Raw genomic sequence first — 57,671 nt, forward strand, 5'->3', positions numbered from 1 at the left:
TGGAGTACGTACACGTTCATAACCTGCCGCTTGTTCAGTTGACTTTGCAAGCTTTTCAGTTGTTCGATGATGGCTCCACCATTCGGCATCCATAAAGGTAAACCCGGACCAACATCATCATCGAATGTGAAGATCTCCAGTTCTTTTCCGATACGTCTGTGATCGCGCTTCTTCGCTTCTTCGACCATTACAAGATATTCATCCAATTGACTCTTCTTTGGAAATGTAATTCCATAGATACGTGTCAGCTGTTTGTTCTTCTCATCGCCACGCCAGTAAGCTCCGGCAATGTTCATCAGTTTCACAGCCTTAATAAAACCTGTGTCAGGAATATGCGGACCACGACAGAGATCAGTAAAATTTCCCTGCTTGTAAAATGTGATGGTTCCATCCTCAAGATCATTCAACAGATCAAGTTTGTATTCATCACCTTTGGCTTTGAAAAATTCTATTGCTTCACTTTTAGGGACTGATGTCCGCTCATATTTTGAACCTTTCTTAGCAAGTTCAACCATCTTATCTTCGATCTTTTTAAAATCGTCGGAAGAGATCACGTTGCCACCAAGGTCTATGTCATAGTAAAATCCATTGTCAACAGGTGGGCCAATACCAAATTTCACACCCGGATATAGTTGTTCCAATGCCTCAGCCATTAAGTGAGCGGAGGAGTGCCACATGGTATTCTTACCTTCTTTATCATCCCAGGTCAGCAATTGTAAAGTGGAATCTTCCATTATGGGACGCGATGAGTCCCAGGTTTCTCCATTTACTTTTGCAGCCAGTACGTTACGGGCCAGTCCTTCACTGATGCTCTTAGCGATCTCATGCGAACTTGTTCCTTTCGGATACTCCCTGACATTCTTATCAGGGAAAGTAATTTTGATCATAATTTTATGGGTAATAAGAAGGGCGAAGATAATAAGATTTTCAGCTTTTTATTAACCAGTTTGAAGTGTTTTAGTAATTTCTTAAACTTCCTCAACAAAAGCTATTCAGAACCAAAACGAAATTTTAGAAATTGATGATAAAAATCTTGTTTGATGGGTGGTTTCATCCCCAATCGTCGCATACGATATTTTTTTTGACTTCATCTATACTACCTGAAGCGTCAATTTTATAGATAAATCTTATTCCAGAGCTGTAGTAGGATTGTTTAATCCACATTTCAATGAAAGAATATTTATCCCAGATCAATGGTGATGAAAATCTTATTAAGTAATTATTATCAGATTCCCCATTGAGTTGTGGAGTGATTAAACTCGTCATTTCAATTCCGGGAAATTCCTTTAAATCAATTGGAATATTTTTTACTTTGATTTGGTCAATTAGCCTTTCCCACTTAGTACTATCCGTTTCACCTGAGATAATATCGTCTAATGAAAGATTGAAATAATTACCAATTACAAATGAACTAGGCTCCCATAAAGTTGAATCCAAATTTATAATTATTTTATTTTTTTTCTCAAATTTAAGCCCAGTACATTCTCCTTTAAATAAGTTACTGTTTAGTTGGTTTTCACAAAATTCTGCCAGTATTTTTTGATAGACAGAGTTATTGGTTTGTGCTACTAATTTACTATTTGTAAAATAAATCAGTGCAAAAAGAATAACTCCGACTTTTTTTATCATACGTGATTATTGAAAATCATTTCTCTAAAACACTTTTTATATCAGGCAAAAAATAATTTTCACTTTTCATGATTTTTCCGTCTTCACGGTAGATCGGTTTGCCATTATCATCAAGCTTACTCATGTTACTTCTGTGAATCTCATCGAAAACTTCTTCGATCTTATGCTGAAGTCCATGTGCTATGATCGTTCCGAAAAGGATATACATTTTATCCCCTAAGGCATCTGCAATGAGAGTGAGATTTCCTTCTTTGCAGGCTTCAAGGTATTCATCATTTTCTTCCTGCATCAACCGATGGCGGAGGTCGACGATCCTGTCGCTAACACTTGAATTGGGCGTTTCATGAAATTCCAGTCCGAAGGTTTCATGGAACTCTTTTACTTTATTTATCTTTTCTATCAGGCTCATCGAATTATATTTTTATTAATTTTTTCACTTTTCACTTTACACTTTTCACTTTTCACTTTCACTTTTCACTTCACTTTTCACTTTCACTTTTCACTTTTCACTTTTCAAGTCTGTATTATCCCTACGTTATATTGTTTAGTGATAGGAGAGTGGTTGGCTGCTTCAATTCCCATGGAGATCCATTTACGGGTCTCAGCAGGATCGATGATAGCATCGAGCCACAATCGTGATGCAGCATAATAAGGAGAGATCTGCGAATTATATTTGTCTGTGATCTTCTTCAGCAATTCTGTTTCATCTTCTTTGGTGATCTCTTTACCTTTTGCTTTTAAAGCACTCACCTGAATTTGCAATAAAACTTTTGCTGCCTGTGCGCCACCCATAACTGCTATTTGAGCAGTTGGCCACCCAATGATAAATCGTGGATCATATGCCTTACCGCACATTGCATAATTTCCGGCACCATATGAGTTCCCAATAATTACAGTAAATTTTGGAACAACAGAATTACTCATGGCATTTACCATTTTCGCTCCGTCCTTAATGATTCCACCTTGTTCACTTCTTGAACCAACCATAAACCCGGTTACATCCTGCAGAAAAACGAGTGGAACTTTTCTCTGATTGCAATTCATAATAAATCGAGCAGCTTTATCTGCAGAATCAGAATAGATGACTCCGCCGAATTGCATTTCGCCTTTTTTGCTTTTCACAACCTTACGTTGATTTGCAACAATACCAACTGCCCAGCCATCGATTCGTGCAATTCCGCAAATAATACTCTGTCCGTATTTGTCTTTGTACTCATCGAACTCACCACCATCAACTAAACGAGCAATGACTTCATGCATGTCGTATTGTTTTGATGCTTCACTCGGCACAATACCGTAAAGTTCTTTTATACTTTTAACTGGTTGAACAGTTTTCACTCTGTTGAATCCTGCTTTTTCGAAATCTCCAAGTTTGCTGAAAATATTTCTGATGTGATCAAGTGCAGCTTTATCATTCGGAAATTTATTATCAGTAACTCCTGACACTTCACACTGTGTTGTTGCTCCACCTAATGTTTCGTTGTCGATGTCTTCGCCGATTGCTGCTTTTACCAGATAAGATCCTGCAAGAAAAATAGATCCGGTCTTATCAACGATCATAGCCTCGTCGCTCATGATAGGTAAGTATGCACCACCGGCTACACAACTTCCCATGATCGCTGCAACTTGTATAATTCCCATAGACGACATAATTGCATTGTTGCGAAAGATGCGTCCGAAATGTTCTTTATCAGGAAAGATCTCATCCTGTAAAGGAAGAAATACTCCTGCACTGTCTACAAGGTAAATGATCGGTAATCTGTTTTCCATTGCGATCTCCTGAAGACGAAGATTTTTCTTGCCACTCATAGGAAACCAAGCTCCGGCTTTTACAGTTGCATCATTGGCAACGATCACACATTGTTTGCCTGAAACATAACCAACTCCGGCAACAACTCCTGCAGCAGGACAACCACCGTATTCCGCATACATGTCTTCAGCAACAAAAGCACCGATCTCAAAAAAGTCTGTGTTTTTATCGATCAGATATTCTATCCGTTCACGGGCAAGCATCTTTCCCTGCTCTTTTTGTTTTGCAGCATTTTTTGCTCCACCACCTTCTGCAATTTTACTTTGTCTGTGCTTTAATGCGTCGACCAATTGCCGCATGGCATCTTCATTTTTATTGAATTCTATATCTGTCATAAGTTGGATGATGGGGGTAAAGATAAAGATGTATTTTACTCGGCAAGGATATGTTAATTAATTCATCCGAAACTGAAAAAACCATGGGTTCAATTCCATTTTTTAAAGATAAAAAATACTGCTAAAATCAAAAAGCCAAAACCTACCAGATAGTTCCATTGAAGTTTATCGGTCTTGAAAATAAAGATTGCACAAAATGAGAAGACTACCAGCGTAATCACTTCCTGTAAGATCTTTAATTGAAAGAGGTTAAATGGTCCGCCATTCTCATTGAAACCTAGTTTGTTAGCAGGGACCATAAACATGTATTCAAACAAAGCAATTGCCCAACTTATTAATATCAAGCCAATTAAACCTGTAGTCTGAAAAACGTTCCATTTCTTGAATTGTAAATGACCATACCATGCGAACGTCATGAAAAATTCGAGATGATGAGAAAGAGTATGGAAGTCAGTCCACGGATTAACATAAAAATTACTGTTGAGGATTTGGTGCCGGATTTAAGATTCCCGGAAATCTGAATGGTTTGAATTCAAACTTTGATATAACGATCTCAAATTCCTTGAGGTTTGAAGGTTCCGACATCTTGTACAACCAGACATTTATGCTGACTCTTTCGTTTATACTCATGTACTCTTTATTCGGTTTGATCTTATGATGTGAATAGTTTTTTTGAAAACATCCTTTGTTGTCTTCACTTTCATAAGCTGACTTGAAAACGATCTTCTTTTTTCGGATCTCTATTGTGTGTTTCGAGTTTTTTGTGAAATCAGTATTAAAACGATATGCTTCATCTTCTTTTGGTTGCATTACATACTGAGAATTCAAAGAATTGTCTTTTCCCCATTGAGAAAATTCTATGTCAACTTCTTTATGAAAATTTATAGAATCTTCTCTGTCGTACATAAATAATCCAACAACGATATCTTTATCCAAAGGATTTTCGAGTGAATCGATATGGAAAATATAGCTTCCATATCCAAGGTTATTCAGCATTCGTACTTCAGGACAATACCATTTGTCATTTCTCATCGTGAGTCTGAGATGGAGTTTGCCATTTGGATCAACATAAACATTTTCTTTTGAGCCTGAGAAATAATTTGTTCCCGGACCGGTATGTTTACCATAAGAATCTTTTATAGTCCATGTGTACCCGGAAAATTCAATCGTACCGGCTACATTCTTTGATCCGCTTACAATTTCAAAGTCATTTTTCCCATTCATGTCAATTGCAAATGCTACTATTAAAATAGAAAATACACTTAGTCCGATTAAAATACCTGTTAGTTTTAATTTCATCAATCTATTATTTTTTGAAAAGGAACTCATGCGCGAGGATGATGTTTTAATATCGATGCGCGTAAAAAATCGCGATCGAGATGTGTATAGATTTCTGTGGTGGTAATGGATTCATGTCCGAGCATTTCCTGAACAGCTCTGAGATCTGCTCCGCCTTCAATAAGGTGTGTTGCGAATGAATGGCGGAATGTGTGCGGACTTATACTTTTTTTTAAGTTTATTTTTTCTGCTAATTGTTTTATGATCATGAATACCATTACTCGTGATAATGGCTTTCCATTTTTATTCAGGAAAACGTAATCTTCGGAACCACCTGAAATATTCACATGGCAACGAATTTCATTGATATAAATTTTTATGTATTTAATTGCGACACTTCCAATGGGGACAAGTCTTTCTTTGTCACCTTTGCCAAGCACTTTTACAAAGCCAATTTCAAAGTGAACATTCGATAATTTCAGGAAATTAATTCACTCACACGGAAACCACAACTGTAAAGAGTTTCCAACATTGCTTTATTTCGGACTCCTTCCGGTTTACTTAGATCAATTGCATCAATCAGATTATTGATATCATGTACAGTCAGTGTATCAGGAAGTTTTCTACCCAGACGTGGTGAGTCCAGAAGTTGTGAGGGATCATCCGTTACAATATTCTCTATCAGACAATATTTAAAAAATCCTTTCAAGCCTGAAATGATCCGGGCCTGACTTCTTGCGCTTAGACCTAATTCATTTATCCATTGTAAAAATTCACGGAGATGATTTACTTTAATTTCGGATGGACTGAGAGCTTGCTTTGAAATGACAAGAAATTGTTCGAGCATATTCAAGTCATGCAGATAAGCTTCCACAGAATTTTCTGAAAGCGAACGCTCCAGTTTCAAGTAGGACTTGAAACCCATATTATAACTTTTCCAGCTCAGACAATTAGGTATTAGGTACTAACAAAAGTGCCGAAAATGAAGCTTTGAAAGGGATTTGATAAGAAAACTTTTCCACATTAAGAATTGAATAATTGTAAGTAATTTGCGGCAAAATCGACGCTTCTATGAACATCCATATAATTAACGGGCCAAATCTCAATCTGCTTGGTAAAAGGGAACCGGATTTATACGGCAATCTGTCATTCGAAGCTTTTTTCGAAGTATTGAAGCAGGAATTTCAGGAAGTAAATCTCTCATATTACCAATCAAATGTAGAAGGTGAGCTTATCAATAACCTGCACGAAAAAGGATTTAGTGTCGATGGAATAATTCTGAATGCCGGTGGTTATACACATACTTCAGTTGCAATCGGAGATGCAGTGGCGGCTATTAAAACTCCTGTGGTCGAAGTTCATATTTCTAATATTTTTGCAAGAGAAGAATACCGACACATTTCTTTAATTGCCGGAAAATGTATCGGCAGCATTAGCGGTTTCGGAATGGATTCGTATAAACTGGCAATCATCGGTCTGATGAATAGGAAGTCTATTTGATCTTGTAAGCAAATGACATACTTTTCTTTAACTCACGTTGTAATTTCATAACCTTCTCTTTTGCAAATTCTGCTTCTGCAACTTTATTCAAATTGTTATTTGCCTTATAGAACGAAATGTGATTATCAAGCATAGCCTGGAAATCTACCATCTTGTCTAATGAAGATGGGTCGTTCATCAATAACGGCGAGGACAGAAAAGCAAAATCCATCTTTAAGAAAGCTTCTGCACTGATCGAATCTCCGGGCTGCGAAGAGCTAAAACATCCACTGACATATCTGCCGGGCTGATAAAATTTATTTGTACTGAAAAAGTAATGGGCTTTCGGATCGGTCAGATAAAACCTGTTTTCTTTTTTACAGACTTCTTCTGTTTTAAGAACAAGATTTCTAAACGTCTGATTCAGAATTTCAGTACTCAGATCACAACCTGTATTGGTAATTTGTTCGGGATGTTCTTTTCCTAATTCTGAAATGTATTTATCATATTCGGGTTTGATCTTTTGATAAAATTCAGGATACAGAACAGGTAGGATTCGGTAATGCGTAAATTTCATGTCGTAGTTGATCACAACCAGATCCGTTCTGAAATTCTCAACTATCCGGAAATAGTAATATTGGATGATCGTGCTCCAGTCGGATATAAGTACAACACTATTTTTCGGAGCTGATTTATCGAGGAGTTCCATCAGATCAGAGCTGACAGGATAAGATTTTTTATTGTGGTCTTTGTAGTTGAATCCAATCTGAATTAAAATAAGTACAGGTAAAACAAATTTCAATTTCCATTTTTCTTCCCACATCAGACAGCCGATAAATACGGGAATTGTTAAGACAAGAAAAGGTAATAGGAGGTAAGCATCTGTACTTGACCACTGATTATTGTTCAACTGATAGATGAACATTGCGAGAAAATAAAAAATCGCTGAGTAAACTGCGATTTTCATTTTTCCTTTCAGCATTTCCCGGATTCCAATTAATAAGAATGGAAGCAAAACAAAAAACTGCATTGCCGTTAGTTTTAAAAAGAATGGGAATCGGGATGAAATGATATCGGTGCTGGCTGATGTCAGATTCTTTCCATAAGATCCTCCTTTGATATGATATAATAGCAGATCCAAAGTTTTAGGCTGACCAAACATGAATGGATAATCAGTCTGTGCACGCATGTACATCCATCCGTAAAAAATGAACATTACCATTGCAGAAGTTGAAGTCAGTACAATAAAAGCCTTTGATTTAAAGACGGCTGTTAATTTTTCTATGAATGAAATTTCTTTTTGTTTTTTCTTTTTAGGGTCATCCGGCGTATAACTAAATATTCCATCGATCAAAAAGAGAACGGCAACCGGAAGAAAAAATATCATAGTTAAATGATGGCCCGCCAGACCAAGTCCGATACCAATTCCTGCTATGACGATAAATGCAATATTTTTTTTGAATTGAAAACTGATCAAACCGAAAAGCAAGATCGACATGGTTAAGATCTGAAAGCTGTACACTTCAATATTATTAGCCCAAGCCCATGTAGTTGCTGCAGTTCCAAATCCAATCGCTGTAATCATTGAAATAAATCTGACAGATAGAGAATTGCCGGGTTTTAAATGATCTCCAATTTTGCAAACGAAAAATAAATAAGTAAACAAGCTGTCGAAACACAAATGGAAGCGAATGTGTTCAACGAGGTGATAGTTGATACATTTAATAAATCAGTCAGTTTTGTCCATAGTCCGGCAAGAAATATATAAGCAGGAGTACCGGGCGGATGTGCTATACTTCCCAGCTTTATTACTAATGCAAACTCACCGGCATCATCAAACATCAATGCATTAACAGATGTAAGTCGGTAGATTATAAATGGAATAAGAAAACTCAGTGTGCCAAAAATGAAATTAAGTAATGTGGTTTTATTTTTCATACTCGATTAACTGTAATTTTAATTATTTTCCGAAGAGGTTTATTGAAATTTTAACACTAAGATCACTAAGTTTTTAGCACAAGAACACAAGTGATACTTTTTTTCATAAGTGATCTTGTGACGAATTTTAGTGATCTAAGTGTTTTATTTTTATTTATTGGTTACTAAAGTAACTCTTGAATCCTATCCCTCCAAATTAAAATAATCACCCCCGACATAGCTATTGTAACTCCCAGTAACGACTGAAAGGTGATCTTTTCCTTGGTTAATATTCTTGCAACGAATAAAGCGAAGGCTGGGACCAATGAAAAAATAGTTTGTGCAATTGAAGGTTCAATCAATGAAACTGTAAATAGGGATAGAGATACCCCTAATGTCGGTCCGAAAATCGTTCCGGCAATTGCAAACTTGATCCCACCATCTTTATTTTCAAAGAGTGGTTTCATCACTGTTTTTATTTTCCCACGAAAAATCGTGAGGAGATATAAGGAGGATGTTGCAATTGTCAGCCTGATAAATGTTGCGTGAAAAGGGTTGATAGTAATAGCCAGTTCTTTTTCCATCAACATTCCTTTTTTTGCCAGAACTAATCCGGCACCCTGACAAAAGGCTGAGAGAATTCCTGCAATTACTCCTATTGTTATTTTTGATTGCTGATGAGTTGGAATTTTATCTCTTTCTTTTTTACCCAGACTGATAAAATTTACTCCGATGATCGTTATAAAAATTCCGATTATGCCAATGTATGAAAGTGATTCGTCGAGCAAGATCCAGGCCAGACAAAGTGCAGCAGCAGGAGCAAAGGTTGTCAGGACGCTTCCTAGCCTGGCACCTAAAACAGAGTACGCTTCGAAGGCAAAATAATCTCCTATTGTTAATCCAACTATTCCGGATAGTCCTAGCCATAGCCAGGCTTGAGTATATTCAGAAGAAAATATTTCACTGAATGCTTTTGAGTCTACTGCGAAACTGATGATTGTTATGAAACACAATGCGAGCAATAGTCTGAAATGATTCAGAGAATTCGATCCTAATCTTCTTGCTGCTTGTGTGAATGGAAAAATGCAGAATGACCATGAAAGTGTTGTAAGTAAACCGAAAAATATTCCTGGGTTCAACATGTCATTAACTTCTTGAGCCAAATATTGCCGATCCAATGCGGATCATTGTGCTTCCTTCATTCAAAGCGATCATGTAATCGCTTGTCATTCCCATGGAAAGTGTATCTAATCCATGCGACTTATGTTTGTCGTAAAACTGTCGAAGTGTTTTAAATTCAGTTCTGATAAGATCATTGTCTTCCGTGTTTGAAGCCATACCCATAAAACCTTTGATGGTAATATTTTTCAGATCCGGTAATAATGATCCGTTGAAAAACTCATCTGCTTCCTCGAAACTCAATCCGAACTTGGTGTCTTCGGTGGCAATGTAAATTTGCAATAAACAATGCGCCATGATATTCTGCTTTTGTGCTTGTTTATTGATCTCGACCAGTAATTTCAGACTATCAACTCCATGGATCAGCTTTGTGACAGGTAGTATGTTCTTAACTTTATTAGTTTGTAAGTGTCCTATGAAATGCCATTCTACGCCATCAACTTTCATTGCCTTTTCCAGCAATTCCTGCACGTAATTCTCCCCGAAAACATGTTGTCCATGACTCTGAAGTTCTTTAATTGCTTCAACAGGTTTTGTCTTGCTAACTGCAACCAGCTGTGCGTTAAAGGGCTTGAGTTCAGAAAGGATCCTCTGGTAGTTAAGGAGATTGATCATCGGGGTGTAAAGTAACTTTTACTGATTGAAAGGAACAAATATGGCTAAAGATTGTTATTAATGGTATCATTGTGGAAAAATTCATTTTATTTCAATTAAAGTATGTCAATAAGTAAAAAAGTTAAGTCGATTAAATATGCTATCAAAAATTTCCTGTTTGCATTCAGGAAATATTCAGGTAATAAAAGTAACCTGAAGTCAATCTATGACCGGACTTTTGTTGATGATGAAGGGAAGACTGTTAACCTTTCAGAGTTCAAAGGTAAAAAACTACTGATCGTGAATACAGCCTCTGCTTGTGGTTACACATATCAGTATACTGATCTTGAAAAATTGTCGGTTGAAAATAAAGACAAACTGAATTTGGTAGCTTTTCCGTGCAACGATTTTGGTAAACAGGAGCAGGGTAGTAATGAAGAGATCCAGAGTTTCTGTAAAGTAAATTTTGGTGTAACTTTTAAAGTCTTTAAGAAAACAAAAGTTAAACGTTCAGATAAAAATCAGATTTTTCACTGGCTCACCAATTCCGAACTCAACGGTTGGAACGATCAGGTTCCAATGTGGAATTTCTGGAAGTTTTTGATCGATGAAGAGGGACGGTTGGTTGCTGTCTTTCCTTCGAGATATTCGCCGATTGGTGGTGAGTTGTTGAAAATGTTGGAATGTGATTAAACGATCTTCCATTGCGGTTGTGTATATCGCCCTTCAGGGCTCCAATAAAAAACATATAGCGCTGAAGGCGCGATATTCGTCAGCGACGGGCAACGCCCATCGAAATGAAGGCGCGATATTCGTCAGCGACGGGCAACGCCCATCGAAATGAAGGCGCGATATTCATCATCGACGGGCAACCGTCAATAAAATAAATTTATAATTGAAATCAACAATTATTAAATCAAATGCATCAATCATTAGAAAAAATATATACATATTGATTTTAATGCGAAGTTTCTAAATCACTTCCAAATTAACCAAGCGAATGCAAAACCAACCCGCTCCGTAACTTCGGCTCAAACCAAGTCACCTTCGGCGGCATTGTTAATCCTGCGTCTGCTATGTCGATCAGTTGTTTCATTGTAACCGGATAAAGTGCGAATGCAACTTTCATATTGCCACTGTTCACACGCTTTTCAAGTTCACCCAATCCTCTTAGTCCGCCGACAAATTCTATTCGCTTATCTGTTCGCAGATCTTTAATATTTAAAATCGGTTCAAGTACTTGTTTGGAAAGAATTGTTACATCAAGTACTCCGATCGGATCGTTGTTATCGTAAGTATTGTCTTTTGCTTTCAGGCAATACCATTTTCCTTCCAGAAACATTCCGAATTCATGCAAGTGTATGGGACGGAATTCGCTTGTTCCTTTTTCTTCCACCTCAAAACCTGATTTCAATTTTTCCAGAAACTCTTCTTTGGAATTTCCATTCAGATCTTTTACAACCCGGTTGTAATCCATAATGGCAAGTTGATTGTCCGGAAAATGTACTGCAAGAAAATAATTGTAATTTTCTTTACCGGTATGATTCGGATTTTTTTCCTTCATTTCTTTTCCGACCAATGCTGCTGCTGCGGTTCTGTGATGGCCGTCTGCTACATAAGTTGCCGGAAGTGAAGCGAAATGTTTTGTAATGTCTGCAATCTGCTTACCGCCTTTCACGATCCAGAAGGTGTGACTGATCTTGTCTTCCGTTGTAAAATCATATTCGGGTTCTGACTTGATCACTTCATTGACGATCTCATCAAGTGCAGGTAAATTCGGGTATGCAAAGAAAACCGGTTCGTAATTCAATTTGCTGTAACGAACATGATTCTTTCTGTCTTCTTCTTTATCAGGGCGAGTTAGTTCGTGTTTTTTTATAACATTGTTGAAGTAATCATCAATTGATGCAGCACCAACAATTCCATATTGCCGACGGCCATTCATAGTTTGTGCATAGATGTAGTAATATTCTTTATCATCCGTAAAGAACACACCATCTTTCACCATTTTATTGAAATTCGAAATACCTTTCTCGTAAATTTCGGGAGTGTAATGATCGTGCTCATCAGGAAAATCGATTTCAGGTTTTATGACATGATAAAAGGAGATAGGATTACCTTCAGCTTCTTTACGCGCTTCTTTTTCATCCAATACATCGTATGGTTTACTTGCTACTTTCAATACATTTTCTTTCGTCGGACGAATGCCTTTGAAAGGTTTTAGAATTGCCATCGTATTTTTTTTAGATCAATTTAATTTTAAGATTCTTTCCATTGCTTCAGTCAATACAATGAGATCATCGATCGTAAGATCGCCCATGTGACCGATGCGGAAAGTTTTATTTTTTAATTCGTTGTAGCCATTTGAGATGACCATGTTTTCTTTCAAAAGTTCTTTGTTGAGTTCTGCGACATTGATGTTTCGCGTATTCTCTATCGTCGTCACGGTCATCGATTCAAATCCGGGCATAACATGCAATTTGAAAAAATGACTTGCCCAGTTGATCATGTATTCAGCCATTTCAATATGACGGATGAAACGATTCTCAATTCCTTCTTTCATGATGCGATCGAGTTGGAAGTCCATTGCAAACATGTGTGACAAAGAAGGAGTGCAGGAATACTGATGATCTTTCTTGTCGATGAATTCACACAGCGTCAGAAAATCGAGATAATAACCTCTGTGACCAATACTCTTGAATCGTTCTTCAGCTTTATCAGACACAGATGCCAGTGACAATCCCGGAGGAAGTGCCAGTGCTTTTTGCGATGAAGAAATACAAACATCAATTCCCAAACGATCAACCTCAATTTTCGCACCACCTAATGAACTCACAGTATCTACTAACCAAACTACATCCGGATATTTTCTGATCACTTCAGCAATAGCATCGATGGGATTCATCAAGCCTGTTGAAGTTTCATTATGTGTTAAAGTAACAACATCGTATTTTCCGGTCTTCAGATATTTGTCAACTGTTTCCGGCATATTCGGATGACCGGAGATCTCTTCGTGAAGATCTGCTTCAATACCATTCAGTTTAGCCAGTTCATGCCATCTTTTCCCAAAAGCTCCTACAGAAAAAACGATCGCTCGCTTCTTAGTTGCTGAACGAATTGCACCTTCCATTAAACCGGTCCCTGAAGATGTACTCAATACAATTTTGTTCTGAGTAAACATCAATTGCTTGAGTTTATTGGAGATGTTCCGTTGTAAGTCAGACGCTTCCGGAGTCCGGTGACCCATCATGGGTGTTGCCATTTTAGCAAGCACATCAGGATGAACGTAGGTAGGACCGGGGATGAATAGTTTTAAATTCTCCATTTATACGAGATTGTTTTGGTGCGCGAATTTAATAAAAAGCGCACTAATGTGACTTAAAATGTCACATTGAAATGAATTAATAATTCCTGTTAATTTGGGAAAATTTCGATTTCGTTATTTTTCAGTAGGCTGAGGCAACTCCTTCACTGGCGCCGTCTCCGACCTCGCATCCACATCCTTATCCAACACATACCGCCCTTTTTTCAGATTGAACGAATCATACGTTCCATCCGGTCCGGCTTGAGAGGAGAGATCAACATCAGTGGATTTTGAACGAGGAGTGCTGATATGATCGAGAATAATTTTCTTGCCATTGTTTTCAAATCGCATAGACATTGAAGCTTGCGAATTAAAAGAATAGATCAAACGATTTTTATAAACGGAACCTGATTTCAACAATGGAAAACCAAATTTCAGTTCACCTTTATCTATGTAACACACTTCAATTACTTTTTTAGTAATCTGCTGATTGAAACCTTTCCATCCAAGCAAAACGAAATAATTTTTTCCTTTGTACTTCACTTTGTTGACTGCATAATATGCAGCACCAAACCAGCGATCAGCTTTTAATTTTTCTGATTCAGGTTTTTGAATGATGGAAGTTGAGTCGGAGAGAAGGAAAGTCAGGATACTGTCTGTCTTCTCTTCTTTGATTTGCACATAACCAAAATACATGTACTTATCTCCTGCGTAATTCGGGAAAGTCCAGGAATAAATTTTGAAACGATTCTCTGCATCTTTTACTATAGATACATTTTTGAAATCAGTGAATGGATTTTCAAAAGAATTTGCGCTATTCAGACTATCTGTAAAGCGCTTTTGAAATTCACTGGCAGCATTTGTTCGTATGGAATCATTTTCTCCACGTTGCATTTTCTGAATCAATACATGCAATGAATCTGAATTTTGCGCAGAACTAAAGTGCGGTTTAAATAAACCGAGAATAGCAAGAGTAAAGAATACAGAAATATTTTTTGAAAGCATCGTATAAAAAGAAAGGCCGCAAAGTATGAACGTTTGGCGGCCTTTATTATTTTTTTATGGAATTAGTCAGCTGTGCATTGCTTCTTTTTTGCCAAGCAATACTTCTTTTGGTTCGCGGTAATTAGGATCGTCTACACAACAATCAACCGGACAAACGGAAGCGCATTGTGGTTCATCGTGGAAACCTACACACTCTGTACATTTATCAGGGACGATATAATAAACATCCATTGCAACAGGAGCCTGAGGTGCGCTTGCATCGATATCAGAGCCATCGATTCGCTTGAAAGTTCCTTTTACTGATGTTCCATCTGACGCGCGCCATTCAGCACCGCCTTCATAAATTGCATTATTGGGACATTCCGGTTCGCATGCACCACAGTTGATGCATTCTTCGGTAATCATAATTGCCATATCTGTATTCTTTTGTGGTTATTTAGATTTGTACAAAAATAAATAGAAAAAGTTCAAATCAAAGCAACATCCCATCTTCTTTTCGATTTCTCTGTATTATCTTTGTCCCAATGAATGATATTAAGAACGTTTCTAAACAACTAGGACTTGTATTAAAGTCGAAAGTTGATCAATATACTGCTGATCCGCTTGCTTTTACTGACCTCAAAGAGGTGATGATCAGAGCGTTTCAATCGAATGGGTGGTTTACGGAGAAGAATATTCTGCTCGCTTTGACACAATGGGCAGATGCACTCACTGAAAACAACATTGAACGCTGGCTTGAACCATATCAGAGTATTTCTTTTCAATCTCCTAAAAGGATAGGGGTTATCAATGCCGGAAATATTCCTTTTGTCGGATTACATGATCTCATCTCTGTATTAATCAGCGGTCATATCTATCACGGAAAAAATTCTTCCAATGATAAATATCTTTTACCATGGATTGCAAAACTGTTGATCGAGATCGAACCGGAATTGAAAACCCGGATTCATTTCGTTGAGAAATTAAATGAAATCGATGCAGTCATTGCAACCGGGAGCGATAATTCTTCGCGCTACTTCGATTATTATTTCGGAAAATATCCGCACATCATTCGCAAAAATAGAAATGGAATTGCAATTCTCACCGGTGATGAAACAACCGATGAGTTATCACTTTTAGGAAAAGACATTTTTCAATACTTCGGATTAGGTTGCAGAAATGTTTCCAAAATGTATGTTCCGAAAGATTACAACTTCAATAAATTTTTCGAATCGATCTACAATGAAAATGAAGTAATGAATCATACGAAGTATATGAACAACTTCGATTACAATAATTCAGTGCTGCTCTTAAAATTAGTTCCGTTTTTGCAGAATGGTTTTCTGATCATAAGGGAAGAGGAAGTTATTCCGTCGCCGATCTCCATTGTACATTATGAAAAATATGAAAACGAAAGCTTGTTGTTTGAAAAATTAATTCCTCTTAAGGATCAGTTGCAATGTATTGTTTCTAAAACTCAGTTGCCTCCTTCATTGAAAAATCTTCAGGTAGGTTTTGGAAAAACGCAGGAACCGGCTCTTTGGGATTATGCGGATGGGGTGGATACGCTTGATTTCTTACAAAAAATTATAACACTGAGTGCACTAAGATCACAATAAGAACACGGAATACTTAGTAGTCTTCTTGTGATCTTAGTGCACTCAGTGTTTAATTTTCTTTGCAAATAAGATTCGCAAATTTTTTCTTTAAACTTTCAATTTAATTTAAAGATCCGGCGTCGGAATCGTATTAAACAGTCTCTTCCATCTGATCTTACTCAAAAACTCTCCATGAGTATCCCAACTCATCCAGATGAACACTGCCTTACCGACAACGTGATCCTCAGGTACAAATCCCCAAAAACGTGAATCGGCGGAGTTGTGTCTGTTATCACCCATCATGAAATAGTAATTCATTTTGAATGTATAGTTGGTTGCAACCTGACCATTGATGATGATCTGTCCATTGCGTTCTTCCAGTTTATTCTGTTCGTATTCACCGATCACTTTTCTGTAAAGTGAAATGTTGGAAGTGTCAATTTTTATAGTTGCACCTTTTTGCGGAATATATAGCGGACCAAAGTTGTCGACATTCCAGTTAAATCTATTATCAAATGGAAAAATAAAATCCTGATAGATACCGGCAGGGACAGTGTTGGCTTCAATTCGTTTTACATTTCCAAATCCTTTCATTTCATCAGCTTCTTTGGCTGTGAGATGGAAATTAAATTCTGTTGGAGAAAGCTGTTCTTCTCTTAATTGTAAGCGCTGTACAGCCTGATATGAGAATCCGGAGCCATCAGTCATAACATGATATGATGATTGTGCAAATTCAGGATTCGGATAATGTTTATTGCCTATGTAAACTTGTCTTTCTCTGATAGTAATTGTATCACCTGCTACACCAATGCAACGTTTAATGTAATTTTCTTTTTTGTCGATAGGACGGCCTTCATTTTCTGCTGGCCAGTTGAAGACAACACAGTCACCACGTTTTACATCACCGAATCCCGGTAAGCGATGGTAACCGATCTTGATCCATTCCAGATAAGATTTTCCACCAACCAATGGCATAGTGTGATGAGCAAATGGGAATGAAAGCGGAGTCATCGGTACGCGCGCACCATAACTTACTTTTGATACAAATAGAAAATCACCAACCATCAACGATTTTTCCATGGATGGAGTTGGGATAGTATATGCTTCAATGAAAAACGTTCTGATGATCGTTGCAGCAATTACCGCAAAGATGATTGCATCGATCCATTCACGTGTTGCTGATTTTCTTTGTCCCGGTCTTGATTTTAGAAGGAACCAGACTCCTACAGTAAATATTCCGAATATGATATCCTTTATAAGATCCCAGTTTATTTTGAATCTGCTCATCGTTGTGTTTTGGTGGTTATTTTCGTGGTAAACTAAAACAATATTATGAATTTAGTTTGATTTTTCTATTAGTATCCTGATTGCTACCAAAATACGTTTTAATCGCACTTTTATTTGTTAAACCGATGTTAAACAATCATAAGTACCATTACTTTATGGAATTACCTACAGTTGAAGCATATCTTTCATTGTAAAGACTCCTTTTTTCCCTTGCAACCATTCTGCTGCTGTCAATGCACCGATTGCAAAACCTTGTCTGCTTAATGCCTTGTGTATAATTTCTATTTCATCAACATCAGAAAAATATTTCACGATATGAGTTCCGGGAATTTCATCTTCACGGGTTGAAAAGATCGGCAATTCGCCATCACTTTCAGCACCCATAGTCACACTTTCATCTGTTTTATAATTTACCCAGTGTTTTACTCTGTCAATATTGTCAATCACATCCTGGGCAATAGTAATTGCAGTTCCACTCGGTGAATCAAGTTTTTCAAGATGATGACTTTCATGAATAAGAACTTCGTCATACTGAGTTTGTGAATTCATCAGTTGCGCTAATTTTTTATTGACTTCAAAAAACAGGTTTACTCCGATGCTGTAATTGGCAGCATAGAAAAATGAACCTGCCGATTCTTTACAGTCTTTTGAAATTGCATCAAGCTGGTCATACCAGCCTGTTGTTCCACAAACGACAGGTACTCCGGCTTTAAAACACTTTCTGATATTCTCTGCAGCAGAATCCGGTCGCGAAAATTCGATTGCCACATCGGCACCTTTCAGATCACCTGTGTCGATATATTTTGAATTGTTTACATCAACACGTAATACGATCTGATGTCCGCGTCTTAAAGCGATTTGTTCAATGGTCTTACCCATTTTACCATAACCTATCAATGCAATTTTCATGTCTTTTTATTTTTGAAATTATATGGTTCTATTTGAATGTAAAAGTTAGTTGCAAGCCTGCCTGCATATTTCTTCCCGGTGCCTGGAACAGAGTAGGGGCTGTGTGCATTGAGAGGTCATCGCTGATATCAAAATCCATCAATTGCGAATCAACGTAGGCATCAATTATATTGAGTGTATAAAGAACACCGGTAAGAATATAACACAGATCACGGTTTCTTCTGTAAAAATCTTTTCTTACTGTAAGATCTGCATCGCTGAATCTTGGAAACTGATCGATAGTAGTTGAATCGTTATCGTTTCTGAGAATCAAAGCTGATTTATATTTCTTGAATTCTGTATTGTTGGTGCTGATGAAGTAGTATAATGTACCGAAACCTGCATACAAAATCGGTAACTTCCAGTATTTTTTATTATACGCTTGTCCCAAACCGGGAACTACAGCTGAAAATAATGCTGCACGGTTTGCACGATGTTTTGCACTCAAGCTGATTGAATCTTTCTGAGCGCTTTGCGCATTTGAAACTGATGCCAGCGACAAAAAAATAAAAGTTGAAAAAAGAAATTTGACAATAGTCGATTTCATCGGCAATTGACCGCTGATCAGTAATTAAGTAATTCCAGTACGCGATTCAGATCTTCATCATTCTGAAATGGAATAACAATCTTTCCGCTTCCATTATTCGCTCTCTGCAACTGGATCTTAGCACCGAAATGGCTTGTCAGTATATTTTGAATTTTGCTGAACTCAAATGAAAGCTGATCTTTCATCTCGTCCTTTTTCTTTTTAATTGTCGATTTGTTTCCGGTCTCTCTTGCAAGCAATTCAACATCGCGTACACTCAGATTTTTATTCAGGATCTCACGATAAATGTATAATTGTTTGTCGATATCCTCGACACCTAAAATAGCCCGTGCATGGCCCATCGATATTTTACCATCACGTACAGATGCCTGGATATCCGGTGGCAACTTTAATAATCGTAAAAAGTTTGTTACCGTACTTCTGTTTTTTCCTAAACGTTCGCTGAGTTCTTCCTGCGTTAATCCGCATTCATCGATCAGACGTTTATAACTCAAAGCTACTTCAAGTGCATTCAGATCCTCCCGCTGGATGTTCTCGACAATAGCCATCTCCAGCATTCCCTGGTCATTGGCAACTCTGATATATGCGGGAATTGTTTTTAAACCTGCCAGCTTTGAAGCCTTATAACGACGCTCACCTGATATGATCTGGTATTTATCATATCCAAGTTTACGAACTGTGATCGGCTGAATAATTCCTTGTTCTTTTATCGAAGTAGAAAGTTCTCCTAAAGCAGTATCATCAAAGTCAACACGAGGTTGAAATGGATTTGGTTCAATCTGCTCTAATGGAAGTTGTGCTATAGAACCTACAACACCACCGGTTGCAGCGGAATTTACATTCGATGTAACATCGCTATCGGAACTTTCCAGTAATGCACTTAGCCCTTTACCGAGTGCGCTCTTTTTAATTGTCATCAGTTACAGCAATTTTTTTGTCCGCCTCTTTGATCTTCGTCAGATTATTTTTCTGCAAGATCTCGCGTGCAAGATTTAAATAATTTACAGAGCCTTTACTGGTGGCATCATGCATAATAATGGTTTGTCCGAAACTCGGAGCTTCACCTAATTTTGTATTCCTCTGGATGATCGTATCAAAAACCATTTGCTGAAAATGTGTTTTCACTTCTTCAACAACCTGATTCGATAATCTCAAACGACTGTCGTACATAGTCAGTAGAATTCCTTCAATTGCTAACTCAGCATTCAAACGACTTTGAACGATCTTAATCGTATTCAATAATTTCCCTAAACCTTCCAATGCAAAATATTCACATTGTACCGGAATGATCACCGAATCCGCTGCGGTAAGCGCATTGATCGTTACAAGTCCAAGTGAAGGTGAGCAATCGATTATGATAAAATCATAATCAGCTCTGATTTTCTCCAGCACATCTTTCATTTTCCGTTCACGCTGCGACAGATTGATCATTTCAATCTCTGCACCTACAAGGTCAATATGTGATGGAAGCAGAAACAAATTCGGTGTTTCTGTTTTCAGGATAATATCTTTCGGATCAGCTTCATTGATGATACATTCGTAGATGCTGGTCTTTATTGTACGTGGATCGAATCCTACTCCGGAAGTAGCATTTGCTTGTGGATCGCTGTCAATCAATAATGTTTTATATTCCAACACGGCCAGACTTGCAGCAAGATTCATTGCTGTAGTGGTTTTTCCAACTCCGCCTTTTTGATTGGCAATTGCTATGATTTTTCCCATAGGATTTATTTTTGTTAATCAGATTTCTCTTGTTTCACCAACGGATAATAAGAATAATTCTTTTCCGCTTAGTTCAAATTTTGTTTTTGCTTCTTTTGCTTCAATTTTTATATGATCAAATGTATCGAAGTGCATACCGATCACTTTATCACAACGGATAAAATCAGATGCAATGACTGCATTATCGATTCCCATTGTGTAATTATTTCCTATTGGCAGAAATGTGTAATGCATTTTCTTGAAATCGCCAATGAGTTTCATGTCGAGGTGCAATGCAGTATCTCCGGCATAGTAGAAATTGAAATCTTCACTTTCTACCAGGAATCCCATAGCGTTTCCGCCATAAGAACCGTCAGGCAATGAACTTGAATGGACAGCATTCACACACTTGATTTTACCGAAATCAAAGATCCAGTGACCGCCGATATTCATGGCATGCGTATTTGTAATTCCGGCCTTTTTAACCCATTCAATGATCTCGAAATTGGAAACGACAATTGCATTTGTCTGTTTTGCAATTTCAATAAGATCAGCCACATGATCCCAATGTCCGTGAGTGACAAGGATATAATCAGCTTTTATCGACTTAACATCGATTGCGGCAGCCAATGGGTTTGGACGGATGAATGGGTCGAATAAAATTCTTTTCCCACTAATTTCAACTAAAAAGCAGGAATGACCGTAATAAGTTAATACCATAATTGTTACACAAAATGCAAAAATAAGCGATTTATCTGCTGATTTTGCCTTAAAGTTACAAACAATTATTAATGCTAAAACGGATGATCTCTATAGAGCTAACGCTATGATCTGTCCTCTATTTTCGATCAGCAAAAGTTGACAGCAATTAAAAGCAGAGGTGATATGGGTGTCTTCCATCTCTTTTCTAATATATCAATAGAAGTTTCGATATTTAACATTAATGCTTGATTTTTAAGACTATAAAGGTTATTTGCTCAATTAATTTGCAGGTTCCGGCAACCTTTCTCAAAATTAATCTGTTACGTTTTTTGCACATATAAATATTTTTCTATTTTTGTCACGTTCCATTTAAAACTAACCATATTAAGCTATATGTCAGAGCACAATAATCAACGGGAAGAGGTTTTTTCTAAATCAGTACGTGCCGGAAAACGGACTTACTTTTTTGATGTAAAAAGCACGAAAGCAAATGACTATTATCTTACGATCACGGAAAGCAAAAAACGTCTCGGAAATGATGGAACTCCTTTTTACGAAAAACACAAGATCTTTCTTTACCGTGAAGACTTCGAAAAATTTTTAGACGGAATGAATGAGGCTTTTGATAAAGTTCATTCAATGAAAGGGAATGAGCCTGTAAGTTACAATCATGACCATAGTAATTATAATGAGTCAGAAGATTCACCCGCACCGGATCAGAATACTACATCGTATAGTGATGTGAATTTTGATGACCTGGGTAAATAATACCTGGATTTTGACCGGGATTTTTAAATGATTTCTGGATTACATGGATTTGACCTGAATTTTTTACCGGGATTTATACCTGGATTTTTAAATGATTTCTGGATTACCTTGATTTTTTACATGGATTTTAAATATGATTTCTGGATTACCTGGATTCATTATATCCGGCAATTTTTTTACTTCACAATCCATTTCCCGGTAATCAATTAATCCATTAAATCCCGGTTAAATCCTGGTAAACTGCCCGCTAAACTTTTCCTTCAGAAATTCTCCCGTAACTGACTCTTTACATTTAGAAAGATCTTCAGGTGTTCCTTCGAAAATAATATGTCCACCGTTTTCGCCACCTTCAGGACCAAGGTCAATTGCCCAGTCTGCACACTTGATAACTTCTGAGTTGTGTTCGATCACAAGAATAGTATTGCCCTGATCAAGTAACATATCAAATGCCTTCAGCAATTTCTTGATGTCGTGAAAATGTAATCCTGTTGTAGGTTCATCAAATATGAATAGGGTATGAGTGTGGCTATTTCCCTTTTGTAAAAACGAGGCAAGTTTGATCCGTTGAGCTTCACCACCTGAAAGTGTACTGGATGATTGTCCGAGACGAACGTATCCGAGACCAACATCAGCCAGCGGTTTTAATTTGGCTGCGATCTTTGCATCGTTATTGAACGACTTGATCGGTGAACCAAAGAAATCGATTGCTTCATCAACGGTCATGTTCAATACATCAGCAATGTTCACTCCTTTGTATTCTACATCTAAGATCTCCTGCTTGAATCTCTTTCCATGACAACTTTCACAGACTAAATGAATATCGGCCATGAATTGCATTTCAATCGTTACTTCACCTTCACCTTCGCATACATCACAACGACCACCTTCAACATTGAAAGAGAAGTGACTTGGTTTATATTTTCTTGAACGTGATAGAGGCAGATCTGAAAACAATCCGCGGATCTCATCATAAGCTTTTACATAAGTAACAGGATTCGATCGAGATGATTTACCGATCGGATTCTGATCAACAAATTCAATAGCTGAGAGTTTATTGTAATCACCACTAATTTTATCGAACGCACCCGTTTGTTCACCAAAACCACCGTGGATTTTTTTAAGCGCCGGATAAATTACTTTTTTTACAAGCGAAGTTTTTCCGCTACCACTGACACCCGTTACAACTGTCATTACTCCAAGTGGAATTTAGTTGTAACGTTTTTCAGATTATTTTCACGGGCACCTTCGATCTTAAAAAAACTTGTTGAGATCCTTCTCTTATATGGAAGTGGAATGCTTTCGCGTCCACTTAAATATTTTCCTGTATGACCATGATTATCTTTCAGGATCTCTTCAAACGTTCCCTGAAAGATCAACTCACCACCATTGCGACCTGCATCCGGACCAATGTCGATCAGCTGATCCGCAGCTTTCATTATTTCTTCTTCATGCTCAACGATGATCAATGTATTTCCAACATCGCGCAATGATTTCAGAACTTTGATCAGCCGATGGGTGTCTTTTGGGTGCAGACCAATACTTGGTTCATCTAAAATGTACATAGAACCGACAAGACTACTTCCTAAAGAAGTTGCAAGGTTTATTCTTTGTGATTCTCCACCTGATAAGGTATTGGAAAGACGATTCATAGTCAGATAACCTAATCCGACATCGCTAAGAAATTGCAAACGATTTGTTATCTCTACTAAAATTCTTTTTGCAACAGTAGTTTCATAAGGATTCAATTCCAGTTGAGCAAAAAACTCACGGCTTCTTGTTACCGGCATTAGTACAACATCAGTAATTGATTTTCCACCGATCTTTACATAATTGGCATCGTGTCGTAATCTTGTTCCGCGACATTCCGGACAAATAGTTTTACCACGATAGCGTGATAGCATAACACGGTATTGAATCTTATAGGTTTGTGTTTCTACCCATTTGAAAAATTCTGAAAGCCCGCCAAAATAGGAATTGCCTGTCCAGAGTAATTGTCTTTCTTCCGGTGTAAGCTGATATATTGGACGGTGTATAGGAAAATCGAACTTGTATGCTTTTTTGATCAATGCATCATTCCATTCTTTCATTTTCTCTCCACGCCAGCAAACAATTGCATTCTCATAAACAGAAAGTGATTTATCAGGAATAACCAGGTCTTCATCAATTCCGATGATCGATCCGAAACCTTCGCAGCGCTTACATGCACCGAAAGGATTGTTAAAGCTGAACAGTTGAGTGCTTGGCTCTTCGAATGTCATTCCATCAGCTTCATATCTGTTGTTGAATGGAACTGCGAGATTTTTTTTATCGTCAGGAATAAGAATTGAACACTCACCGTGACCTTCAAAAAAAGCTGTCTGAACTGAATCGCTCATGCGCGATAAATTCGCTTCGTCGTCTGCTGCAGTCACACTTAATCTGTCGATTACGATCTGAATGGAAGATGCTACAGGTGCAAGAGGAACAGCAGGTTCATCCTGAACTTCAGTTTTCTTTTTCTTAGTAGGTTTTACTTTATCTTTTGCAACTGCACTTGAACTACTGATACTTTTTAAAAGTTTTTCGTGTTCTTTATTTAAAAGGTCTTCAATTTTATAAATAACTTCAGCAATACTGACACGAACAAAACCTTTTTGAATAAGTATATTCAGATCCTCTTCAAGAGTTCTGCCGGGATGTAAATAGAGTGGAGCAAGAATGAAAATTTTTGTTCCTTCAGCTAATGTTTGAATGTACTTTACGACATCTTCTACAGTTTGCCTTTTTACAACAGTTCCGGAAACAGGAGATATCGTTCTTCCCACTCGTGCAAAAAGTAATTTCAGGTAATCATAAATTTCAGTAGATGTTCCGACTGTGGAACGTGGATTCCTTGTATTTACTTTTTGTTCGATTGCAACAGCAGGTGAAATACCTTTTATGTAATCGACATCAGGCTTGTCCATTCTGCCGATAAACTGGCGGGCATAGCTACTCAGACTTTCAACATATCGCCGTTGTCCTTCAGCATAAAGTGTATCAAATGCCAATGAAGATTTCCCTGAACCTGATAAGCCTGTAATGACGATGAATTTATTTCTTGGAATAGCAACGTCTATATTTTTTAAATTATGTACCCGCGCACCTTTGATAATAATGAATTTGCGGGCATCTAATTGATCGATTTTTTGCATAGAATAATGAGAATCTGCAAAGATAAGGGAAATTGAATTCGTATTTCGATTTCGGATTTCGGATTGAGTGTTAACACAATCCGAATTCCGAAATCCGCATTCCGAAATAGTTGACAAAATGCGGTAATTAGTGGTTTTTGGTTAAAAAGTCGTTTACCTGTTGAAAACTGAAAGCTATCCGGTAAGATTTCTTAAACTTTTTCTTGCTTTTGTCGATTACAGTATATATATTTGTTCTATAGCGTTAAGTACACACGTCAAAGCGAGCCATCACATATACATCACATTTTTTAAAACCAGGAGGAAAAACATAGCTAAAAATCTACTTTAAGAATTTAATCTAATTAAAGCAGAACAGCTATGGCAAAACTCACAGTGATGGACGATAAGGACCTTGTGCGTCTTTATCAAAATGGAAACCAACAAGCAATTACTGAATTAGTCAACCGTTATAAACAACGGATTTTCTCGACTATTTATTTCCTGGTTAAGAATCAGGAAATGGCTGAAGATCTATTTCAAGAGACCTTCATCAAAATTATCTCAAGTTTAAGGAAGAATCATTATAGTGAACAAGGTAAGTTTTTACCATGGGCGCTGCGAATTGCTCACAATCTGGTGATCGATCATTTCAGAAAAGTGAAACTCATGCCTATGCAGCATGATACTGAAGAATTCAGTATGTTCGATATAATTCCTGCTAATAGCAGAAATGCCGTTGAACAGATGATCTACGATGAGAAAATCGCAATGGTCAGGGGCCTTTTAGACAAGCTTCCACATGAACAAAGAGAAGTAGTGATTCTACGTCATTATGCAGGATTGTCTTTCAAAGAAATCTCTAAAATGTTGGATATCAACATTAATACTGCCCTTGGAAGAATGCATTATGCCATTTTAAAAATGCGTGAAATGGTAGAATCGAGTCCTGTATCGTTAAAAGATTAAAAAAAGTTTGTCAGTATAAAATAAGCCGGAATCGGTAGCGTTCTAGCTGTATCTAAAAGATATAGCATGATAAAAACTACTACTTATTCAGACTTAATTAACTATGCATACAATGAGAATGGTCTCATTGATGGAGATCGCACGCAACGTGCTATTGACGGAGATCCGAATTTGAAAAGTGAATATGACGAAATCTATAAAGTCATCAATACTTTAGATTCAGTTCAAGCTCCGCAGGTCCCTGACAGATGCATTGAAAAGATTCTTCTGTTCTGCTAAATCGGAAGTAAATAAAAAAGCCAGCTTGTCATTGACGAGCTGGCTTTTTTGTCTCTCTAACCTTTTTCTGTTGTCAATGCATAGGCACGTGCGTTTTTGAATTATGAGTACAATGTATGTCCGCACCGGTGCCATATCAATTTTTTTAGCCCATTATCTTACATTCAATGGTGAAGGTTAGGTAGAACATGGTAAATAACCTTCTCTCCTCATTTCAGCCTTGTTTTCTTTAATGATTTGTTTGATGCTTATTAAACAAGAACATTATGTAATTAAGAAAATACTTAAAGAATAGTACCTTTGACCGCATGACCAAAAAGGAACTTTTCAAAAACGTCATCGAGTATTTTGAAAGGGAAATGCCGGTAGCGGAAACAGAGTTGCAGTATAAAGATCCGTATCAATTATTGGTTGCGGTAATTCTATCTGCTCAGTGCACCGATAAACGTGTGAATGAAACAACGCCGGCTTTGTTTAATAAATTTCCTAATGCAAAAGCAATGGCTTTGGCATTGCCGGAAGATATTCTGCCTTTTATAAAAAGTATCAGTTATCCGAATAATAAAGCAAAGCATCTTGCAGGAATGGCAAAAATGCTGGTGAATGACTTTAAAAATGTTGTTCCATCGGATATTGATGATTTGCAAAAATTACCCGGAGTCGGAAGGAAAACAGCCAATGTTATCGCATCAGTAGTGTTTGATAAAGCTGCTATGGCTGTTGATACGCATGTATTTCGTGTGTCGGCCAGAATCGGTTTAACTACCAATGCAAAGACACCCTTGCAAACTGAAATGCAGCTGATCAAATATATTCCAGAATCGAAAATTGCCAGAGCTCATCATTGGTTAATTCTTCATGGCAGATATGTTTGTATAGCAAGAAAACCAAAATGTGAAATTTGTGGCTTAACGGAATTTTGTAAATACTTTCAGAAGAATTTGAGGAATAGTCGTAAATTTGTGGCTGCAGCACGTGAATGATAATTTTAAAATATAAATAGTTTAAAACATAAAATATAAATCAATTATGATCAGATCAGCAACAGCAAACTGGAAAGGAACCGGTAAAGAAGGTAAAGGTACAATGTCGTCGGCAAGTAAAGTGCTTGACAATGCACAGTACTCTTATGGTACTCGTTTTGAAAATGGTATCGGAACTAATCCGGAGGAACTGGTAGGAGCAGCTCATGCAGGATGTTTCTCAATGAAATTAAGTTTCGTTTTAACTGCAGCGAATTTTCCACCGGAGAATATTGACACAAAGTGCGACATCACATTTGAAGGTGGAGTAGTTTCTAAATCTGCATTGCATGTAACAGCAAAAGTACCGGGAATCACAAATGAAAAATTTCAGGAGTTAGCAGCAGATGCAAAAGCAAATTGCCCTATTTCGAAGTTGTTGAATACAGAGATAACTTTGGAGGCAGTACTTGCTTAAAAAGTAAAACACAAAGAACACAAGTTCACAAAAGCCCACGGAATTCCGTGATCTTATTGTGATCTTGTGTTCTCAGTGTTTTATTTTTTTCTTCAAACTTTATTCTTCTTTTTTTCTTTTCCTAAAAAACCTTCTTAAACTTCAACCGCCCCAGATCATAATTCGTAACATTAGTAGTACTATCCAACTGCTTCTGATGATCGTGCCAAAATCCTTCGCGTAAAGTATTATAATGCGTAGCAGATGCTATCCAATGTCCGAATGGAAAATTACTGTAGAGTTCAAATGTTCCGTCTTTCTTTGAAACAGTGCTCACTATTTTAGTCCAGTCTTTACTCCAGCCCATTATGATTGCACCTTCAATTGGTTTATCATTTTCATCAAGAATAGTTCCCAGGATCCTGTGATCTTTATAATTTGAGAGATTGTAGTAATTATCAAGCTTTATACAATGATCTTTTAACTTCATAGGTTTATATTCCTTGAAAATTTTTGCAACCGGTTTTGGTGTACCATAGATCATACTGCCTTTGTCAGTGGTAGTACTGCCATGCCAATTGACGACACCCATATAATCAGCATGATAGGATCCCCAGGTAACATCCTTGTACTGCCACCAGGAATATCCAATGCCACCACAATTACAAACTTGTTCCAATGTCTTTTTAGCGAACAGACTCTGATCTTCGTACTTAATAGTATCATTGTTTGAAGGGAAGGAAGTTTCACCGATGATCCAGGGTTTTTCAACATATTTTCCATACCAATAGACTTCATTCATGACTTGATTTGGTTCATATTCATATGGATGAAAAGATAAAAAATCTACGTTCAGAATATTGGGATCCCATTCAAAGACCTCGCGAATTCCTGTTAATCCAATTGTAGTTAACTGATGCGGAGCATACTTGCGGATAAAATTCTGCCACTGTTTTGTGATCTTGAATATTTCGGGTTTTGTTCTTTCTATTTTATGAAAGTAGAGTGGCTCATTGAACAGATCATAAGCCATAATAGTGGGTTCCTTTTTAAAGTGAGTCATTACTTTTTCAAGAAATAGTTTAGGCCCGCGGGCATCTTCCTGAAGTTTCACCAGAAAAATTATTTTCAGTCCGGCATTCTTTGCAAGTTCAACAAGTTCATCAACCGCTTTTAAATATTTAACATACGTAATACCATCTTTAAAAGTGATCCGTGTACTATCAGTTTTATTGAAAATTGTATTGATATAAAACCATTCATTCACACCCGGTTCTCTTTTTACTTCACCAATGTTTGCAAACCTGACAGTATTAAAACCCATTTGCTTTATCATTTCAAGATCAGCTTTAAGGGTCTTTAAACTTGAATCTTTATCCAATAATTCCCGAATAGCCATAGGACCATATTCAGGATAAGGGCTTGGCCAGAATTCTTTACTGTCAGTCCTGAGTGCGACCATATAGTTAATTGCAATCGGGTAGAAGGGTTTTTCGTTTAAATGAAAAGATCCGTTTTCTAATGAAACGAAGTTGGGGTCTTTTTGAAGTTTATCATCTGACAGAAGAATAAATGAAATCAACAGAAATCCTCCGGCAGCAATAATTGAATAAAACTTCTTCATAAAATTTCTTGTTCAGTTTAATGACTGCAAAGGTCGGGTTATTTTTTAATTTTTAATGTTACTTTCCAATACAAAACTTCGAAAATATATTCTCCAACAAATCATCAGTCGTAATAGCTCCTGTGATCAACCCTAGATGATGCAAAGCCATCCTCAGATCACCCGCAATGAAATCATTTGTTACTTTTTGTTCCAGACCATTGTAGACTCTGGTTAGTGAGTTTGCTGTTTCGCGGAGTTCCTGGATGTGGCGGATGTTGGTGACGATGGCTGTGTTGTGTAAATTCTTTCCGGAGTTTACAAAGGAGAGCAGGAGCGAAGTAATACTTTCAATGTTGGTCTTTTCTTTTGCAGAAATAAAAGTGATGTTTTCGAAATCGCCGAACTCATTTTGAATTTCTGTACTGTTTTCTTTATCTGCTTTATTTCCTATTGGATATAATCTGATTTCCGTTTGAAGATCTTTTCGGATCGCATCAAGTTCTATTCGCAAATCACCGGCTCCGGTTTCGTGGAGATCGAAAAGATATAATACTACCGGACTCTGTTTCATTTTTTCAAATGTTTTAGAAACTCCAATGCTTTCTATTGCATCTTTTGTTTCTCTGATACCGGCAGTATCGATAAAGCGGAATTTAATTCCACCTAAGGTAATTTCTTCTTCAATCGTATCGCGTGTTGTTCCGGCAATCTCGCTGACGATTGCACGCTCTTCATTCAGCAAGGCATTCAGCAATGTTGATTTTCCTACATTTGGTTTTCCTGCAATAACAACAGGAATTCCTGTACGGATCACATTGCCGAGATCAAATGACTCTATTAACCTTGAAATATATTTTTGTAAACGATTGATGGTCTTCTTCAGATCATCACGATTTGCAAATTCAACATCTTCTTCAGCAAAATCGAGTTCGAGTTCTATCAATGAAGCAAAATGAATCAGCTCCTGACGAAGCATGGTGATCTCCGCTGAAAATCCACCACGCATTTGTTCGAGTGCCAGCTTATGTGAACCTGACGAATCGGATGCAATCAGATCAGCGACAGCTTCGGCCTGAGAAAGATCCAGCTTGCGATTCAGAAAAGCACGCATAGTAAACTCTCCGGGCTCAGCATAACGAGCGCCATTCAAATGACAAATGTTCAGGATCTGCTGCTGAATGTAAACCGAACCATGACAAGAGATCTCCACAGTATTTTCGCCGGTGTAAGAATGCGGTCCTTTGAAAACAGATATCAATACTTCATCGATCATTTCCGCACCCTTTTTAATAACTCCAAAGTGCAGAGTATGTGTATCAACTTGTGTTAACCTTACTCCCTTTTTCCTGGCCACAAAAAATGAATCTGCAATCCTGATTGCATCTGTTCCCGATAACCTGATCACAGCTATAGCACCCATCCCGGGAGGAGTGGCCAATGCTGTGATAGTTTCTGTGGTTGGATTCATCTTTGGGTTTGCAGGTTTAAGGTTTACAGGTTTCAGGTTTACTTCGATTATGGAGTTCGACTTTGATATGGACTTGATCGATCTGGTTTTTAAGCTGAGATACCTTACCAAAACTACTCTTAATTTGTTAATTTAAAAAATGCAAATATACGATTGATTTACACTGTTTTAAGTAATCTGAAAGAAGTTATACATCACATGGAATTGAAGAGTTAGCTTCTTGCTTATAATTGCAACTGCAACCTGAAAACCTGCAAACCTGAAACTTTGCTGGTTGCAGGTTGCATGAAATTTTCCCCCAATCGCCAACCTTAAACTAAAATACTCTATTTTCGCCCCTCTACTAAAAAAATACAGAAAATGAGTGTACTGGTTAACAAAAACAGCAAAATTATAGTTCAGGGATTTACGGGTAGTGAAGGGACATTTCACGCTACGCAGATGATAGAGTATGGAACTCAGGTAGTTGGAGGAGTTACGCCCGGTAAAGGTGGTACAAAACACCTTGATCGTCCTGTTTTCAATACTGTTGCTGATGCTGTTAAAAGTACCGGTGCAAATGTTTCTATCGTTTTCGTTCCTCCGGCATTTGCTGCAGACGCAATCATGGAAGCAGCTGAAGCAGGAATTGAATTGATCATCACTATCACGGAAGGAATTCCTGTGAAAGATATGATCATGGTGAAGGAATATCTTGCCGGAAAAAAAGCCCGTTTGATCGGACCAAATTGTCCGGGAGTAATTACTGCTGACGAATGTAAAGTTGGTATCATGCCCGGATTCGTTTTCAAAAAAGGACGTATCGGTATTGTGTCTAAATCCGGTACCCTTACATATGAAGCAGCTGATCAGGTTGTGAAAGCAGGATTAGGAATTTCTACAGCCATTGGTATTGGTGGTGATCCAATAATTGGAACAACAACTAAAGAAGCTGTGGAACTTTTCATGAACGATAAAGATACTGATGGCATCATCATGATCGGTGAGATCGGCGGAAGTCTGGAAGCAGAAGCTGCTCGCTGGATAAAAGCAAATGGTACAAAACCTGTTGTAGGTTTCATCGCCGGACAAACTGCTCCTGCAGGTCGTCGTATGGGTCACGCCGGTGCAATCGTTGGTGGTGCTGATGATACTGCTGCAGCAAAAATGAAGATCATGCGCGAATGCGGAATCACCGTTGTAGATTCTCCTGCTGTTATCGGTTTGACGATGGCGGAAGTTCTTAGTGCAGTGGCTTCTAAATAAATTCAAAAGAAATTAAAAAGAAAAAGCAAGAAAAGCAAAGCAAAAAAGAAAAGTGAAAAGTGAAAAGTGAAAAGTGAAAAGTGAAAAAAAAAGGGTTTAACGTGTAATTTACACATTAAACCCTTTTTTATTTTAGGCTATTTTAATAACACCTGAATTTTTCACTTTTCACTTTACGTTATTTAAAGTCTCCTACCTGCACAATAGTAATCTCCGCCGGAATGATCCATTTTTTCATTGCATCATTTACACGTGTCGTATTTAACTGAGCAACTGTTTTGTCAAAGGCATCATCAAATGCCATTGTACGGTTCAGAAATAGGTAATCTGATAATCTGTTTACAAGATACCCATCATCTGAGCGGTTTTTCTCACGGCTCTGAATGAATCCTGAAATAGCATCTTTCAACTCAGCATCAGTGAAGCCGTCTTTGATCATCTTCGCAAGTTCTTCCTGATAAGCTGAAATTAATTTGGCAGAATTTTCCGGATTGTAAATTGCATACGAACCAAACTCTCCACTTTGATCAAGTGCCGAAGCTCTTAGCCAGGAACCAACACCATAACTTAGTCCATCTTTCTGTCTGATGCGTGTTGCAAGACGGGAATTTAAAAATCCGCCGCCTAACATATAGTTACCTAATATCAATGCCGGATATTCTCCATTATCATCTTTCAACGTCAGATTTAAACGTGCAGACATAGTTGCATTTTTCTTGTCAGGAGTAATGATCTTATCGTTCTGTGCTGTTGCCTTTGCATAATTATCGGCAGCGCGTGTATATTTTTCAGGAGAAGTCCATTTGTCAAGAATTGAATTCAAAGAAGCAAGAACTTTTGTTTCATCAAATTCACCTACAACAGCTACTGTAGCGTTTGCACTATTATAAAAATCAGTATACATTTTCTTCAGATCTTCTATTGTCATTTTTTTAACAGCAGCAGTCATTTCATCAAATGTTGAAGTGTAACGGAAATCTGATTTTGGATACACTCTTGTAAGCTGATCAATTCTCAGAAATGCAATTGCTTGCGGATCGCTTTTCTGCTGATCAATTCCGGCAAGGATCTCTTCACGCATTTTTTCAAACTCTGCTTTCGGAAATGAAGGTTCGCGTAGAATTTGTTTTACAATTGTCATTACAGGAACAAGGTTATCTCTTGTTGTACTGATATCAATATTTACAACCTGACCATTACTGGAAATACCAACTTCAGCTTTCATTTTTGCAAGGGTATCGTTGATCTGTTCTTCAGAAAGATTTTTTGTTCCTTTCATCAGCATTGCTGCAGTAGCGTCAATGAAATCACCTCTGTTCTCCAGACTTTTTTCACTACCAATTCGTAGTGATAATTTCATTTTTACAAGATTTCCACGGGTTGTTTTGTTTAGCAAAGCATATTTTCCACCCTCGGTTAATTCTCCGCGGTGAGTTCTTTTTTCAATATTTGCAGGAGTAGCATCGAATGCTTCTGCTGCTGCTTCAATTGCTTTTCCTTTGTAATTCTTATACGTTTCTTTCAGATCAGGCGAAGGTGGAACAATTGTTCTTGAAGGATCTTTTTCAGGAATAAACAAACCTGTTGTCCGGTTTGATGGTTTAAAATAATCAAGCGCAGCACGGTTTACATCTGCCAGTTGGATATTTTCAATGCGATCACGATAAAGAAAAATTAATCTCCAGTCACCTGAAGCGATAAATTCACTGATGAATGTTCCTACTAATTCACTCTTGCTGAATGCCAGTTCAAAATCACGAAGTAAAGAAGTTCTTGCACGATCCAATTCTTCCTGAGTAATAGGATTGCTTTTTAAGTTATCAAGTAAATTCAGCATAGTTTTCTGTACTGAATCAATTGATTTTTCTTTCAGGATCTCAGTGTCAAAATAAATATAACCCGGATCTTTCAAAGGAAATACCTGTGCATATACTGAAGATGCAAGTTTAGTTTCAACCAATGCTTTATAAAGACGACCGGAAGGTTCGTTAGTAAGTACATGACTTAAGATTTCAATAGCAATATAATCTGGGTGTGAAGCTGAAGGAATGTGATACCCTGCAGAGGCAGCCTGAATATCACCTACACGGCGAAGAATTACCTGACGTTCCCCGTCTTGCGGCGGCTCTACTGTATATGGCTCTTGTAATTTTCTTGCAGGACGCGGAATACTTCCAAAGTATTTTGTGATCAATGCAAGAGCTTTTGATTCATCAATTTTACCTGTTACCATTAATACGGCATTATCAGGCTGATAAAATTTTCTGTAAAAGGCCTGTAAATTTTCTATAGGAACTTTTTCAATATCTTCTTTGGAACCAATAGTTGATTTACCGTAGTTGTGCCAGATGTATGCAGCTGACATTACTCTTTCCTGCAATATAGAGGTAGGATAATTTTCACCGCTTTCAAATTCATTTCTTACCACAGAAAATTCTGATTCAAGATCTTTTTTTGCAACAAATGAATTCACCATTCGATCTGCTTCCAGAGATAATGCCCAATTGAGATTTTCTTCTGTTGCAGAAAACGTTTCAAAATAATTTGTCCGGTCATACCAAGTGGTTCCGTTGGGACTCGCTCCATGTGAAGAAAGCTCCTGTGGAATATTCGGATGGTTAGTGGAACCTTTGAACAACATATGTTCAAGTAAATGTGCCATTCCGGTTTCACCATATCCTTCCATTCTGGAGCCTACCAGATAAGTGATATTTACTGTTGCAGTTGATTTTGTCTGATCAGGAAAGAGTAGAATCCGAAGACCATTTGGCAATTCGTATTCTGTGATCCCTTCAACAGATGCATTTTTTTTCGGCTGTATTTGTTGCCCGTAAACATTCAACAGCAAGCAAATTAATAGCCCCGGTAATAATAGTTTTTTCATAGATGATTTTATTGAATTTATTTCTGAGGCGATAAATGTATGAAAAAGGAGTTAATAGATATTAGAAGTTAATTATTAATGAGTTAATCATCTGGCTGATTGACTGAGTTTTATAAAATTTGTGATTTATTCATCAAATCTTTCTATTTTGCGTCCAATAAAATCATCGAACTGTGGAAAAACTTTTATCCGGAAAAACTGCTCTTATTACCGGAGCTTCAAAAGGTATTGGTCGTGGCATTGCAATTAAACTTGCTGAACAAGGAGCCAATGTTGCATTTACTTATTTGTCATCTGTTGAAAGAGGGCAGGCATTGGAAAATGAACTTGCTGTTTTTGGAATTAAAGCAAAAGGTTACCGTTCTGATGCAGCTGATTTTAAAGCGGCTGATGAACTTATAAATGAAGTGGTAAAAGAATTCGGTACTCTTGATATTGTAATTAATAATGCCGGAATCACACGCGATGGACTTCTGATGAGAATGACAGAAGAAAATTTTAATGAAGTGGTCCGCACAAATTTAAATTCGGTTTTCAATATCACAAAAGCATGTCAGCGTCCGATGCTGAAGCAACGCAGCGGTTCAATAATAAACATAAGTAGTGTAGTAGGAGTGAAAGGAAATGCAGGACAGGCAAATTATGCTGCTTCTAAAGCGGGGATCATCGGATTTACGAAGTCAGTCGCATTAGAATTAGGAAGCAGAAGTATCCGTTGCAATGCAATTGCTCCCGGATTTATCGAAACGGAAATGACAGATGTTTTACCTGCAGAAACTGTTAAACAATGGCGCGAAGCTATTCCATTGAAACGCGGTGGAACTCCCGAAGATGTTGCAAATGCAGTGTTATTCCTCGCTTCTGATTTGTCTACATATATTACCGGCCAGGTATTGAATGTTGATGGTGGAATGTTGACATAATCGATCTGCTTCAAAATTCAAAATTTATACGAATGCAATTTATAAGGCGTCATCTTCCTGCTTTCATAATACTTTTAATTACAGGCGCTTTACTTTTATATTTTTCATATAAGAATGAATATTCAGAAGGTGGTCCTGATAATGTCTGGCATTACTATTTCTCCCGCTATGCTGTTTCGTACCCTGAATTTTTCCTGCATCATTGGGGAAAACCATTTTTTATTTTATTAAGCACCTCTTTTGCGCAATTTGGATTTTATGGATTACAGATATTTAATATTGTAGTTGGTTTAACTGCTGCAATTGTAACTTATAAATTCTGTGAAAAACTCAACCTGAAATTCAATTGGCTTTCCATTATTCTGCTACTTTTTACTCCATTGTATTTCGCAATGGTTCAGAGTGGAATGACAGAGCCTTTGATGAGTCTTGTATTGATTGCTTCAATGTATTTATTGTATGAACAAAAATTTCTTGCAGGCGCGATTCTTATGTCGTTTTCTCTTTATACCAGAACGGAAGGATCATTTCTGACCTTGTATGTTTTGTTCTATTTACTTTTTATTGGAAAATGGAAATACATACCGTTTCTCGGAGTTGGATTTATCGTCTACTCACTTGCAGGTAAATTTTCCGGACATGATTTTTTATGGTTTTTTACTGAGAACCCATATAAGGTTGTGAGTCCATATGGTCATGGGCAGTGGATGGACATGTTGAACAGATATAATACAATCTGGGGAAGTCCGCAATTGATCGTTTTACTGATAAGTATTCTCGCCTTACTTTTTACTGTTTAAGTTCTTTCACAACTTTTAACAGAAAACAACTTACTCCGGAATTTAAAATTCTTTTTCTGATTTTTATTCCGGCATTCCTGTTTTTAGTATTCCATGTTGTTGCCTGGAAATTTGGAATGTTTGCTTCACTTGGTTTGGAAAGAGTTCTGGTATCGGTATCACCTTTTTGGGTAGTTATATGTTGTTATGGAATTAATAAATTGTTGATTGAGAAACTTTCAAAAAAGTATTCTCTACCTTTAGTTTTAATATTTTTATTTTTCGTAGTCAGGTCAACTTTTGAAATTTATAAGTATCCACTGAAAGCAAGTTATGATGCAAAAGTTGAATTGGTAGCAGCGAAGTGGTTTAAAGAAAATTATTCTCAGGATTGTATAATTTATTATGCGCATCCCGGAATCGTATTCAATACAGACAGGAATCCATTTGATAAAGAAAAAAATATTGAACAATTTGATCTTAATGTAGAAAAAATGGAAGTAAAGTCACTGCCAACTTATATCTTCTGGGATAGTCAGTTTTCTGAATCAGCATGTAGGTTAAAACTAAACGATTTGTTAAATTCTCCTAAAGTTCGATTGATTCATCCATTATTTGAAGATTCAGGCTTTAAATTATATGTTTTTGAATTAGTAAAGTAGTCCCAAAACTGTAAATTATCTATATTCGCTTCCATTAATTCTGTCCTGGAATTTTATGGTTCCACTCTTACAGAATATCTGTGTCAAAAAAATCAATCAATAATAATATGAAGAAATCAATCTTATTTCTGTTTGCATTATCAATTTTCATTTCCGCAAAGGGTGACTGGCTGACACCGGAATCTTTATGGAAACTGGGAAGAGTTAATGATGCACAAATTTCACCTGACGGAAACAGTGTCGTTTACAACATCAGAAATTTTGATGTTCAGAAAAACAAAGGAAATTCTGATCTATGGTTGTACGACTTTAAAACCAAATCTGTAAAAGCGATTGCAGCTGATTCAATAAACGAAACATCACCACGCTGGAGTAGTGACAGTAAAAGAATATTCTATTTGAGTGATGGTGGAAGTAGTCAGATCTGGAGTATGAATTCTGATGGAAGTGATAAAAAACAAGTCAGTCAAACTGAAAACGATATCAGCAATTTTGGATTTTCAAGTAACGGAAGTACCGTCTGGATGACAATGGATGTTCAACTCGATAAATTTCTTGGTAAAGATAAATATCCGGATCTTCCAAAAACAACAGGAAAAGTTTATGATGACCTGATGATGCGTCACTGGGATTCATGGGCGGATGGGAAATACAGTCATATTTTTGTCTCTTCCGTTGTGAATAATGTGATCGGCTCGCCAACAGATATTCTGAAAGATGAACATTATGATTCTCCAATGAAACCAAATGGCGGTGATGAAGAAATTGCTGTAAGTCCTGATGGAAAATGGATCGCTTATACATGCAAAAAATTAAGTGGCCGTGAGTATGCCATGACAACAAACTCAGATATCTATTTGTATGAAATTGATACAAAGAAAACAACGATTCTTTCCAAAGATAATTCCGGATACGACAAAGCTCCGGCTTTTTCTGCTGATGGAAAATCAATCGCATGGATCTCCTGGGATGAACCGAATAACGAAGCTTCCAAGCAACGCCTGATGATCTATGACATTGCAACTCAGACAAAGAAAGACATAACATCTGATTTCGATTTCAATGTAGAAGCTGTTAAATGGTCTGCTTCCGGAAATCGCGTTTATTTCATTTCAGATATTGCAGCTACTGACCAGATCTTCTATTATGATGTTGCCAATAAGTCAAAAGTAAATTCTATTCTTCAGTTAACGAAAGACACAGCTGATTATACAGGATATTCCCTTGCACTTGGTTCAAATGGAAAAGATAAAATTGTTGCAACAAGAATGTCAATTTCAGAACCGGTTGAAGTTTTCACAATTGATGAGAAGTCAGGGAAATCCGAACAGATTACTTTTACAAATAAAGAGATCCTGAAATCTTATACTCTTGGCAAAGTTGAGAAGCGAATGATCAAAGCAACTGATGGTAAAGAGATCCTTACATGGGTGATCTATCCTCCGAATTTTGATCCGACGAAAAAATATCCCACACTATTGTATTGTCAGGGTGGACCGCAGTCAACAGTAAGTCAGTTCTTCTCATACAGATGGAATTTCCAGTTAATGGCTGCGAATCAATATATCGTAGTCGCTCCTTGCAGAAGAGGTATGCCTGGATTTGGTCGTAAGTGGAATGATCAGATCAGCAAAGACTGGGGTGGACAACCGATGAATGATCTTTTGAGTGCAATTGATTCTGTTTCTAAAGAACCTTTTGTAAATAAGAACAGACTAGGTGCAGTTGGAGCGAGCTATGGCGGGTATTCTGTTTTCTGGCTGGAAGGAAATCACAGCAAAAGATTCAAAGCATTTATCTCTCATTGCGGTGTCTATAATCTTGAGAGTATGATGGCTACTGAAGAGTTATTCTTTAATAATTACGAAATGGACGGCGCATTCTGGAGAACTCCAAAACCAATCAGCTACGATAAATTCTCGCCACATCGTTTTGCACAAAACTGGGATACTCCCATACTGATCATTTCTAATGAAAGAGACTATCGTGTTCCATATACTCAAGGACTGGAAGCATATTCTGCTGCACGTATGAAAAGCATCCCTGCACGATTCCTGAGTTTCCCTGATGAAGGGCATTGGGTATTAAAACCACAAAATAGCATCATGTGGCAGCGTGAATTTTTCGACTGGCTTGATAAGTACTTGAAACACTAGAATTAAATTCGATTTGCTAAAAGGGCTGCAAAGGTAATGATTAAGTAAAAAATCATATTTTTGCAGCCCTTATTATATTATTGTCCGGGTGGCGAAATTGGCAGACGCACCACTTTGAGGGGGTGGCGGGAAACCGTGTGAGTTCGAATCTCATCCCGGACACTTTACAGTTTGAGTGTGTGGTGTGAAGTGTGGGAAGTAACAAACGATATTCCGCACTTTACTCTTTATACTTTCTTTTAAATTTGAAGTGTCTTCAAACTCAAACTGTCTTGCGGATACTTGCCATAATCATGTAAAGTTGTAGTAAGGTCAAATTGTTGTTTCACATTCCACACTCAAACTGACTCTCCAGCCGTTTTTAACATTTTTCCCATATTTCTTACAGTCGTAAGAGAAAGATCATCTCTCACTCAACAAAATAATTTTAGCAAGCTATAAATCTGTAGAAAAACCACAGATTTATGTCTTCAAGAAAAACCATTTTAGTTATTCTCCTTGTCATTATTAATGTAATGGCAGCTTTATATACAAAGGCATCGATAAATCCGATGAACAGTGCTCAGATAAGTACTGTAAATGCAGGAACGATTCATGGTCCGGCTGCTGTTTGTACGAATCAGTCAACAGTAGTCTACTTTGTTGATGCAATTCCCGGAGTAATCAATTACGCATGGACATTACCAGCCGGGGCGACAGTTGTTTCCGGTCAAGGGACTTCATCAATTACAATTGATTTCGGATCAACCTTTGGCGATATTTGTGTCGCTGCTGATGATGGTACCGGATTCGGTTCTCCATCTTGCCTTGCAACTTATTATGCGCCATCAAAACCATTTGCACCGGATACGATCTATGGCCAGATCAATACTGTTTGTCCCGGTCAGACTTTAACTTACAGCATCGAAGAAGATTCAATTGCTCAGGATTACAACTGGATTATTCCATCGCACATGTCAATTGTTTCCGGTGAGAATACTTCTACTATACAGGTATTAGTTGACACTGGATTTGTCTGGGGTTATTTACGAGCTTCTAAATCGAATTGCAGAGGTATTTCTGCCCAATATGTAATTGGAGTATATTCTGCACCGGCAAAACCGGGATCAGTTACCGGAGCAGCCGTTGGAGCATGTTCAAATGGAACTTATACCTATTCATTTGCACCGGTACCGGGCGCAACTTCTTATACATGGTATGCACCGCAAGGATGTGTTATTGCTTCTCCTGCGAGTTCAGGAAATCCATTAACAACATCAGCATCGACAGTTGAAATTACGTTTCCGTCAAACTTTGTTTACGGTACTCTTTACATTACATCCAACAGTGGTTGTAATTCAAGTGAACTTCGTGAAATGCAAGTTCGATCGCTTCCTCAAAAACCGGGCGCTATCAGCGGACCGTTTTATGGAGTTTGTCAATCGAATAGTGTTATGTACAGAATCGATTCTGTTGCAGGCGCAACTTCTTACAACTGGAATTTTAACAGCAGCTATGTTGTTGTTCATGGAAACGGTAACGATACTATCACAGTTGACTTCTTACCCGGATTTGATCATGCAACTTTGTGTCTGACTGCAGACAATGCTTGCGGAAGTAGTATAGCACGGTGCGGAGTTGTATTTGCTCGTCCGCAACTTTGTCACGAAATCGAAGGACCAACAGGAGCATGTAATTCCATTCCTTCAACAAGTATAGCATTTTATCAGGTCGATTCATTATATGGTGCATCCAATTATGTCTGGAATGTTCCACCGGGAGCGACAATCATTGCCGGACAGGGCACAACTGAGATCACGGTTGATTATATGGGTGCGTCGAGTGGTAATGTTTCTGTAACTGCAGAAAATTCATGCGGTATCAGCCCTGAAAGAAATTTAAGTATCGTGGTCAATCCATGTAGGATCAATAGTAGTGGAGAAGTTGTCTATAAAACAGAATTCACTGCTTTCCCAAATCCGGCAACTACTGAATTTACGATTCGCTTTGAATCACTAAAAAATACTGATTACACAATTCGTATCCTGGATATAACAGGAAGAGTTGTTGTATCAAGAAACCGTTACGCAAGTTCCGGTACCAACAATGAAATTTTCAATGTATCAGATCTGCCGCGCGGAATTTATCTGGCGGAGTTAGATCTGGATAACGACAAACAATTTATAAAAGTCGTTGTGAAATAAAGACAGGTTTTTTTGGTTAGACGAGGAGCCCCGTTTGGTAATACCAGCGGGGTTTTCTTTGACCTGGATTCTCGGATGTATGGATTAATGGGATTGACTTTAGACTTGTCAAAGTCAGAAGTAAGGTTTTTGTATCAAGTCTAATTTTTTTCAGGCTAGTTCTATCACTTTGAAACGCATACCTTTTTAGTCATAGATCTTTCATCTATGGTAAGGTTGACAAAGTATATTCCTGATGAAAGTTTATCTGTGTTAATCGAAAATGAATTTCCTGCCGACAAATTTATTTTTTCGGAAAAAATTATTTTTCCACTGATATCTGAAACTGAATAGGCCAATTTTCTTGACTGAAGGAAATTTATTTCAATATTTAATTCCTCGCTAGCAGGATTTGGAAAAATTCTCAAATGTGGTGCTTCACTTTTTGAAATTAATGTGGATCCGCAATCGATGTGAAAGTTTGGACCGCCTGATGCTACAAGATTTGAATTAACATGGGGAAATGTCTGTGCAGTCGTCAGAAGAGGTAAAGACAATTGTGGCAAGCTCGTAAAGGTGAATCCTGAGTCACTCTGTGTACCAGTGTTTACAACATTACAAGAACTGCTATCCATTAAAAGAAATCCATTGTCGGTTAACAATATCAGTTGGTTTCCGATAGACGTAATTCCGGGGTTCATCAAATTTCCGGAGATCAAGTCATAATTTGTATAAGATGACCCGGTAGAGTCCATCCTGAAAAAGCCATGATTATAACATTGCTCCTGCTCAACAAAAATACTTCCATCACTTAATACAGTAACTCCGGGTCCTCCTTGTGAAACCCATATAACATTTCCGGCTGAATCAATTTCTAATGTTTTGAAATGTGGACATGATTGCCATGTACCATGGCTGAAAGAGAAAATGATATTTCCATTTTTTAATAAAATATTTTTCGGACCTACTTTAGTGAAGCCGGGTTCACTGTTTGCTTCGTAATAATTGGTCTTCCAGTTTATAATCGAAAGTCCCGAATCGATGTTCATTCCATAGTTGTAACAGGCATTGTCAAAAATATTATATTCTATACCGGTTAAAAACAGGGTTCCATCACTCATTACAATCGGAGCAGAGAAAGGATCAAAATTCTCATATGGCAGCTTTTTATAAATAGTTCCGCTGCTATCGGCAATAAATATAACTGCATAATAATTTCCCAACGACTCGTAGGTGATCATGGCAGAGATTGCCAGTTTATTTTCTGCGGTAAAGGATAATGTTGTAAAACTCGTTTTGATGGTATCAACATCATAACTTTTTTGCCATATCAGATTTCCATCGAGGTCTAATTCAAGTAATAATCCTGATGCATGATCTGTTGTATCTGTAATTTCACCTGCTACAACAATTTTTGTACTGTCGAAGTTAAATGTAAGCTGATTAAATTTTACTGACAGACTATCACTAAATTGTTTTGACCAGATTATATCTCCAATTTTATTAATCCTTACCAATATTCCGGAAGATGGGCTATTTAAAGATTGCCCGGCAAAAATTGCTGTTGAATCATTGTCACTGATACTGGAAGTAAACTCGATATTTCCAGAATTCAGTGTCTTAAAAAGGTTTGTAGCTTTGAGATTTAAGTTAAAAAACGCAAAAGCGACAACTAAAAAATATTTCATAGATCCAGATTTTAGCTCAAAATACAATTTTTTCAATAAAGTCAATTTTATCCGGGAATCCCCATTGTTAAGAAATAATGACCAAAATGTTATGATTCCGTCTGGTTTTGGCATGCTTTTACAATCAAAATCACTTATTCGTCCCATTGTTTAAGGCTGTTTACCAAACATAATTGAACAACCACCGTGCATGGGACTACATTTGAGAACTATTCAAAAACAAAAAACACGAAACAAAATGAGCACTAACGAAATTCAAAATCTGGTTTTCCACCAAGGACAATTTACTTTTACTGATGGTAAAAAGAATTCAGGAATGATCGTAGCACGTTACAATATAATCGATGCAAAGATCGAATACTATCTTATCCCTGAAGAAAATATTATGGCTTATCAGGCAGCACGTTCTCATGCTGAACCGAATGCACATAAAAGTCTGGGAACAAACATCGATATCTCTGATATCATACAAGTAAATCTTGCAGCATAATGAAAAGATACACGATCTACAATAAGTTATTCATCGTATTCTGCGTTGCGATGATTGCACTCATCGCTTGGAAAGCTCCGCATGAGAAAGAAAACAAATCTTCGAAGAAGCAAAACGTCGAAGGAGTAGAGAAAGATAATTAGTTCATTAATTTGGGATATAATGGAAGAACCCCTCTGTTATGGAGGGGTTCAACCGAACATTATGATTAATGGATTAAAGGATTTTTGGATTATTAGTAGGCAGCTTTGCTGAGTTAATAAGTTTTTTTTACCGGGATTTAATGGATTTCGGGATTACCGGGAATATTTATTTTCTTAATTATTTAGCATTACCGGCATCACCAACATTAGAATATCTTCACTTTCGTTTTCTGAATTTGCAGGTACTAAAATTCCGGCACGATTAGGCGCCGACATTTCAATCGTTACATTTTCGAATTCAAGGTTACTAAGCATATCGCTCAGGAAGCGGGCATTGAATCCAATCTCCATATCTTCTCCTTCATACTGACAAGAAAGTCTCTCATTTGCTTCATTGGCAAAGTCAAGATCTTCTGCGCTGATCTGTAGTTCACTTCCTGCAACTTTTAAGCGAACCTGATGAGTTGTCTTATTGGAGAATATGGAAACACGGCGAACAGAACTCAAGAGCGCGGAACGTGAAATAGTAAGTTTATTAGGATTGTCAACCGGGATTACTGCTTCGTAATTCGGATACCGGCCATCAATCAAACGACAGATCAACGAATGATTCGCAAACTGAAAAGGATGTTACTTTCATTGTAATTTATATTAACTACTTCTTCGGAATCAGCCATAATATTTTTCAGAAGATTCAATGGCTTTTTAGGAACGATCAATGCACCTTCGCCACTTGCTTTAGCATCTGTACGACGATAACGGACAAGTTTGTGTGCGTCGGTTGCTACAAAAGTAATATTGTCTTTGCTTAACTGAAAAAACACTCCTGACATAACAGGACGTAATTCATCGTTGCCCGTAGCAAACAATGTCTTATTGATTGCATTTTGTAATATAGAAGCACTTAGTTTTAATGTCTTCGCACCATCCATTGTTGGAACTCTTGGAAATTCTTCGGCATCAAATCCGGTCAATTTGTATTTTCCGAAATCAGAAACGATTTCTATTCCCAGAGTTTTTTCATCTACTAAAAAAGTCAGTGGTTGTTCAGGAAATGTTTTTAACGTATCCAGTAATATTTTAGCAGGAACAGCAATTTTGCCTCCTTGTTTTCCTTCAGTCAATTGAATGCCTGTTGTCATCGTTGACTCCAGATCCGAGGCAGAAACTGTCAAAGTTCCTTTATCGACAACAAATAGAAAATTGTTCAGAATTGGTAATGGATTACTTGAATTCAAAACACCACTGATTTGCTGTAAATGCTTCATCAATGTGGTACTCGATACAATAAATTTCATTTTGTAAGTGTATTTGTTTGTGTTTCAGTATGTAAGAGAAGAATAGGCAAAACGCCGCTAAGCTTTTACCTCTGTCACAAACCTACATATTCGCATTTAACTCCCAAAGAAAATAATCCCGGAAAACTAATTAAATATCAACATAAAAGCGGGAAATTAACGAGTATTCTGAACTGGTCTTTGACCTCGGTTAAGATCAAAATCAATTTTTCTCCTGAAAAGTTTATTAATAGTTTGCTGCTGGATAAATACCAGAATATTCTCAGGCTGCAGATAGCCGTATAATCTGTCAGGATCATATTTCAATTTTCTTCCGATTGAATCAACCTGATTCATCGAATTAGCCGCTAACGGCATTGGGAAAATAAATAGTTCCCGCTTCTTATTTTGCTTATCAACAATACTGAAACTGATTGATGGTGGAGTAGAAAGCAATGAATCTATTCCTGATTTAGTTTTATCCGCTACCTCTGTTTCGTAATAAATTGTTGAATATAATCTCAGGTAATTATCAATTCCAATTGTATCAGGTTCTGATAGTAGTCCGGAACCATCAGGTGAAGTAACTTTTTTATTGCCGTTACTGATATCAATTATAAATGAATTTTGCGGGTAATTTGCGTATTCAAGTTTGATCGAAGAAATTTCTTCGGGTTGGTAAGTAAACAATGCCGGATCTTTCCAATTGGACTCTTTGGGACTATACCGTGGAGTCAGATATCCATTGAATCCCGGAATATGTGTTACAAAAGGTGAATTAGAATTTTCAATGATCATAAAAGTTCCTAATATATCTTCTGTTTGTCCACCAACGTAATAAATTTTTTCTGCCTTGTCTTTTCCATTCAGATAAATTTCACATTTAATTCCGTTGCTGGCAATTCTTTTAATGACATTATTATACGCAGACTTCGCGACTTTTGTCCTGACATCTACCTTATATATCACTTCAAGCAGGTTAAGAATATTTGATCGTCTTGCTAAATACTTATCGTTTACTTTCCATTCACCGCCATTCCCTCGTGTAAGAGTGATCGCATTGCCCTCTCTATCGGCAAGATAAATTTTAGTAATTTCTGCTGTGTCTTTAACTGCAAAATCACGCAGTTCCTCCTTTACAGTGCTATACTTTGTTTTGTAAATATAAAAAATAGTAATCCCGGCAAGAACTACAAAGAGTAGAAGCAGAGTTTTATTGTTTTTCATTTTCTGAAATTCTTAATTGGTAAATTTACGCTTACGGACGAATGCAAATATTAACCCGAAAACGATAATAAGCAATGTCGGCAGTACAACATTCAACCATTGAATAAATAATGGTGATTCGATTTTAGCCGGATCAAGTAACCGCAACCTGATTTCTTTTGAGCGTAATTCGAGTACAGCATCATTATCACAAAGATAATCGATGCAATTCAGAACGAAACTTTTATTTCCAAAGGTCTGTCGCGTAAACCGATCATATCCTAATGGATAAACATTTCCTTTTTTACTTACAAAACTGGAAATAACATCACCGTCGCTCACTACAATCATTTTAGTGGTATCACTTTTTGCTTTGTAGTTGATATCCTTTGAATTTATTATTGCTGTCGGTAAACGGTTCTCATAATTTGAATTGAAGTTTCCTTCAAGTAATACTGCGATCGGAATATTCCTTCTGTTGAACATCATCGGGTCTGCTTTGTCGCGAAGTATATTCAAACTGACACGGGCAGGAGCCATTTGTAGCCGACTTAGTTTTGAAGACGTAAGCAGAATTGTTTTAGTGACTGATTCTGTTTCTATAGTATCGATCGAACTTGCAAATTCTGTTTTGACCATATTCAGATTATTGACGATGGGATTTTTACTGTCAGCAGACAGTAAAGGATAATAATACCACGGGAAAATTTCCTGCTTAGGCTGATTACCCACATACCCTGTTACTACCGGAATAGGAGCAGCCTGCATATCCATTACAAAGTCGTTATTGATTCTAACTCCGTATTTGAAAAGCATGTCGTCAATGTTTAACTCATAAGGAATGGCAACTGTCGTATTTCTTTTTTCCAGACTGTCCATATTCATTGCCATCTTATCGATCAACCAAAGAACACGACCACCCTTCATGATAAACTGATCCAGAATGAATTTATCTTTTTCATCAAAAGCAGTATCCGGTTTAGCGATGATCAATAATTTATAATCTTTAAGTGCGTCAAGTTTTCCATCGATACTTACGGTATCAACAATATAAAAATCACTGAGCCCATTAGCTGCATCTGAGATCTGTTTTGTCGGTAATTCATTCTGACCTCTCAGGAAGGCGATTGAAGTTGATTTCTGACGGGAAATTTTCCTTAGAATATTGCTGATCTCATATTCCAGATTCTCAATTGAATTGTTAAGCATTTCATCAGAGTTGCCCCCGAATTTGCTTTTCAGGATCTGCATCGGAACTTCCAGGCTTTTGTAATTTACAATTGCACCCGGGAAAATGATCTTCTGACTTTGCTGACCTTTATCGGTTTCTTCCAGGTTAGTCGGAAAAAGTCCTTTTTCTGTCAATTGCTTATACAGTTCTACTCTTTGCTTTTCATCCGGATTAGCGGATGGATCTATGAATTCATATTCAATATTGTCGTCTGAATAGATTCTGAATTCATCCAGCATTTCTTTCAAAGAGTTTTTTAATTTTAAAAACCCCGGCGGAAGATCTCCATCAAGATAAACTTTGAAATAGACGATATCATCCAGTTCCTTAGCAAGATCTTTTGAGGATTCAGATAGTGAATAGCGATTTTCCTGCGTCATATCAAATCTGTGAAAAGCAAACTGAGCGAGGATATTCACCAAAACTAATATTCCGGATAAAAGAATCAGCCGGACGATACTTTGCTTTTTTGCATTTCTGCTTATTTTATTTTTCTCTTTTACCATTTGCGCTTTTCTAAAATAAAACGGGTTGAGAAAACAAACAGAAGAGTCAACGAAATGAAATATACAACATCGCGGGTATCAATTACACCCCGGCTGAGTGAAGCATAATGATTGCTTATTCCAAGTCCTGCCAGCAGGTTTCCTGCTACCGGATTAGAAATTATAGCAGCCAGAAACTCAAATCCGCTATAAAAGAAAAAGGACAGAATAACAGCCAGTATAAATGATACGATCTGATTACTTGTCAGTGCAGATGCAAATACACCAATAGAGGCAAAGCCGCTGCAGAGAAAGATCAATCCGATATAGGAGCCAACGATACCTGCTGTGTCAATGTTTCCAACCGGATTTGCCAGTTGATAAATAGAAATGTAATAAATTGATGTAGGCAGCAATGCAATTACAACAAGAATTACTGCAGAAAAGAATTTTGCAAGTACAATCTGCAGATCGGAAATTGGCTGAGTTAACAAGATCTCAATTGTACCGCTTCTGTGTTCTTCTGCAAACATTTTCATTGTAACTGCAGGGATCAGAAATAAAAATACCCAAGGGGCTACAACAAACAATGGATCCATATTAGCAAATCCACTTTCAATAATATTAAAGCCTCCTCCTGGAAAGATCCACATGATCAATCCTAATGTGAGGAGAAAGACAATGATAACGATATAACCGATCAATGAACTGAAAAAACTATTGATCTCTTTTCTTAATAATGCAACCACCTATGACTTTATTGAGGCGTAAAAGTAGGTTTTTAATTAAAATATAGGAAATGAAATGATGAAGGAATGGGGAATTTATCAACTATTTAAATTGAATTCAAAAGTCGAAATTCGAAAGTCAAAAAGGGAAGGGAGTTGTAGCTGAAATATGGGAATTCAATGACAAAATTATTTTTTTACAAAACGTAATATTTGAGATTCACCATTTGACTCCAGCAGAACAAAATATATTCCCGGAGCAAGCTCTGCTACAGATAAAACTTCGTTCATCGCGTCTTCAATAAACAGTGCTTTGTAATAAACTTTCTTTCCCATTGCATCATTGATAGTGATTGAATAAGGAGATGTTGGAAGAAGATCATTCTGTATTGTTATATATTCAATAGCCGGATTGGGAAACAATTTAAATCCGGAAGCCGGAACTTCGCACGTTTCTTTCCCGATTTTTAGTGTAGATGAAATTTTACATCCAATCTGATCAGTAATTTTAACATTATAAAGACCTGCTTTCAGATCCACTCGTTCCTGTAAATTGTTGTTGTCATTCCATGCTATGGTATAAGGTAAAACACCGCCGGCCAGATTGAGATAAGCCTTGCCATCATTCGCTATGCAAGATGCATTTTCCAGCGTTGCCGTCATATCAATTCTTTCTGAATTGTTCACCTGAAAATTTCTTTCAACAATACATCCATTTCCATTGTCTAATGTTACCGTATATACTCCCGCAGCAAGCTGATCGAGCATTGGTTGATCTGAATTGTTATGAACCCAATTTATACTTACAGGTTGCGAAGATTGAGAAATGTTCAAAGCAATAGCGCCATTGTTTTTTCCGGCACAATCTGAATTTGTTACTATTGGAGACAGGACCAAAGTACTTACGGTTATCCGGAGATAATACGACTTAGCGCCATTCAGCGGACAAGCATTATCTGTTACAAGTACTTTAATCCAGAATGTTGAATTTCCGTTAGCTTGCTGAGCAGTCCAGCTTATTGAAACTTTTTGCAACCGGTCATTTGACTTCTGAATCATAAGGTCAGGAATATTCGAACTGACTTCAATCATGGTAGTCTGACCTGCATCCGGATCAACTGATGACAAATTGATCAGCAACTCAGCACCTGCGCACAATGAAAATGAATTCAACTGTCCCGAAACAAGTTCACCGATAGAAGGGAGGGTGTTGTTGCTGTTTGTAGAAATTAATTGAACGTCGCGCATTGTTGATCCAATTAGTTCCCCATTTCGATACTCTGAAATTTTAACTGCCAGAATAGCTGTTTCCTGCTGTGACGGATTTATTGTAATAATTCCATTCTCAGAATTGAAAGTTGATATAGTGTTTGATGCAATGAAATGTTGCGCATCATACCCTGAAACGTAATTGACGTTTGTCAATTCACTGGTCTTTGGAGCGATTAAAGAATATACGAGTGAATCGCCATCTGAATCTAAAGCATTTACTGAAAATTGATTTTCCTGGTGTGTAGCTAGAACCATTATCGGTTTTCCTGAAAAAACCGACGAACTGTTTTCATTCGTCAAATTATTTAATGTTGCCTCAACATACAATGGTAATGTTTCAGGATTTATTACGGATGTTATCGCTGAATTCCTGCAACAATCTGTAACACTGAATACAAAATCATTACATTTTTGTTGAAGGACAATGATTCCTGAATATTCAAGTTGTTTGAAGCCTGTTGTTACACCGCCATTGCACGTTGACGGAGCAGAAATACAATTAGCACTTATTACTATTTCTGACCCGATGACTTTTTGAAGTACAAATGAATTGCTGACAGAACAGTTATATGATCTGACCGATGCATTCATGCTTATTGGAGGTAGGCTTCCTGAGCAATCACTATAAAGCGTATAAGTGACCTTATATTGATCATTGCCCAGATATCTATAGGAAATATCTGCCCCCGCCATATGACTTGCATTTGCCTTTAAATAGCCTGTAAAAATGCTAATCAGCAAAAAAGCCACAAAGACCTTTTTTAAAGAAAAAAACGATGTTTTCTGAATCATTTTTGATGCTGATTTTGCGAGTGAACAAGTACAAATTAGCATCAAAACGCTATAAATTCAATTCCTTTATGCCTTTAACTTGGTAAATGGTATGAATGGGGGGGAAATGGGGGTAAATAATAACTATAAACGAAAAAGTGAAAAGTGAAAAGTGAAAAGTGATTGCGTCATTTAATGAGTAAATCTATAATTCCAGGTTTCTCATTATTATTATTAATTATTCATTATAAATTATAAAAAAAAGGGTCCATGATTTGACTCATGAACCCCTTTTCGAAGAATAACTATGGTTTAGCTTATTGTTTTACAATTCTTGAAGTGTTAACCTCGTTATCGTAAGCAACTTTTACTGTATAAACTCCTGCAGTAAGAGTATTGATATCGATTGATTTTGTATAACCGTAACCGGAAACTTCTGTAGAGAAGAATACTGTGTTACCAAGGATATCCATTACTGTGATTGAAACTTTTGTATCACGGATTTTAGAAACGTTTACGTTAAGTTCATTCTTAGCAGGATTTGGATAAACTGAAACCAGACTTGCTGCAGAACGAGTTCCGCTGCCCTGGAATGGATTACAAGTGATGTAACTTACAGTAATCACATCGAAAGCTTCACAACCTGATGCATTAGTTACAAGTACAGAATAATTACCTGCTGCTGTAACTGTAAGCGTTTGGTTTGTGCTGTTGTCACTCCATAGGTATGAAGTTCCTACTCCTGCACCCGCGTCAAGTATTAATTGTTCACCGATACAAAGTGTTGTGTCATTTCCTAAGTTAACATTTGCACCTACACTCATTGAAGCGATCTCAACTGTTGCATAAGCACGACATCCAAGATAATCTTCAACCATTACAACGTTTGTTCCTGCGTTCAATTGAGTTGCAACATCTGTTGCTTCTCCGCTAGGCCATTCGATTGTGTATGGTGACTGACCACCGCTGATAGTTACTATTGCTGATCCATCTTCACTTAGTGGACAAGTTGCATCCATCAATGAAATTGCTGATGCGCTGATTCCTGCTGCATTTGCAACGTTCGTTGTCAATATTTGAGAACAACCGCTTGTTACATCAGTAGCAACACATTCATAGATACCAGCTATAAGACCGGTTGCTGAAGGGCCATTAGATACGTTTGGAGTCCATACATATGTAAAGTTACCACTGCCGCCTTGTGTAGCTACAGTTGCTGATCCATCATTTGCAAGACAGGTAGCAGGTGTAGAACTGATTGAGAAAGAAACAGGAGCTGTATTTGCGATCACAACGTTTGCATTTGTATGACAGTTATTATCGTCAGTTACAGTAACTGTATAAGGACCTGAAGCAAGATCAATTGCTTCTGCAGTATTTTGAGGAGGAACAGTATTCCATACATAATCGTACGTACCTGTACCACCATTCACTGATGCAATTGCACTACCAAGTGCACTACCACAACCTGCGTTAGTAGGAGTTGTCGTTACAACAAGCGGTGCCGGTTGAGAAATTACAACTGTTTGTGCACCTACACAACCTGAACCATCTGTTACGTTAACAGTATATGTTCCGGCAACTAAGTGAGATATAGTTTGTGATGTTAATTCATTTGGTAATTGATTAGAAGTCCATAGATAAGTCAAAGGTGGATTTCCTGAAGCAGTTACTGTTGCAGAACCATTATGATTTCCGAAACAAGCAACACTCGGTGTCGATGTAACATTCAATCCCATGTTAGAAACTACTACTGAGAAACTGTAAGTCTGAAGTCCATTAGAAGGACAAGCATCGTCACGAACTGTTACTGTGAAAGTATAAGGTTGTGGACGAGCATCAGCCGGTGTTGGAGCCCAGCAGAAACGACCTACCGGATTCGGAGAACCACTAGTTGTGAAAGTAGCACCCGGGATACCTGCATTCCATGATAGAGTTAATGTTTGTCCTGGATCTGTTTCATTTGTGATGATGTCGAAACAAAGCTGACCACCTGTACAAGCAGAAGTTGCAAAGTTACCACCACCATTGATACCAGTCGCAGATGGAAGTGTGTTTGAACAAGCTACTGTGTAGATCTGAATATCTCTCATTACTGATCCGATAAGAACACCATTACGATATTCCTGAATCAATACTGCAACAACACCTACTTCAGATTGCGTTGGGTGCATGAAGATATCACCGTTGTTCTGATTGATTGTTGTAGCAGGAGAAGATGTTATAGGATTTGCAATTGAATAACCTGCAGCATATGTTACTGATTGGTTAGCACCAGTCCTTGGTGGAATGAAGAAATATACTAATGAATCACCATCAGCATCAATTACACCATGATTGTAAAAGTTATTCTGACCAATACACTGGAAAGCTACGGGATAGTTCGCGAAAGTTGGCGAATTATTGTTTGTAAGTGTATTGTTCAAATAAGCTTCAAGATACTGTCCGTCACCTGAACCGAAATCCAGAGTAGTGATGGCAGCATTACGACAACAGTTTGAAACACTAAAGTTCCAATCCGGGCATTGTGCCGGAAGAGTAACTATTGTAGTGTATTCATAAGCCTGGATACCGGGAGCTGTTCCACCTGCACATGTTGAAGGATTACCCGGACAGTTCAATGAAATTTCTTGTCCTGTTCCCGGAACCTGATTCAATGTTAAGGATTGCGATACTCCGGCGCCACAAGTGGTTGAACCAACTTGTAGTGATTCAGTTAATGGTGCATCAATACCGAAGCAATCACGGTAAAGAGTGTAAGTTACCAGATACTGGTTGTTACCGATATATTCATAGGTCAAATCTGCTCCGGCCATGTGACTGGCTTTAGAGGAATTCAAGCCCATGAAACATACTAAAGCAAAAAGAACGCAAAGGTTCTTCCACAAGTTTCCGGTAATGGTTTTAGGGTAAATAGTTTTCTTCATTTTCTATTTTTGTTTGTTTCTTTTTTTCTGTATTAATTAGGGTAAATTTAGTTTGAAGTCGGGGAAAAGCGGTATTTGTTTTGTAAGTGAACTCAATTTTTGGGTGAGGCATCTTATTTCTCTTGTGCATTCCGCTTGAAATGGATTTGTAAAAGCACTCTTTACTTTCGAATGTTTAGCAATATTACCTAAAAAAGCAATGCCAGTCAACCTTTCAGGCACTATTTAACAACTTTATTTCAACATATTCTGCACACTCCAGGCTTCAGCTCTGGCCGCAAATAACGGTTTGGTTTTCTGCCATGTATCTCTGAAAAGCGAGGATTGACGGTAGGTTTCGAGGTCTTCTTCATGTTCCCATGTTGAAAACGTAAAGTAAACTCCAGGATCTTTTAAATCTTTAAAAAGCTGTAATCCTGTACAACCCTTGAATTTACTAATGTTTGGACTAACTTCTGCAAAGACTTTTTCAAATTCAGCTGTGTGTTCTGACATAAAAGTCATCTTGACAATTCTTGTTATCATTTGAATTCTACCCTTATAGCATCCATAACTTTTAGTCCAAGAAGCCCGGCAGCATTACCACGATTCAATGCTATTTCCAGATAACCGTTCGTGTTAAAAAATGCCACGATCTCACCATTCTCCGTGTCCTCATATGACTTGGATAATCTGGTGATCGTATAGTCAGATTTACGCATAAAGATCACAAATTCACGGTTTTTATGCTCATTTTCGAAAAAGTCTTTCCTGATATTCATGATTGCATTGCCGAAAGAATCAATATAAATTATAGATCCTCTGATAGTATTGGCATCTGTAGTGGGTACGGCAAAGTAGCTGGTCAATACATTCTCCTGTTCTTTCCCAAGTTGAGAAGGTTTTGATCCGGAACCTAACTTTACAATTGCATCTAAAATTACTTCTTCAACAACATTTCTGTCTTCATGCTGTCTTGCATTCAAATGGTAAACTTTTTTGGGTTTCTCATCCAGCACGAGACTGAAAATTCCACTGTCAAATCCAATAAAATAGTGACCTTCTGATTCAACAATCAAAAATGGAAATTCAAGATCATGGTTATCAGGACCGGTAAGTCCTATATAGTGTATACTTCCTTCCGGAAACTTATTGAAACTTGTCTTTATGATGTATGCTGCTGTAAGGATATCAAAATGCGTGACCTCATGTGTTATATCTATAACCTGGAGCACTGATTTTCGCAACATCAGCGACCCTTTAAAACAGGCAACGTACGGATCACAAATTCCCCAATCGGTGGTAAGAGTCAGAATTGGCATAGATAGATAAAGAGCATCTGATGTTGATAACTTATAGAATAGCTGAACTCAAAAGTAGACAGTTTTAGGTAGTATTGAAACGAAAAAGAAATAGACTTATTAAGAATTGAACGGTAATAACTTGTTCAGTTTATTTTTAATTTAAAACCTAAAAACCATTGAGCGAAGTAGTAATCCCTATCGACACCTTTAATCCGGTTGAATTTTTTGGTGTTAACGACAGTAACCTTGAAGTGATCAGAAAGAATTTTCCGGAGCTGAAATTAGTAGCCAGAGGAAATGAAATAAAAGTAATCGGCGATGAAAAAAACATTCACGTCTTCAGTGAAAAGATAAATCGCCTTATTCAGCATTATCAGAAATTCGGAAGTCTGACTCCTGATAATGTAGAACATTTTTTAGCAGATACTTCTGTTAAATCCGATTCACCAACAGCAGGAAACAATGGCGATGTGCTCGTCTTCGGACAGAATGGAATTATGGTCCGTGCCCGCACTGTCAACCAGAAAAAAATGGTTGAAAGCTCGGAGAAGAACGATATCGTTTTTGCTATCGGACCCGCAGGAACAGGTAAAACATATACTGCTGTCGCTCTTGCTGTTCGTGCGCTAAAAAACAGAGAGATCAAACGGATCATTCTTACCAGACCGGCAGTAGAAGCAGGGGAGAACCTCGGATTTTTACCGGGTGACCTTAAAGAAAAAATTGATCCGTATCTTCGTCCTTTGTATGATGCCTTGTACGATATGATCCAGGGTGAAAAAGTAAAAAGTTATATAGAAAGCGGAGTAATTGAAGTTGCACCCCTTGCATTCATGCGTGGTCGTACTTTAGACAATGCATTTGTAATTCTCGATGAAGCACAGAATGCAACTGAAAGTCAGTTGAAAATGTTTCTTACCAGAATGGGTCCATCGGCAAAATTTATTGTTACCGGTGATGTAACACAAATTGATTTACCTAGGAACCAACCTTCCGGTTTAGTTCAGGCAATAAAAATCCTGAGTAATGTAAAAGGAATAGATTTCATTTATCTGGATGCACAGGATGTCGTTCGTCACAGATTGGTTAAAGATATTATTGAAGCATACAACAAGTGAAAACAATGAAGATGGATGCGGCGCTGGCGGGGACAAATTTTAATTTCCCCGGACAACAATCTTTTTACAAAGGAAAAGTAAGAGATGTTTATTCTTTTGAAAAAGTTTTAGTCATGGTTGTAACAGACCGGATCTCTGCATTCGATGTGGTTTTGCCAAGAGCTATTCCTTTCAAAGGACAAGTGCTGAATCAGATCGCTTTGAAAATGTTACAGGCAACTTCAGACATTGTACCGAACTGGGTGATCACTTCACCGGATCCGAACGTTACGATCGGAAAAAAATGTGATCCCTTTAAAGTTGAAATGGTCATCCGCGGATATTTGTCAGGACATGCGTGGCGAGAATATAAAGCGGGTCGAAGAGAAGTTTGCGGAGTAAAATTGCCTGAGGGTCTCAAAGAGAATGATAAATTTCCGGAGCCAATAATTACTCCCACAACAAAAGCATCTCACGGTCACGACGAAGATATTTCACGCGAAGAAATCTTAAGCCGGGGAATAGTTTCTGAAAGCGACTACATCAAGATGGAGGAGTACACCAGAGCAATTTACAAACGCGGCACAGAGATCGCAAAGAAAACAGGATTGATCTTAGTCGATACAAAATATGAATTCGGAAAATCAGGAGATCAGATTTTTTTGATCGATGAAATTCATACTCCCGATTCATCCAGATATTTTTATGCCTTCGGATACGAAGACCGTCAGAAAAACGGCCAGGAACAACGCCAGCTTTCAAAAGAATTCGTCAGACAATGGTTGATCGAAAATAATTTCCAGGGCAAAGACGGCCAAACAGTTCCCGAAATGTCCGACGCCTGGGTCGATCAAATTTCCAAACGCTACATCGAACTTTACGAAAAACTCACCGGCGAACAGTTTGTTCCTGCAAACATTTCTAATATCAATGCGAGAGTAGAAGCGAATGTGCTTCGTGCATTGGAAGGAATTCAGAATTCATAGTTCGAGATTTGTTATCCGTAATTTGTAATTCGAGATTCGTAATTCGAAACTAGTTTACGGCTTCTAAACGCTCTCTAAAAAGATCATTATTCATTTTAAAGTCTTCAGAACTTTCCCAGACCGCCGACCTCGAAGAGGTCGCACATTTGTAGAAAGGAAAAAGCCCTACCGAACCCGACCTCGAAGAGGTCGCACATGATAACGTAATATCCTTTCATCCAATAAATAAAATCAAGAAATCATTTTTTAAAATACCAGCGGAACGGTGAATTTTTCTAAGAACTTTTATGAATAGGAAACCACTCTCAAATTAGCAACTTTCT

At 37.5% G+C, this 57,671-nt stretch carries 50 protein-coding genes, 1 tRNA gene and 3 pseudogenes (1 of these 54 cut by a window edge); 19 read left to right on the top strand and 35 right to left on the bottom strand.

Features of this window, described 5'->3' with window-relative positions; all coding sequences use genetic code 11:
• The 8 genes and pseudogenes from thrS to IPL24_00515 all read right to left on the bottom strand — a co-directional run.
• Positions 1–887: pseudogene (gene thrS / locus IPL24_00480) on the bottom strand (threonine--tRNA ligase) (it extends 1,056 nt beyond the left edge of the window).
• 163 nt (positions 888–1,050) lie between these two features.
• Positions 1,051–1,629 (bottom strand): hypothetical protein, encoded by a 579-nt coding sequence (locus IPL24_00485; GenBank protein ID MBK8362195.1) that lies wholly within the window; start codon positions 1,627–1,629, stop codon positions 1,051–1,053.
• Between the two features lie 16 nt (positions 1,630–1,645).
• Positions 1,646–2,032 carry a nucleoside triphosphate pyrophosphohydrolase family protein gene (locus tag IPL24_00490; protein MBK8362196.1) on the bottom strand — a complete coding sequence of 129 codons (387 nt, stop codon included), beginning with the start codon at positions 2,030–2,032 and terminating at the stop codon, positions 1,646–1,648.
• A 110-nt stretch (positions 2,033–2,142) separates the two neighbouring features.
• Entirely contained in the window at positions 2,143–3,774 is a 1,632-nt protein-coding gene (locus IPL24_00495; protein ID MBK8362197.1) for an acyl-CoA carboxylase subunit beta, read from the bottom strand.
• An 89-nt stretch (positions 3,775–3,863) separates the two neighbouring features.
• Positions 3,864–4,190 (bottom strand): DMT family protein, encoded by a 327-nt coding sequence (locus IPL24_00500; GenBank protein MBK8362198.1) that lies wholly within the window; start codon positions 4,188–4,190, stop codon positions 3,864–3,866.
• Between the two features lie 58 nt (positions 4,191–4,248).
• Positions 4,249–5,073, bottom strand: a complete 825-nt coding sequence (locus IPL24_00505; protein ID MBK8362199.1) for a glycoside hydrolase family 16 protein — start codon at positions 5,071–5,073, stop codon at positions 4,249–4,251.
• A 26-nt stretch (positions 5,074–5,099) separates the two neighbouring features.
• On the bottom strand, positions 5,100–5,543 hold the full coding sequence (locus tag IPL24_00510; GenBank protein MBK8362200.1) for a tyrosine-type recombinase/integrase: 444 nt from the start codon (positions 5,541–5,543) through the stop codon (positions 5,100–5,102).
• Entirely contained in the window at positions 5,531–5,977 is a 447-nt protein-coding gene (locus IPL24_00515; protein MBK8362201.1) for a site-specific integrase, read from the bottom strand. Before IPL24_00515 ends, IPL24_00510 begins: the two co-directional genes overlap by 13 nt.
• A 146-nt stretch (positions 5,978–6,123) precedes the next feature.
• On the opposite strand from IPL24_00515, the gene aroQ reads away from it, so the two are divergent.
• Complete coding sequence (gene aroQ, locus IPL24_00520; GenBank protein MBK8362202.1) at positions 6,124–6,552, top strand: type II 3-dehydroquinate dehydratase; 429 nt, start codon at positions 6,124–6,126, stop codon at positions 6,550–6,552.
• Here the strand turns inward: aroQ and IPL24_00525 are convergent.
• The 4 genes from IPL24_00525 to IPL24_00540 form a co-directional block, all read right to left on the bottom strand.
• Positions 6,545–8,197 (bottom strand): DUF2723 domain-containing protein, encoded by a 1,653-nt coding sequence (locus tag IPL24_00525; protein MBK8362203.1) that lies wholly within the window; start codon positions 8,195–8,197, stop codon positions 6,545–6,547. The genes aroQ and IPL24_00525 overlap by 8 nt on opposite strands.
• On the bottom strand, positions 8,152–8,469 hold the full coding sequence (locus tag IPL24_00530; GenBank protein ID MBK8362204.1) for a DUF2723 domain-containing protein: 318 nt from the start codon (positions 8,467–8,469) through the stop codon (positions 8,152–8,154). The genes IPL24_00525 and IPL24_00530 overlap by 46 nt, the downstream gene beginning before the upstream one ends.
• Positions 8,470–8,633: 164 nt before the next feature.
• A complete protein-coding gene (locus tag IPL24_00535) occupies positions 8,634–9,590 on the bottom strand; it encodes a DMT family transporter (GenBank protein MBK8362205.1) in 957 nt (318 codons plus the stop codon).
• A gap of 4 nt (positions 9,591–9,594) precedes the next feature.
• Entirely contained in the window at positions 9,595–10,242 is a 648-nt protein-coding gene (locus IPL24_00540; GenBank protein ID MBK8362206.1) for a YggS family pyridoxal phosphate-dependent enzyme, read from the bottom strand.
• Positions 10,243–10,344: 102 nt separating this feature from the next.
• Here IPL24_00540 and IPL24_00545 point away from each other — a divergent pair, with 102 nt between their 5' ends.
• Positions 10,345–10,914 (top strand): glutathione peroxidase, encoded by a 570-nt coding sequence (locus IPL24_00545; protein ID MBK8362207.1) that lies wholly within the window; start codon positions 10,345–10,347, stop codon positions 10,912–10,914.
• A gap of 295 nt (positions 10,915–11,209) precedes the next feature.
• On the opposite strand, the gene IPL24_00550 is transcribed toward IPL24_00545, so the two are convergent.
• The 4 genes from IPL24_00550 to IPL24_00565 all read right to left on the bottom strand — a co-directional run bounded on the left by IPL24_00550 (position 11,210) and on the right by IPL24_00565 (position 14,944).
• A complete protein-coding gene (locus IPL24_00550) occupies positions 11,210–12,454 on the bottom strand; it encodes a DUF1015 domain-containing protein (protein ID MBK8362208.1) in 1,245 nt (414 codons plus the stop codon).
• 15 nt (positions 12,455–12,469) lie between these two features.
• Positions 12,470–13,546 (bottom strand): alanine--glyoxylate aminotransferase family protein, encoded by a 1,077-nt coding sequence (locus IPL24_00555; protein ID MBK8362209.1) that lies wholly within the window; start codon positions 13,544–13,546, stop codon positions 12,470–12,472.
• 114 nt (positions 13,547–13,660) lie between these two features.
• The gene (locus IPL24_00560; protein MBK8362210.1) at positions 13,661–14,530 is read right to left on the bottom strand and encodes a hypothetical protein; all 870 of its coding nucleotides are present in this window, start codon (positions 14,528–14,530) and stop codon (positions 13,661–13,663) included.
• 66 nt (positions 14,531–14,596) lie between these two features.
• The gene (locus IPL24_00565) at positions 14,597–14,944 is read right to left on the bottom strand and encodes a 4Fe-4S dicluster domain-containing protein (GenBank protein MBK8362211.1); all 348 of its coding nucleotides are present in this window, start codon (positions 14,942–14,944) and stop codon (positions 14,597–14,599) included.
• A gap of 110 nt (positions 14,945–15,054) precedes the next feature.
• Between IPL24_00565 and IPL24_00570 the strand changes: the two genes are divergently transcribed.
• On the top strand, positions 15,055–16,128 hold the full coding sequence (locus IPL24_00570; GenBank protein MBK8362212.1) for an acyl-CoA reductase: 1,074 nt from the start codon (positions 15,055–15,057) through the stop codon (positions 16,126–16,128).
• Positions 16,129–16,233: 105 nt separating this feature from the next.
• Here the strand turns inward: IPL24_00570 and lepB are convergent, their stop codons facing one another.
• The 6 genes from lepB to IPL24_00600 all read right to left on the bottom strand — a co-directional run bounded on the left by lepB (position 16,234) and on the right by IPL24_00600 (position 21,310).
• Positions 16,234–17,394, bottom strand: coding sequence for a signal peptidase I (gene lepB / locus IPL24_00575; GenBank protein ID MBK8362213.1), 1,161 nt, complete (start codon positions 17,392–17,394; stop codon positions 16,234–16,236).
• Between the two features lie 165 nt (positions 17,395–17,559).
• On the bottom strand, positions 17,560–18,303 hold the full coding sequence (dapB, locus tag IPL24_00580) for a 4-hydroxy-tetrahydrodipicolinate reductase (GenBank protein MBK8362214.1): 744 nt from the start codon (positions 18,301–18,303) through the stop codon (positions 17,560–17,562).
• A 28-nt stretch (positions 18,304–18,331) separates the two neighbouring features.
• On the bottom strand, positions 18,332–18,889 hold the full coding sequence (locus IPL24_00585) for a hypothetical protein (protein ID MBK8362215.1): 558 nt from the start codon (positions 18,887–18,889) through the stop codon (positions 18,332–18,334).
• A gap of 17 nt (positions 18,890–18,906) precedes the next feature.
• Positions 18,907–19,806, bottom strand: a complete 900-nt coding sequence (locus tag IPL24_00590) for a ParB/RepB/Spo0J family partition protein (GenBank protein MBK8362216.1) — start codon at positions 19,804–19,806, stop codon at positions 18,907–18,909.
• A complete protein-coding gene (locus IPL24_00595; protein MBK8362217.1) occupies positions 19,796–20,611 on the bottom strand; it encodes a ParA family protein in 816 nt (271 codons plus the stop codon). The genes IPL24_00590 and IPL24_00595 overlap by 11 nt, the downstream gene beginning before the upstream one ends.
• A gap of 18 nt (positions 20,612–20,629) precedes the next feature.
• Entirely contained in the window at positions 20,630–21,310 is a 681-nt protein-coding gene (locus tag IPL24_00600; protein MBK8362218.1) for a metal-dependent hydrolase, read from the bottom strand.
• A 375-nt stretch (positions 21,311–21,685) separates the two neighbouring features.
• On the opposite strand from IPL24_00600, the gene IPL24_00605 reads away from it, so the two are divergent.
• A complete protein-coding gene (locus IPL24_00605; GenBank protein MBK8362219.1) occupies positions 21,686–22,060 on the top strand; it encodes a PUR family DNA/RNA-binding protein in 375 nt (124 codons plus the stop codon).
• 225 nt (positions 22,061–22,285) lie between these two features.
• On the opposite strand, the pseudogene uvrA reads toward IPL24_00605, so the two are convergent.
• Positions 22,286–25,233 (bottom strand): annotated as a pseudogene (uvrA, locus tag IPL24_00610) (excinuclease ABC subunit UvrA).
• Positions 25,234–25,593: 360 nt separating this feature from the next.
• Here uvrA and IPL24_00615 point away from each other — a divergent pair.
• The 4 genes from IPL24_00615 (at position 25,594) to IPL24_00630 (ending at position 27,900) form a co-directional block, all read left to right on the top strand.
• Positions 25,594–26,181: a sigma-70 family RNA polymerase sigma factor gene (locus tag IPL24_00615; GenBank protein ID MBK8362220.1), complete on the top strand. Its 588-nt coding sequence runs from the start codon at positions 25,594–25,596 to the stop codon at positions 26,179–26,181.
• A 66-nt stretch (positions 26,182–26,247) separates the two neighbouring features.
• Positions 26,248–26,460 (top strand): hypothetical protein, encoded by a 213-nt coding sequence (locus IPL24_00620; GenBank protein ID MBK8362221.1) that lies wholly within the window; start codon positions 26,248–26,250, stop codon positions 26,458–26,460.
• A 308-nt stretch (positions 26,461–26,768) separates the two neighbouring features.
• A complete protein-coding gene (gene nth, locus IPL24_00625; GenBank protein ID MBK8362222.1) occupies positions 26,769–27,443 on the top strand; it encodes an endonuclease III in 675 nt (224 codons plus the stop codon).
• A gap of 46 nt (positions 27,444–27,489) precedes the next feature.
• Positions 27,490–27,900: an OsmC family protein gene (locus tag IPL24_00630; GenBank protein MBK8362223.1), complete on the top strand. Its 411-nt coding sequence runs from the start codon at positions 27,490–27,492 to the stop codon at positions 27,898–27,900.
• A 121-nt stretch (positions 27,901–28,021) separates the two neighbouring features.
• On the opposite strand, the gene IPL24_00635 is transcribed toward IPL24_00630, so the two are convergent.
• Positions 28,022–29,503, bottom strand: a complete 1,482-nt coding sequence (locus tag IPL24_00635; protein MBK8362224.1) for a cellulase family glycosylhydrolase — start codon at positions 29,501–29,503, stop codon at positions 28,022–28,024.
• 58 nt (positions 29,504–29,561) lie between these two features.
• Positions 29,562–30,953 (bottom strand): tRNA uridine-5-carboxymethylaminomethyl(34) synthesis GTPase MnmE, encoded by a 1,392-nt coding sequence (mnmE, locus tag IPL24_00640; protein MBK8362225.1) that lies wholly within the window; start codon positions 30,951–30,953, stop codon positions 29,562–29,564.
• Positions 30,954–31,313: 360 nt separating this feature from the next.
• Here mnmE and sucD point away from each other — a divergent pair, with 360 nt between their 5' ends.
• The gene (gene sucD, locus IPL24_00645) at positions 31,314–32,198 is read left to right on the top strand and encodes a succinate--CoA ligase subunit alpha (GenBank protein MBK8362226.1); all 885 of its coding nucleotides are present in this window, start codon (positions 31,314–31,316) and stop codon (positions 32,196–32,198) included.
• Positions 32,199–32,376: 178 nt separating this feature from the next.
• On the opposite strand, the gene IPL24_00650 is transcribed toward sucD, so the two are convergent.
• Positions 32,377–35,082: an insulinase family protein gene (locus tag IPL24_00650; protein MBK8362227.1), complete on the bottom strand. Its 2,706-nt coding sequence runs from the start codon at positions 35,080–35,082 to the stop codon at positions 32,377–32,379.
• A gap of 173 nt (positions 35,083–35,255) precedes the next feature.
• Between IPL24_00650 and fabG the strand changes: the two genes are divergently transcribed.
• The 6 genes from fabG (at position 35,256) to IPL24_00680 (ending at position 41,785) form a co-directional block, all read left to right on the top strand.
• Positions 35,256–36,005 carry a 3-oxoacyl-[acyl-carrier-protein] reductase gene (fabG, locus tag IPL24_00655; protein MBK8362228.1) on the top strand — a complete coding sequence of 250 codons (750 nt, stop codon included), beginning with the start codon at positions 35,256–35,258 and terminating at the stop codon, positions 36,003–36,005.
• Between the two features lie 32 nt (positions 36,006–36,037).
• Complete coding sequence (locus tag IPL24_00660; GenBank protein ID MBK8362229.1) at positions 36,038–36,805, top strand: hypothetical protein; 768 nt, start codon at positions 36,038–36,040, stop codon at positions 36,803–36,805.
• A gap of 116 nt (positions 36,806–36,921) precedes the next feature.
• A complete protein-coding gene (locus IPL24_00665; protein MBK8362230.1) occupies positions 36,922–37,446 on the top strand; it encodes a hypothetical protein in 525 nt (174 codons plus the stop codon).
• Between the two features lie 107 nt (positions 37,447–37,553).
• Positions 37,554–39,602: a S9 family peptidase gene (locus tag IPL24_00670; protein ID MBK8362231.1), complete on the top strand. Its 2,049-nt coding sequence runs from the start codon at positions 37,554–37,556 to the stop codon at positions 39,600–39,602.
• Between the two features lie 82 nt (positions 39,603–39,684).
• Positions 39,685–39,764 (top strand) — tRNA-Leu (locus IPL24_00675).
• Positions 39,765–40,066: 302 nt separating this feature from the next.
• Positions 40,067–41,785: a T9SS type A sorting domain-containing protein gene (locus tag IPL24_00680; GenBank protein MBK8362232.1), complete on the top strand. Its 1,719-nt coding sequence runs from the start codon at positions 40,067–40,069 to the stop codon at positions 41,783–41,785.
• 164 nt (positions 41,786–41,949) lie between these two features.
• Here the strand turns inward: IPL24_00680 and IPL24_00685 are convergent, their stop codons facing one another.
• A complete protein-coding gene (locus IPL24_00685) occupies positions 41,950–43,452 on the bottom strand; it encodes a T9SS type A sorting domain-containing protein (GenBank protein MBK8362233.1) in 1,503 nt (500 codons plus the stop codon).
• Positions 43,453–43,690: 238 nt separating this feature from the next.
• Between IPL24_00685 and IPL24_00690 the strand changes: the two genes are divergently transcribed.
• Both IPL24_00690 and IPL24_00695 read left to right on the top strand, forming a co-directional pair.
• On the top strand, positions 43,691–43,942 hold the full coding sequence (locus tag IPL24_00690) for a hypothetical protein (protein ID MBK8362234.1): 252 nt from the start codon (positions 43,691–43,693) through the stop codon (positions 43,940–43,942).
• Positions 43,942–44,085: a hypothetical protein gene (locus tag IPL24_00695; GenBank protein ID MBK8362235.1), complete on the top strand. Its 144-nt coding sequence runs from the start codon at positions 43,942–43,944 to the stop codon at positions 44,083–44,085. Before IPL24_00690 ends, IPL24_00695 begins: the two co-directional genes overlap by 1 nt.
• 174 nt (positions 44,086–44,259) lie before the next feature.
• On the opposite strand, the pseudogene dnaN reads toward IPL24_00695, so the two are convergent.
• The 8 genes and pseudogenes from dnaN to IPL24_00735 form a co-directional block, all read right to left on the bottom strand.
• A pseudogene (gene dnaN / locus IPL24_00700) lies at positions 44,260–45,383 on the bottom strand (DNA polymerase III subunit beta).
• A 156-nt stretch (positions 45,384–45,539) separates the two neighbouring features.
• Positions 45,540–46,589 (bottom strand): hypothetical protein, encoded by a 1,050-nt coding sequence (locus IPL24_00705; GenBank protein ID MBK8362236.1) that lies wholly within the window; start codon positions 46,587–46,589, stop codon positions 45,540–45,542.
• 12 nt (positions 46,590–46,601) lie between these two features.
• Positions 46,602–48,305 (bottom strand): gliding motility-associated ABC transporter substrate-binding protein GldG, encoded by a 1,704-nt coding sequence (gldG, locus tag IPL24_00710; GenBank protein MBK8362237.1) that lies wholly within the window; start codon positions 48,303–48,305, stop codon positions 46,602–46,604.
• Complete coding sequence (gldF, locus tag IPL24_00715) at positions 48,299–49,033, bottom strand: gliding motility-associated ABC transporter permease subunit GldF (GenBank protein MBK8362238.1); 735 nt, start codon at positions 49,031–49,033, stop codon at positions 48,299–48,301. The genes gldG and gldF overlap by 7 nt, the downstream gene beginning before the upstream one ends.
• A gap of 168 nt (positions 49,034–49,201) precedes the next feature.
• On the bottom strand, positions 49,202–51,076 hold the full coding sequence (locus IPL24_00720) for a T9SS type A sorting domain-containing protein (protein MBK8362239.1): 1,875 nt from the start codon (positions 51,074–51,076) through the stop codon (positions 49,202–49,204).
• 296 nt (positions 51,077–51,372) lie between these two features.
• Complete coding sequence (locus IPL24_00725; GenBank protein ID MBK8362240.1) at positions 51,373–53,982, bottom strand: T9SS type A sorting domain-containing protein; 2,610 nt, start codon at positions 53,980–53,982, stop codon at positions 51,373–51,375.
• 234 nt (positions 53,983–54,216) lie between these two features.
• On the bottom strand, positions 54,217–54,507 hold the full coding sequence (locus tag IPL24_00730) for an antibiotic biosynthesis monooxygenase (GenBank protein MBK8362241.1): 291 nt from the start codon (positions 54,505–54,507) through the stop codon (positions 54,217–54,219).
• Positions 54,504–55,283, bottom strand: a complete 780-nt coding sequence (locus tag IPL24_00735; protein MBK8362242.1) for an SAM-dependent chlorinase/fluorinase — start codon at positions 55,281–55,283, stop codon at positions 54,504–54,506. Before IPL24_00735 ends, IPL24_00730 begins: the two co-directional genes overlap by 4 nt.
• Positions 55,284–55,441: 158 nt before the next feature.
• Here IPL24_00735 and IPL24_00740 point away from each other — a divergent pair, with 158 nt between their 5' ends.
• Together IPL24_00740 and IPL24_00745 are read left to right on the top strand one after the other, a co-directional pair.
• Entirely contained in the window at positions 55,442–56,383 is a 942-nt protein-coding gene (locus IPL24_00740) for a PhoH family protein (protein MBK8362243.1), read from the top strand.
• An 11-nt stretch (positions 56,384–56,394) separates the two neighbouring features.
• Positions 56,395–57,348 carry a phosphoribosylaminoimidazolesuccinocarboxamide synthase gene (locus IPL24_00745; protein MBK8362244.1) on the top strand — a complete coding sequence of 318 codons (954 nt, stop codon included), beginning with the start codon at positions 56,395–56,397 and terminating at the stop codon, positions 57,346–57,348.
• The last annotated feature ends 323 nt before the right edge of the window (positions 57,349–57,671 follow it).

The sequence above is a fragment of the Bacteroidota bacterium genome (assembly GCA_016711505.1).
Lineage (GTDB): Bacteria > Bacteroidota > Bacteroidia > AKYH767-A > 2013-40CM-41-45 > JADKIH01.

Coding starts and splice junctions, on each gene's coding strand:
- IPL24_00485 (MBK8362195.1), bottom strand. CDS start 1,629: ATGATAAAAAAAGTCGGAGTTATTCTTTTTGCACTGATTTATTTTACA.
- IPL24_00495 (MBK8362197.1), bottom strand. CDS start 3,774: ATGACAGATATAGAATTCAATAAAAATGAAGATGCCATGCGGCAATTG.
- IPL24_00500 (MBK8362198.1), bottom strand. CDS start 4,190: ATGACGTTCGCATGGTATGGTCATTTACAATTCAAGAAATGGAACGTT.
- IPL24_00505 (MBK8362199.1), bottom strand. CDS start 5,073: ATGAAATTAAAACTAACAGGTATTTTAATCGGACTAAGTGTATTTTCT.
- IPL24_00515 (MBK8362201.1), bottom strand. CDS start 5,977: ATGGGTTTCAAGTCCTACTTGAAACTGGAGCGTTCGCTTTCAGAAAAT.
- aroQ (MBK8362202.1), top strand. CDS start 6,124: ATGAACATCCATATAATTAACGGGCCAAATCTCAATCTGCTTGGTAAA.
- IPL24_00530 (MBK8362204.1), bottom strand. CDS start 8,469: ATGAAAAATAAAACCACATTACTTAATTTCATTTTTGGCACACTGAGT.
- IPL24_00535 (MBK8362205.1), bottom strand. CDS start 9,590: ATGTTGAACCCAGGAATATTTTTCGGTTTACTTACAACACTTTCATGG.
- IPL24_00540 (MBK8362206.1), bottom strand. CDS start 10,242: ATGATCAATCTCCTTAACTACCAGAGGATCCTTTCTGAACTCAAGCCC.
- IPL24_00545 (MBK8362207.1), top strand. CDS start 10,345: ATGTCAATAAGTAAAAAAGTTAAGTCGATTAAATATGCTATCAAAAAT.
- IPL24_00550 (MBK8362208.1), bottom strand. CDS start 12,454: ATGGCAATTCTAAAACCTTTCAAAGGCATTCGTCCGACGAAAGAAAAT.
- IPL24_00555 (MBK8362209.1), bottom strand. CDS start 13,546: ATGGAGAATTTAAAACTATTCATCCCCGGTCCTACCTACGTTCATCCT.
- IPL24_00560 (MBK8362210.1), bottom strand. CDS start 14,530: ATGCTTTCAAAAAATATTTCTGTATTCTTTACTCTTGCTATTCTCGGT.
- IPL24_00565 (MBK8362211.1), bottom strand. CDS start 14,944: ATGGCAATTATGATTACCGAAGAATGCATCAACTGTGGTGCATGCGAA.
- IPL24_00570 (MBK8362212.1), top strand. CDS start 15,055: ATGAATGATATTAAGAACGTTTCTAAACAACTAGGACTTGTATTAAAG.
- lepB (MBK8362213.1), bottom strand. CDS start 17,394: ATGAGCAGATTCAAAATAAACTGGGATCTTATAAAGGATATCATATTC.
- dapB (MBK8362214.1), bottom strand. CDS start 18,303: ATGAAAATTGCATTGATAGGTTATGGTAAAATGGGTAAGACCATTGAA.
- IPL24_00585 (MBK8362215.1), bottom strand. CDS start 18,889: ATGAAATCGACTATTGTCAAATTTCTTTTTTCAACTTTTATTTTTTTG.
- IPL24_00590 (MBK8362216.1), bottom strand. CDS start 19,806: ATGACAATTAAAAAGAGCGCACTCGGTAAAGGGCTAAGTGCATTACTG.
- IPL24_00595 (MBK8362217.1), bottom strand. CDS start 20,611: ATGGGAAAAATCATAGCAATTGCCAATCAAAAAGGCGGAGTTGGAAAA.
- IPL24_00600 (MBK8362218.1), bottom strand. CDS start 21,310: ATGGTATTAACTTATTACGGTCATTCCTGCTTTTTAGTTGAAATTAGT.
- IPL24_00605 (MBK8362219.1), top strand. CDS start 21,686: ATGTCAGAGCACAATAATCAACGGGAAGAGGTTTTTTCTAAATCAGTA.
- IPL24_00615 (MBK8362220.1), top strand. CDS start 25,594: ATGGCAAAACTCACAGTGATGGACGATAAGGACCTTGTGCGTCTTTAT.
- IPL24_00620 (MBK8362221.1), top strand. CDS start 26,248: ATGATAAAAACTACTACTTATTCAGACTTAATTAACTATGCATACAAT.
- nth (MBK8362222.1), top strand. CDS start 26,769: ATGACCAAAAAGGAACTTTTCAAAAACGTCATCGAGTATTTTGAAAGG.
- IPL24_00630 (MBK8362223.1), top strand. CDS start 27,490: ATGATCAGATCAGCAACAGCAAACTGGAAAGGAACCGGTAAAGAAGGT.
- IPL24_00635 (MBK8362224.1), bottom strand. CDS start 29,503: ATGAAGAAGTTTTATTCAATTATTGCTGCCGGAGGATTTCTGTTGATT.
- mnmE (MBK8362225.1), bottom strand. CDS start 30,953: ATGAATCCAACCACAGAAACTATCACAGCATTGGCCACTCCTCCCGGG.
- sucD (MBK8362226.1), top strand. CDS start 31,314: ATGAGTGTACTGGTTAACAAAAACAGCAAAATTATAGTTCAGGGATTT.
- IPL24_00650 (MBK8362227.1), bottom strand. CDS start 35,082: ATGAAAAAACTATTATTACCGGGGCTATTAATTTGCTTGCTGTTGAAT.
- IPL24_00660 (MBK8362229.1), top strand. CDS start 36,038: ATGCAATTTATAAGGCGTCATCTTCCTGCTTTCATAATACTTTTAATT.
- IPL24_00665 (MBK8362230.1), top strand. CDS start 36,922: ATGTTTGCTTCACTTGGTTTGGAAAGAGTTCTGGTATCGGTATCACCT.
- IPL24_00670 (MBK8362231.1), top strand. CDS start 37,554: ATGAAGAAATCAATCTTATTTCTGTTTGCATTATCAATTTTCATTTCC.
- IPL24_00680 (MBK8362232.1), top strand. CDS start 40,067: ATGTCTTCAAGAAAAACCATTTTAGTTATTCTCCTTGTCATTATTAAT.
- IPL24_00685 (MBK8362233.1), bottom strand. CDS start 43,452: ATGAAATATTTTTTAGTTGTCGCTTTTGCGTTTTTTAACTTAAATCTC.
- IPL24_00690 (MBK8362234.1), top strand. CDS start 43,691: ATGAGCACTAACGAAATTCAAAATCTGGTTTTCCACCAAGGACAATTT.
- IPL24_00695 (MBK8362235.1), top strand. CDS start 43,942: ATGAAAAGATACACGATCTACAATAAGTTATTCATCGTATTCTGCGTT.
- IPL24_00705 (MBK8362236.1), bottom strand. CDS start 46,589: ATGAAAAACAATAAAACTCTGCTTCTACTCTTTGTAGTTCTTGCCGGG.
- gldG (MBK8362237.1), bottom strand. CDS start 48,305: ATGGTAAAAGAGAAAAATAAAATAAGCAGAAATGCAAAAAAGCAAAGT.
- IPL24_00720 (MBK8362239.1), bottom strand. CDS start 51,076: ATGATTCAGAAAACATCGTTTTTTTCTTTAAAAAAGGTCTTTGTGGCT.
- IPL24_00725 (MBK8362240.1), bottom strand. CDS start 53,982: ATGAAGAAAACTATTTACCCTAAAACCATTACCGGAAACTTGTGGAAG.
- IPL24_00730 (MBK8362241.1), bottom strand. CDS start 54,507: ATGATAACAAGAATTGTCAAGATGACTTTTATGTCAGAACACACAGCT.
- IPL24_00735 (MBK8362242.1), bottom strand. CDS start 55,283: ATGCCAATTCTGACTCTTACCACCGATTGGGGAATTTGTGATCCGTAC.
- IPL24_00745 (MBK8362244.1), top strand. CDS start 56,395: ATGGATGCGGCGCTGGCGGGGACAAATTTTAATTTCCCCGGACAACAA.